This is a genomic window from Desulforapulum autotrophicum HRM2 (assembly GCF_000020365.1).
GTDB lineage: Bacteria > Desulfobacterota > Desulfobacteria > Desulfobacterales > Desulfobacteraceae > Desulforapulum > Desulforapulum autotrophicum.
In genome coordinates this window covers 1,786,971-1,844,641 of sequence record NC_012108.1, presented here as the reverse complement: position 1 = coordinate 1,844,641, position 57,671 = coordinate 1,786,971, and the positions used below count along the sequence as shown (strand labels likewise).

At 51.1% G+C, this 57,671-nt stretch carries 44 protein-coding genes and 2 riboswitches (2 of these 46 cut by a window edge); of the genes, 23 read left to right on the top strand and 21 right to left on the bottom strand.

Features of this window, described 5'->3' with window-relative positions; translation table 11 throughout:
• Together HRM2_RS07970 and HRM2_RS07965 are read left to right on the top strand one after the other, a co-directional pair.
• On the top strand, window positions 1-138 hold the 3' end of the coding sequence (locus tag HRM2_RS07970; protein ID WP_015903500.1) for a hypothetical protein. It extends 315 nt beyond the left edge of the window; only the last 138 of its 453 coding nucleotides appear in the window; the start codon falls outside the window, past its left edge; the stop codon is at window positions 136-138.
• A 21-nt stretch (window positions 139-159) separates the two neighbouring features.
• The gene (locus HRM2_RS07965) at window positions 160-1,410 is read left to right on the top strand and encodes a cache domain-containing protein (RefSeq protein ID WP_015903499.1); all 1,251 of its coding nucleotides are present in this window, start codon (window positions 160-162) and stop codon (window positions 1,408-1,410) included.
• A 58-nt stretch (window positions 1,411-1,468) separates the two neighbouring features.
• Here HRM2_RS07965 and cobT read toward each other — a convergent pair whose 3' ends face one another.
• From cobT to trpD, 3 genes are read right to left on the bottom strand one after another with little or no spacing between them, the layout of a single operon-like run.
• A complete protein-coding gene (gene cobT / locus HRM2_RS25075) occupies window positions 1,469-3,574 on the bottom strand; it encodes a nicotinate-nucleotide--dimethylbenzimidazole phosphoribosyltransferase (protein ID WP_015903498.1) in 2,106 nt (701 codons plus the stop codon).
• Window positions 3,574-3,774 (bottom strand): hypothetical protein, encoded by a 201-nt coding sequence (locus HRM2_RS07955; protein ID WP_015903497.1) that lies wholly within the window; start codon window positions 3,772-3,774, stop codon window positions 3,574-3,576. Before HRM2_RS07955 ends, cobT begins: the two co-directional genes overlap by 1 nt.
• A 24-nt stretch (window positions 3,775-3,798) precedes the next feature.
• The gene (gene trpD / locus HRM2_RS07950; protein ID WP_015903496.1) at window positions 3,799-4,908 is read right to left on the bottom strand and encodes an anthranilate phosphoribosyltransferase; all 1,110 of its coding nucleotides are present in this window, start codon (window positions 4,906-4,908) and stop codon (window positions 3,799-3,801) included.
• A gap of 51 nt (window positions 4,909-4,959) precedes the next feature.
• Window positions 4,960-5,195, bottom strand: a riboswitch (cobalamin riboswitch).
• Between the two features lie 142 nt (window positions 5,196-5,337).
• On the opposite strand from trpD, the gene HRM2_RS25070 reads away from it, so the two are divergent.
• Complete coding sequence (locus tag HRM2_RS25070; protein WP_232364224.1) at window positions 5,338-6,144, top strand: TatD family hydrolase; 807 nt, start codon at window positions 5,338-5,340, stop codon at window positions 6,142-6,144.
• Between the two features lie 103 nt (window positions 6,145-6,247).
• Here the strand turns inward: HRM2_RS25070 and HRM2_RS07935 are convergent, their stop codons facing one another.
• Entirely contained in the window at window positions 6,248-7,738 is a 1,491-nt protein-coding gene (locus tag HRM2_RS07935; RefSeq protein ID WP_232364223.1) for a succinate CoA transferase, read from the bottom strand.
• A 387-nt stretch (window positions 7,739-8,125) separates the two neighbouring features.
• Between HRM2_RS07935 and HRM2_RS07930 the strand changes: the two genes are divergently transcribed.
• Together HRM2_RS07930 and HRM2_RS07925 are read left to right on the top strand one after the other, a co-directional pair.
• The gene (locus HRM2_RS07930) at window positions 8,126-9,352 is read left to right on the top strand and encodes an FprA family A-type flavoprotein (protein WP_015903491.1); all 1,227 of its coding nucleotides are present in this window, start codon (window positions 8,126-8,128) and stop codon (window positions 9,350-9,352) included.
• A 79-nt stretch (window positions 9,353-9,431) separates the two neighbouring features.
• The gene (locus HRM2_RS07925; RefSeq protein ID WP_015903490.1) at window positions 9,432-10,913 is read left to right on the top strand and encodes a diguanylate cyclase; all 1,482 of its coding nucleotides are present in this window, start codon (window positions 9,432-9,434) and stop codon (window positions 10,911-10,913) included.
• A 198-nt stretch (window positions 10,914-11,111) separates the two neighbouring features.
• Here the strand turns inward: HRM2_RS07925 and HRM2_RS07920 are convergent, their stop codons facing one another.
• The 4 genes from HRM2_RS07920 to HRM2_RS07905 form a co-directional block, all read right to left on the bottom strand.
• Complete coding sequence (locus tag HRM2_RS07920; RefSeq protein ID WP_015903489.1) at window positions 11,112-12,593, bottom strand: trimethylamine methyltransferase family protein; 1,482 nt, start codon at window positions 12,591-12,593, stop codon at window positions 11,112-11,114.
• Between the two features lie 75 nt (window positions 12,594-12,668).
• Window positions 12,669-13,832, bottom strand: a complete 1,164-nt coding sequence (locus HRM2_RS07915; RefSeq protein ID WP_015903488.1) for an MFS transporter — start codon at window positions 13,830-13,832, stop codon at window positions 12,669-12,671.
• 78 nt (window positions 13,833-13,910) lie between these two features.
• The gene (locus HRM2_RS07910; protein ID WP_015903487.1) at window positions 13,911-15,383 is read right to left on the bottom strand and encodes a trimethylamine methyltransferase family protein; all 1,473 of its coding nucleotides are present in this window, start codon (window positions 15,381-15,383) and stop codon (window positions 13,911-13,913) included.
• Window positions 15,384-15,538: 155 nt separating this feature from the next.
• On the bottom strand, window positions 15,539-15,781 hold the full coding sequence (locus HRM2_RS07905) for a cobalamin B12-binding domain-containing protein (protein ID WP_269719618.1): 243 nt from the start codon (window positions 15,779-15,781) through the stop codon (window positions 15,539-15,541).
• Between the two features lie 491 nt (window positions 15,782-16,272).
• Between HRM2_RS07905 and HRM2_RS28060 the strand changes: the two genes are divergently transcribed.
• The 3 genes from HRM2_RS28060 to HRM2_RS07890 all read left to right on the top strand — a co-directional run bounded on the left by HRM2_RS28060 (window position 16,273) and on the right by HRM2_RS07890 (window position 19,904).
• On the top strand, window positions 16,273-16,407 hold the full coding sequence (locus tag HRM2_RS28060; protein WP_269719611.1) for a hypothetical protein: 135 nt from the start codon (window positions 16,273-16,275) through the stop codon (window positions 16,405-16,407).
• Window positions 16,394-17,791 carry an APC family permease gene (locus tag HRM2_RS07895; protein ID WP_015903483.1) on the top strand — a complete coding sequence of 466 codons (1,398 nt, stop codon included), beginning with the start codon at window positions 16,394-16,396 and terminating at the stop codon, window positions 17,789-17,791. The genes HRM2_RS28060 and HRM2_RS07895 overlap by 14 nt, the downstream gene beginning before the upstream one ends.
• Window positions 17,792-17,942: 151 nt before the next feature.
• Window positions 17,943-19,904 (top strand): sigma 54-interacting transcriptional regulator, encoded by a 1,962-nt coding sequence (locus tag HRM2_RS07890; protein WP_015903482.1) that lies wholly within the window; start codon window positions 17,943-17,945, stop codon window positions 19,902-19,904.
• Between the two features lie 285 nt (window positions 19,905-20,189).
• On the opposite strand, the gene HRM2_RS27010 is transcribed toward HRM2_RS07890, so the two are convergent.
• The 6 genes from HRM2_RS27010 to HRM2_RS27005 all read right to left on the bottom strand — a co-directional run bounded on the left by HRM2_RS27010 (window position 20,190) and on the right by HRM2_RS27005 (window position 28,927).
• The gene (locus HRM2_RS27010) at window positions 20,190-20,366 is read right to left on the bottom strand and encodes a hypothetical protein (RefSeq protein WP_015903481.1); all 177 of its coding nucleotides are present in this window, start codon (window positions 20,364-20,366) and stop codon (window positions 20,190-20,192) included.
• On the bottom strand, window positions 20,363-22,039 hold the full coding sequence (locus HRM2_RS07885; RefSeq protein WP_015903480.1) for a hypothetical protein: 1,677 nt from the start codon (window positions 22,037-22,039) through the stop codon (window positions 20,363-20,365). The genes HRM2_RS27010 and HRM2_RS07885 overlap by 4 nt, the downstream gene beginning before the upstream one ends.
• Window positions 22,040-22,508: 469 nt before the next feature.
• Entirely contained in the window at window positions 22,509-23,936 is a 1,428-nt protein-coding gene (locus HRM2_RS07880) for an efflux transporter outer membrane subunit (protein ID WP_015903479.1), read from the bottom strand.
• The gene (locus HRM2_RS07875; protein ID WP_015903478.1) at window positions 23,926-27,069 is read right to left on the bottom strand and encodes an efflux RND transporter permease subunit; all 3,144 of its coding nucleotides are present in this window, start codon (window positions 27,067-27,069) and stop codon (window positions 23,926-23,928) included. Before HRM2_RS07875 ends, HRM2_RS07880 begins: the two co-directional genes overlap by 11 nt.
• Before the next feature lie 104 nt (window positions 27,070-27,173).
• Window positions 27,174-28,331, bottom strand: coding sequence for an efflux RND transporter periplasmic adaptor subunit (locus HRM2_RS07870; protein ID WP_015903477.1), 1,158 nt, complete (start codon window positions 28,329-28,331; stop codon window positions 27,174-27,176).
• Entirely contained in the window at window positions 28,328-28,927 is a 600-nt protein-coding gene (locus HRM2_RS27005) for a TetR/AcrR family transcriptional regulator (protein WP_041273768.1), read from the bottom strand. Before HRM2_RS27005 ends, HRM2_RS07870 begins: the two co-directional genes overlap by 4 nt.
• Before the next feature lie 323 nt (window positions 28,928-29,250).
• On the opposite strand from HRM2_RS27005, the gene HRM2_RS07860 reads away from it, so the two are divergent.
• From HRM2_RS07860 to HRM2_RS07790, 15 genes are all read left to right on the top strand, one after another.
• Window positions 29,251-30,357: a 4Fe-4S binding protein gene (locus tag HRM2_RS07860; protein ID WP_015903475.1), complete on the top strand. Its 1,107-nt coding sequence runs from the start codon at window positions 29,251-29,253 to the stop codon at window positions 30,355-30,357.
• A 241-nt stretch (window positions 30,358-30,598) separates the two neighbouring features.
• On the top strand, window positions 30,599-32,026 hold the full coding sequence (locus HRM2_RS07855) for a TolC family protein (protein WP_148214744.1): 1,428 nt from the start codon (window positions 30,599-30,601) through the stop codon (window positions 32,024-32,026).
• A 66-nt stretch (window positions 32,027-32,092) separates the two neighbouring features.
• A complete protein-coding gene (locus tag HRM2_RS07850; protein ID WP_015903473.1) occupies window positions 32,093-33,028 on the top strand; it encodes a phosphate/phosphite/phosphonate ABC transporter substrate-binding protein in 936 nt (311 codons plus the stop codon).
• Window positions 33,009-34,028, top strand: coding sequence for a phosphate/phosphite/phosphonate ABC transporter substrate-binding protein (locus HRM2_RS07845; RefSeq protein ID WP_015903472.1), 1,020 nt, complete (start codon window positions 33,009-33,011; stop codon window positions 34,026-34,028). Before HRM2_RS07850 ends, HRM2_RS07845 begins: the two co-directional genes overlap by 20 nt.
• Complete coding sequence (locus tag HRM2_RS07840) at window positions 34,025-34,375, top strand: hypothetical protein (protein WP_015903471.1); 351 nt, start codon at window positions 34,025-34,027, stop codon at window positions 34,373-34,375. The genes HRM2_RS07845 and HRM2_RS07840 overlap by 4 nt, the downstream gene beginning before the upstream one ends.
• A complete protein-coding gene (locus HRM2_RS07835) occupies window positions 34,372-34,740 on the top strand; it encodes a hypothetical protein (protein WP_015903470.1) in 369 nt (122 codons plus the stop codon). The genes HRM2_RS07840 and HRM2_RS07835 overlap by 4 nt, the downstream gene beginning before the upstream one ends.
• 58 nt (window positions 34,741-34,798) lie before the next feature.
• Window positions 34,799-36,643: an ATP-binding protein gene (locus HRM2_RS25065; RefSeq protein WP_015903469.1), complete on the top strand. Its 1,845-nt coding sequence runs from the start codon at window positions 34,799-34,801 to the stop codon at window positions 36,641-36,643.
• Between the two features lie 24 nt (window positions 36,644-36,667).
• Entirely contained in the window at window positions 36,668-37,516 is an 849-nt protein-coding gene (locus HRM2_RS07825; protein ID WP_015903468.1) for a PstS family phosphate ABC transporter substrate-binding protein, read from the top strand.
• A gap of 11 nt (window positions 37,517-37,527) precedes the next feature.
• On the top strand, window positions 37,528-39,000 hold the full coding sequence (locus HRM2_RS27585) for a sensor histidine kinase (RefSeq protein ID WP_015903467.1): 1,473 nt from the start codon (window positions 37,528-37,530) through the stop codon (window positions 38,998-39,000).
• Complete coding sequence (locus tag HRM2_RS25060) at window positions 38,997-41,147, top strand: response regulator (RefSeq protein ID WP_015903466.1); 2,151 nt, start codon at window positions 38,997-38,999, stop codon at window positions 41,145-41,147. Before HRM2_RS27585 ends, HRM2_RS25060 begins: the two co-directional genes overlap by 4 nt.
• A 68-nt stretch (window positions 41,148-41,215) precedes the next feature.
• Window positions 41,216-43,105 (top strand): putative bifunctional diguanylate cyclase/phosphodiesterase, encoded by a 1,890-nt coding sequence (locus HRM2_RS07810; RefSeq protein ID WP_015903465.1) that lies wholly within the window; start codon window positions 41,216-41,218, stop codon window positions 43,103-43,105.
• A 66-nt stretch (window positions 43,106-43,171) separates the two neighbouring features.
• Window positions 43,172-43,400, top strand: a riboswitch (cobalamin riboswitch).
• A gap of 128 nt (window positions 43,401-43,528) precedes the next feature.
• Window positions 43,529-45,403, top strand: coding sequence for a sodium:solute symporter family protein (locus HRM2_RS07805; RefSeq protein ID WP_015903463.1), 1,875 nt, complete (start codon window positions 43,529-43,531; stop codon window positions 45,401-45,403).
• Window positions 45,404-45,409: 6 nt separating this feature from the next.
• Window positions 45,410-46,936, top strand: coding sequence for a DUF2284 domain-containing protein (locus tag HRM2_RS25055; RefSeq protein WP_015903462.1), 1,527 nt, complete (start codon window positions 45,410-45,412; stop codon window positions 46,934-46,936).
• A 6-nt stretch (window positions 46,937-46,942) separates the two neighbouring features.
• Entirely contained in the window at window positions 46,943-48,274 is a 1,332-nt protein-coding gene (locus HRM2_RS07795) for a B12-binding domain-containing radical SAM protein (RefSeq protein ID WP_015903461.1), read from the top strand.
• Window positions 48,271-49,791, top strand: coding sequence for a B12-binding domain-containing radical SAM protein (locus tag HRM2_RS07790; RefSeq protein WP_049770416.1), 1,521 nt, complete (start codon window positions 48,271-48,273; stop codon window positions 49,789-49,791). The genes HRM2_RS07795 and HRM2_RS07790 overlap by 4 nt, the downstream gene beginning before the upstream one ends.
• Before the next feature lie 67 nt (window positions 49,792-49,858).
• Here HRM2_RS07790 and HRM2_RS07785 read toward each other — a convergent pair whose 3' ends face one another.
• From HRM2_RS07785 to HRM2_RS07755, 7 genes are all read right to left on the bottom strand, one after another.
• Window positions 49,859-50,527, bottom strand: coding sequence for a GntR family transcriptional regulator (locus HRM2_RS07785; protein ID WP_015903459.1), 669 nt, complete (start codon window positions 50,525-50,527; stop codon window positions 49,859-49,861).
• Window positions 50,528-51,083: 556 nt separating this feature from the next.
• Complete coding sequence (gene cuyA / locus HRM2_RS07780) at window positions 51,084-52,103, bottom strand: D-cysteate sulfo-lyase (RefSeq protein WP_015903458.1); 1,020 nt, start codon at window positions 52,101-52,103, stop codon at window positions 51,084-51,086.
• Between the two features lie 396 nt (window positions 52,104-52,499).
• Window positions 52,500-53,621: an ABC transporter permease gene (locus HRM2_RS07775; RefSeq protein WP_015903457.1), complete on the bottom strand. Its 1,122-nt coding sequence runs from the start codon at window positions 53,619-53,621 to the stop codon at window positions 52,500-52,502.
• Complete coding sequence (locus HRM2_RS07770; protein WP_015903456.1) at window positions 53,621-54,754, bottom strand: ABC transporter permease; 1,134 nt, start codon at window positions 54,752-54,754, stop codon at window positions 53,621-53,623. Before HRM2_RS07770 ends, HRM2_RS07775 begins: the two co-directional genes overlap by 1 nt.
• Window positions 54,747-56,549 (bottom strand): ATP-binding cassette domain-containing protein, encoded by a 1,803-nt coding sequence (locus HRM2_RS07765; RefSeq protein ID WP_015903455.1) that lies wholly within the window; start codon window positions 56,547-56,549, stop codon window positions 54,747-54,749. The genes HRM2_RS07770 and HRM2_RS07765 overlap by 8 nt, the downstream gene beginning before the upstream one ends.
• 12 nt (window positions 56,550-56,561) lie before the next feature.
• Window positions 56,562-57,605 carry an efflux RND transporter periplasmic adaptor subunit gene (locus HRM2_RS07760; RefSeq protein ID WP_015903454.1) on the bottom strand — a complete coding sequence of 348 codons (1,044 nt, stop codon included), beginning with the start codon at window positions 57,603-57,605 and terminating at the stop codon, window positions 56,562-56,564.
• On the bottom strand, window positions 57,598-57,671 hold the 3' end of the coding sequence (locus tag HRM2_RS07755; protein WP_041273138.1) for an efflux transporter outer membrane subunit. The gene runs 1,414 nt beyond the window's last position; the window shows 74 of its 1,488 coding nt (coding positions 1,415-1,488); the start codon falls outside the window, past its right edge; the stop codon is at window positions 57,598-57,600. Before HRM2_RS07755 ends, HRM2_RS07760 begins: the two co-directional genes overlap by 8 nt.

Here is a 57,671-nt window from a genome sequence, read left to right as displayed (position 1 = left end):
ATGAACATCACGGATAAAAAAATTTTGGTCAACGATATAGAAGAACTGCTTTCCAAAATAAGTGATGAGATTTCCGATCCAGGACACAGGATTGAATTCAACGAAAGAGTTAACGACCTGTTGTCAAGAACCCGATAATCAATAAAATGAGAGGCTGTTATGATTGTTGCCTGCAAAAATTGTGGAAAAAAATACACCGTTGATGAAAAGAAATTTAAACAAAACACCGTCTCGTTCAAATGCATAGCCTGCGATACGCTCTTTACCGTAGAAAAACCAATTGTCAATTATGAAAACGTCACCTATGCTGAAGACATCCCCCTAACCACGGCAACAGGACAAAAAAAACCCATCAAATTTGGGCTCTACCCCAAAACCTTCCTTATCATGCTTTTGATCAGCCTTATTCCGGTCGGTTTATTTTTCATGATCACCTACAGTGAAACCAGTGCCAGGGTAGAAGCAGATACACAGCTTTTAATGCAGCAGTCCACTTCTGGGCTTCTGAACCATATTGACGAATGGGTGGACAAAAACAAACGCTTGCTGCAGATGGTTTCCAGGCTCGACGGGATCAAATACATGGATCCGACCGAACAGACAAAAATATTGGAATTAATACACGAACAATACCCCTGGATATACCTTGCCTTTACCCTGGACATCGACGGGATGAACACGGCAAGGAACGATGGTAATATTTTAAAAGATTACTCGGACAGGTCTTATTTTAAGGATATACAAAAGGGGTCTGCTTTTTCCTGGCAGACCCTCCTAGGAAAGACATCTCAAAAGCCTGCTCTTGTTCTGGCTGTACCCATAATGAACAATGGAACGATGGTTGGTGTGATGGCTGGTGCAATGACCACTGAAGCCATTTCACAATCCGTTGCAAAATGGACAAAGGGCAAAACCGGTTTTGCCTTTCTTGTGGACGAAAAAAACAAGGTGATTGCCCACCAGGTAAAACAATATGTATTAGAAGAAAAAAACCTTACAGACAACCCTGTCTTTTCTTTATCCGACGGAAAGATATCGGGGTTTGGCGAATTTATGGACAACAAGGGCTCGCTGAATATTGCCTCTTTCAAAAAGAACAAGCTGGGCTGGAATATGGTTGTCCAGCAAGAAAAAAATGAGGCATATGCGACACTGCTGAAATTTCAGAAATATATTCTCGTATTTTTTTCCTTGACCATCATAATTGTGGCAATTATCGCCTGGTTTTCTGCACGTTCAATCAGCAAACCAATTATTGAAATGACAGATGCCGCAACCCGCATGAGCCTTGGAGATCTTGATGTCCAAATCAAGATACGGTCAAAAGATGAAATCGGAATGCTTGCCAGGTCAATTGTCAGGATGCAGACAAGCCTGGCCTATGCCATGAAACGACTTAAAACCCTTTAAATGGATGAAATAGGAGTACCAGTTGAGTTAAGTAAATTGACTCCCGGTACCCCGCTTTTCAGGAAGGACTTCTTGAAATTTTTGCCTCGTCAAAGGAGGCCATCTCAGTCATAATTCTGCAGGCGGTCTCTGCCAGATCAATGGCCAGGGCCGCACCTGTTCCTTCACCCAGCCGCATGCCCAGGTCCACAACCGGTTCAAGGCCCATGTAGGCCAGGGCCGCTTCCTGGGCTTTTTCCACAGACTGATGGCCAGATATAAGGTATTCCCGGATATCAGGACAGATCAGATAGGCGATGAGCCCGGCTGCCGTTGAAATTACCCCGTCCAGGACGACTGCACATCCCTCTGAGGCCGCAGCCAGGGTCGCACCAGCGATGCCGGCAAGTTCAAATCCCCCAAGGGTTCTCAAAATGTCAAATCCGTTTTCAGGATCAAGATGATGGAAATCAAGTACCCGTTGGATCACCTCTGTTTTGTGGGACAGCCCCTTGTTGTCCACCCCGGTGCCCCGGCCTGCAGCCTGGGCAGGGCTGATGCCTGTTACAGCGGATATAATTGCCGAAGCGGATGTGGTATTGCCAATGCCCATTTCCCCAAGGCCCAGAATCTGAACCGGAACCTTTCCATGAATGGAGAAAAATGCCCGAATCCCGTTTTCCAGGGCCTGGACAGCCTGGGGAGCGGTCATGGCCGGTTCCAGGGCCATGTTTCGGGTACCCGGGGCTACTTTGGCCAGAATCAGGTCTGGATGGGGAGCAAAGGTTTTTTCCACGCCCATATCCACCACCTTCATCTCAATTTCATAACGGCTGCAGAGGACATTGATGGCGGCCCCGTGATTAAGGAAATTGTCCACCATCTGCCCCGTGACTTCCTTTGGGAAGGCCGACACCCCTTCTTCGGTGACGCCGTGGTCACCGGCAAAGACCAGTATGGCCTTTTGTTTTATTTCAGGATGCAGACTGCCCTGGATTACGGCCATCTGGATTCCTAAAGCCTCAAGTTTGCCTAAAGCCCCAAGGGGTTTGCTCTTGTCATCCATCTTGGCCCTGGCCTGGGAGGCCATATCCCGGGGTGGCCGGACAGCCTGGATAATCCTGGTACATAACGGACTTTTTGACAAAGAATTTTCTATTACACATGGAGACGCCCCATCCCGTTTTTCGGCCGGTTTTTTCGGCTGAAAATGGTGGGAACCGGTAAAATCCAGGATATATTTAAGGGTTTGCCCCTTGAGCACCTGGGGCAGAAGTTCTGGGGCCCGTTCCGGGACGACCACCTCTTCAATAAGCCGATTTAGAGACACCCCGTGGGAAAGAAGAAAGGGCAAGGCCTTTTCAATATCTGATTTTTTCATCCCATAGGCCCCCGCCAAGACGGCTTCTTTGTAATGGACCAGATTCAGCAGGTTGGTTTCCACGGACTCATTTTTGGTAATCCCGGAAAAAAAAGAAATATATCCGCCCTTATCCACCTTGGTAATGGCCTGACAAAAGGCAATGTAATCCGGGCAGGTATTGATCACAATGTCAAAGAGGCTCTCATGGGTTTCTCGGGCGCAGTCCAGGCCTTCGGCTTTCAGAATGGGACTTATTTTTTCAATTTTTGCCGCATTTTTTTCCAGGATAAAAGGAATGAGGCCCAGGTGTTTTGCATAGATGGCCGTGATAAGCCCCATGGTTCCCCCGCCGTAGATGAGTATCTTTTTACCCGGGGTCGCAGGCAGTTTTTCAAAGGCATTGACCACGCAACCCACGGGCTCCGCAAAACACGCCGCATAAAGATCCAGATCCGAAGAAACAGGAACGAGGCTGGCCAATGGAAGAACGGCCCGGTGTGCAAATCCCCCGTCGTGGTGGAATCCTGTGATCTTCATCCCGTCACAAAGATTTTCCCTGCCAGCCCGGCAGTAGTGGCAGGTACCACAGCTCTTTCCGGGCCAGACAATATACCTGCGGCCCTGGTCATCCCGGACCACCATCTCATGTCCCAGAACCCTGGGAAAGATCAGGTCCCTATGGCCCTGTTCCCACATTTTGGCATCGGTTCTGCATACGGCACAGGCCAAAACATCCACCAGGACTTCATCCGATCCCGGGGCCATGGGAGGCAGGGGACGAATTTCCAGCTGCTTCAGCCCTTTGAGCACCATTTGAATCATTATAAATCCTCTTCAGTTAATACCAGTTTTTTGATTCGGACGGCTTCATATCCCCGGGCCTTTGCCTCTCGTTCAAGTTCCCTGACATGGGCCAGGTGGTCCATGGGGTATACCGACGCCTTGTCCAGGCCAACTTCAATAAATTCATCGGGTTTTATCCTGAGATACCCTGTGCTGATTTTGATGATCAAAAGTTCCATGTCTATCTCCTTGACGAGGCTAAGTCAAACCAGGGAATAAAGTTTTTCCAGCCCTTTTTCAGAATCTGTGTTCTGGGCGGTCACCCAATTTTCCAGGGTGTCAAAGGCCTTGCCGCTTTCAAGGAGGACAGCGGCCTTCTGTATACCCTGGTCCAGGTTGTCAACCTTACCCGCAGCCAGGAAAATCAAGCCGGCATTGAGGAGGGTGGCATCTTTTCTGGCCCCGTTTTCCCTATTGGCAATGAGGCCTGCAAACCGCCGGATCTCTTTTCCAAGTTCAAGTTCTGGTCTCAAATCCTCATAGTTTGGGGTCGATAATCCCAGGGATACCGGGTCAATGGTGAATTCAGATATTTCACGTTTTCCCGTATCACCGTCGGTCTGGATCCGCGCACAATGGGTGGGCCCGCAAACGGATGCCTCATCCATGCCAAGGCCTGCGCCCGCCACTTCTCCGTAAAGGACAATGGCGCTGTGGTATCCGATCTGGGCCATCACCTCTGCCACGGGCATAATCATCTGCCTGGCATAGACCCCCCTGACGCCAATGGCAGGAAGGGCAGGATTGGCAAGGGAGGCGGCAATGTTCAGGGTAGAACCGAAAAAAATTTGTGACAGAATTCGTCCCAGGGCATTGGGATGGATATGGGGACTCATGCCGTTGAATAATCCCAGGCCAGCGGATTTTATGCTTTGGGCCACGGTGTCGGCCGTACATTCCACATCAACCCCCAGGGCCTCTGCCATATCAACGGTGCCACAGACAGAGGTGATGGCCCGTGCCCCGTGGCGGGCCATGGGCACTTTTCCGGCTGCAGCAATGATGGCTGCTGCCGTACTGATATTAAAGGTTTTAAAGGTATCCATGCCCGTGCCTGAGTTTTCAGCCACGGCCAGGTCCAGGTTCACCTTGGTGGTGTCCAGTTCATAAATGGCCTGCCAGGCACCGGCCACTTCTTCAGCGGTTTCTCCCTTGGCGGTCAGTGCGGATAAGAATGCCCCCTGCTGAAGCTCTGTTGTGGCGTTGTTGAGAACGGTGAGAAAGGCTTCATGGGCCTGATCACGGGTGATATTTTTTTTATTGATAAGGCGGGTGATGATCACACCAAAGGCTTTATCTGTATCAACGGACATAAGTCTCCTCCTGAAAATAGTATTCAACAGGATCTTATTCCAGCGGATATCCCTTGGTCTTTTGCCCGGGCAGGCTTTCCGGCTGACGGATCATTCTCTGACCTGCGCCTTCCCCTTTCGTTTTGGTAAGGAACCAAATTAAAAAAGTGGCATCATGCAGGCCTTGTCCCCGGTCACGGCAACGGCTGGTATGCAACGGAATTTCACCGTTTTTCCTTTTATCCCTGGCCCCCCTTATGCTTAAATTCATTTTGGGGGCGGCAGGCACCCTGGCAATGTCGAAAAGTATACGTGATGACAGGCGAATTTGTCAATACGCAGTTTGATTAAGGGGCTCAGATGTAAATAATTCCACAAATATGGTGCAGGATTTCAGGTTGAATATTTCACCGAACTGAGATAGGCATAAACCCTATTGAAACATTAAAATTGGAGCATCATCACGTGAACCTGAACCACATCAATTTTGTCGACAGCCACATGCACCTTGATCTTGTGCAGAAAAGCGACCCGGATCGCATCCAATGGATCAAAAAAGTTCATTGTCTGGCTGTATCCTGGGCCTTTGCAAAACATATCGACACGACGGCGGATCTCCATCGGGCCCTTGCACTTCAGAGAGAAACCATTCACCACCTTAATTCTACCGGCCTGCCCTGTTTTTATCTTTCAGGCGTGCACCCCCGCAACATCCCCCCCGATCTGAAGACCGGAGCCGTTGCTGACCTGATCATGGAGAATATTGACGACAAGCTATGTCTGGGTATGGGGGAAATTGGTCTTGAAACGGCATCAAACCGGGAAAAGGATATTTTTTCAGCCCAGATGTCCCTGGCGCCACAGATCATCGGCAGGGACAAGGTGATCGGCATTCATACCCCCAGAAAGGATAAACAACGGGTTACCCGGGAAATTCTGGCCCTTCTGGAAAACCTTCCCGACCTGAGGGATTCCATTGTGATCGATCATTGCACTCTTCAAACTATCGGTACGGTACTGGAGCAAGGATTTCGGGCTGGAATCACCGTAAGTCCGGTCAAGACATCCGGCGGTGAACTCCGCCAAATCGTGGCAAGATACCCCGATCACCTGGATAGAATCATGCTCAATACCGATTCCGGGGATCTGTATTATGAAGACCTGTATATGGTTTTTATGGATCCGGGGATGCCGGAAAGCCTGAAAACCGCCCTTACCAGAGACAACGCACTCATTTTTTACAAAAAAATCAAATGATGCCCCCCACCAAACGCTATTTCCTTGAACACCGTCTCCGTGTGGCTAAAAAGCTTGCACCCCATATTTTTATCTAACGGTCTCTGGGTTCTATGCTGACTGCCTACATTTTCATATCCCCTGTTTCCATGAATCGCTGATGAAAGGAAAACGCCTCCCCCAGCAGATGGGGTTCATGCCCACCCACCTTGTGCAAAGCCCGGCTGTAATAATCCCACAACAGATCCCGGTAATCGGGGTGGGCACATTTTTTAATAATTGCTTCGGCCACCTGGCGTGGGGTGAGGTTCCGTGTGTCCACCAGTCCCTGTTCGGTGACAATGACATCCACAGAGTGCTCTGAATGGTCCACATGGCTCACCATGGGTACAATGGCAGAAATGGCTCCGTTTTTGGCCATGGAAGGGGTCACCATGAATGAAAGCGCCCCGTTTCTCTCAAAATCCCCGGATCCCCCAATGCCGTTCATCAGCTGGGATCCCATAACATGGGTGGAATTCACATGCCCATAGATATCCACCTCCAGGGCCGTGTTAATGGCAATCACCCCCAGACGACGGATCACCTCCGGGGAATTGGAAATCTCCACAGGCCGGAGAATAATCTTTTCTTTGTATCTATAAATTTCTTTAAAAAAACGTTCCCTGGCTTTTTCAGACAATGTCATGGCCGAGGCAGATGCGGCCCGGATTTTTCCCATGTCAATCAAATCCAGCACACTGTCCTGGATCACTTCGGAATAAAGATCCACACTTTCAAAAAAATCATCATCCATGAACCGGCTCAACAGCGCATTGGAAACATCCCCCACCCCGGCCTGCCAGGGCAGTGTTTTTGGCAAACGGTCTTTTTTCATCTCATGGCGGACAAAATCCAGAATCAGCTCCCCAATGCGCAGGGGTATTTCCCCGGGGGGCTGGAACACGGCACAGGTATCTTTTTCACCGCTTTTCAAGATGGCCACCACCTTATCTGGATTCATCTCAATAAAGGGTTTACCAATGCGATCCGCCGTGCGGTACAGGGGAATGGGCATGCGATAGGGGGGATCTTCAGGAATAAAAATATCATGAATGCCCTCAAGTCCCCGGGGCTCACTTTCAGACATTTCAATGATTATTTTATCGGCGTACTTAACATAGGTGGGGGTATTACCCACGGACATGGTGGGCACCAAATGCCCCTTTTCAGTGATGGCCACTGCCTCAATAACCGCCACATCCACCTTTCCCCAGTCACCGGAACGAACCAGGGCAGACAGTCGGGAAAGATGGTCATCCTTGAAAGAAACTTTCCCCTGATTGATCTTTTCTCTCATGGTGCGATCACTCATGTAGGGCCGACGCCAATTGATGATATCAGTTTTTGAGAGCAGGCCATCCACAAGCTCTCCGGTGGATGCACCGGCATAGAGGTTTATTTTAAAGTTTTCTCCAAGCTCTGCCCGTCGGGCCAGCTCCATGGGAATCATCTTGGGATACCCGGCGGTGAACCCGGAAATAAAAACGTTAGTGCCATCCACGATGTGACGGGCAGCGGTGGCCGGATCTGTAATTTTATCCCGAAGTGGCGCATATCTGATTCTATCTTTCAATATGTTCTCCCTTTTGTCTGGGTTATGGTCCATCCTGCCCTTGTATCTCTGATGGCAAAATATCACAATCATAATAACCGGCACAATTTTTTTCACAAATTTCACAGCCATGTCAAATGCCTTGCAAAGGGGAATTAAATTTCTTTATTGAGTTGTCATGGGGAAATAACCTGTCCACATATTCACACGGATCGTCCGCATATTCCAATAATTCAGCATGGGTATGATAGATCTCCCACAGGTGGTACATTAAATTAACTCCGGCCGCCGCCAACCCCCTTGTAGCGTTTGACCGGGTTCCTCACATTTTTTATTGTACAAATGGCAATGTTGTTCTATTTTTAATTTTTTAACCGCAAACCTTGTGGACAAAGGAGTCTTTGCAGAATGAAAATACAGAACGTGGTCGACGATATTTATCGACTTGCCGTCAATATTGAGGATGAAAACTATCTTTTTGAGGGAATCTGGCCGATCCCCCACGGGATTTCTATTAATAGTTACCTGATCAAAGGGGAAAAGAACGTCCTCATCGATCTGACCCAGAATATTATGGACTTTCCCAGGGCAATCACCGAACAGCTGGAAGGGGCATCCCTGGCTGTTGAGGATATTGACATCATTATCATCAATCATATGGAACCGGATCATTCAGGCTGGCTGAATGAATTTTGCAAGAAAAACACCAAAGGCGTTATTTATTGCACAAAAAAAGCCATCCCCCTGCTTGAGGCCTTTGGAGAGGTGCCCCCGGAACGGGCAGTCGCAATTACAGACGGGATGACCCTGACTGCCGGTGATTACGAGCTTCAGTTCTTTGACACACCCAATATCCACTGGCCAGAGACCATGATGACCTATGAGAAGAAACGCGGCATCCTGTTTTCCTGCGATGCATTCGGCTCATACGGTAAAGTGGGAAACGATACCATCTTCGACGACCAGTTATCCCAGGAAAAACATAAATTTTTCGAGAACGAGGCACTTCGCTATTATGCCAATATCGTGGCCACATTCTCTCCGTTTGTTCTCAAGGGGCTGAGCAAACTTGCAAGTCTTGATATTAAAACCATCTGTCCTTCCCACGGTATCATCTGGCGTGATAATCCCAGTGTGATTATTAATCATTACAAGCGATATGCAGAGTATAGCAAAGGACCGGGAGAGCGGGAAGTTACACTTGTCTGGTCCAGCATGTATGGCAATACAAAAAGTATGCTGAACCTGATCGTTCAAACCCTGAACAAACGGCAGATACCAGTCCACGTGTTCCAGGCCCCAGGAGACGACATCGGATATATCCTGGCAAGTGCCTGGAAATCAGCCGGTCTGATTTTTGGAATGCCCACCTATGAATACAAGGTATTTCCGCCGATGTCCCATGTCATTGAGGAACTTCTGGTAAAAAAGGTGACCAACAAGAAGGTATTCCGGTACGGCTCATACGGCTGGGTAGGTGGTGCCCAGCGAGATTTTGAAGCCAGGATCGAAAAGTCCGGTTGGGATCTGCTCAATTTTTATGAATGGCAGGGGGCACCGACAGAAGCGGATAAACAGAATATGATTCAGGCGGTGGAAGCCTATTGCGATGAACTGATCAAGTTCACAGAATAAGTCTTTTTTCGGGCGCGGCCATGGGGCCCATGGCTGCGTTCAACCGGAAACAGGGACAGGAGATATCACCGGAAAAGCCATGAACGACAGGGAAAGCATCGGCATAATCGATAAATACATAGGCGAGAATGTCCATGGGGTAACCCCTGTACCGTTCAAGGATATTCCCGAAACCTGCCATCTGCTCGAAGGTGAAATCAACACATTCAACTTTCGAAATCTTTTTAATACGGCATCACAAATTTTCGGAAGTCTTACACTTGCAGAAAAATATCTGCTTGACGGCTTGAAACTTGACAATTATTACATCCGCTCCCGGTCAACAGAAGATAGGGTTGAACCGCTCCACCTGGTTCATTTACTTCAGGATGATTTCTGGATTTCAAACTACCTTTCAAGCTGTATTTTGGAAAACGCAGAAAGGCATTTAAGAGGATCAATCCTCGGGGAAGATCCTCTTTTTGAGGCTGGAAAAAGACTGAGGGCCACCAACGGCATCCTTGCATCCACTGTCATGCGGATGATTACAATTGAACAACTCATGTACATCAGCAGAATGCGCAACAACAGCTACAACCACATAAAAAAAATCTTTCCATCTGTTGACAGAAAAGGCCGCTGCATCACCCTGCGAATTGAATACAAAACAGACTGCACCAGGGCATCTAATGGTCTAATGACAAACAAGGCTGTTTGCAATTGGTACAGGGGAGCACTTTTCGGCCATATGGAGGCCATGGGACTCCAGGAAAGTGATATCCAGGAAACCCAATGCGTCACCCAGGGACACGACTGCTGTGTGTTTGAATGTCGTTACATCCCCAAACCATTCTTTTCTGGATTAAGGCACCACTTGATCAATCTTATTGATGGATCCCTGGCGCATAAGATAGAGCTCCTGGTAAAAAATCAACGGGAATTATCATTGACCATTGCTGATTTAAGAAAAAAAGACAGGGAGACAAACCTGCAACTCAAAGCTTTACTCATTGAAATAGGACAAAAAAACCTGCAGCTGGAAGCTCTCACCTTGATTGATTACCTTACGGGTCTGTATAACAGAAAATACTATACCGAGCGGCTCAAGGAGACGCTGCGGATTTGCAACCGTGAAAAAAGAATCCTTGCGGTTGTTATGATGGATATTGATCATTTTAAATCGGTAAATGACAAGCATGGTCATGCGGCTGGTGACGAGTGCCTCAGGATGATTGGCCAGGTATTAAAAACAGCGTTGAAAAAAACAAGGCCAGGCGATTTTGCCGCACGGTATGGCGGTGAAGAGTTTGTGCTTATATTTTCCGGAGCCAATGCAGACTGGGTAGAGAAAAAAGCCAATGAGATTCGTAAGACCATTCAGGCCCAGACGGTGAATACAATGAACAATCGAGAAGAGAAAATAGAAATATCGATAACCATCAGCATGGGCTTTGCCTGTAAAGGGCCCATTTTCGATGATGAAATAATGTTATCTCCAGAAATAATGACTCGAAGGGCCGATACCATGCTGTACAAGGCCAAACAGCTGGGCAGAAACCGTGTCGTAGGGGAATCTCAATAGATTATCTGCTTCAGCTTATTTCAACAGAATCGGAATAATTTTACATTATCCTGGTGGATACTGGCATATAAACAATCACCTTAGATGAGAAGCAGGTCGGTAAAAGACCTCCTCCAAACCACAGAACGGAATTAAATACCCATCTTTTACCATGGCAACCTTATTGGCAAAGGCCCTGGAAAGCAGGCCACCTTAGTTTCAGAAGGCCAAAGGGATGGTTGCGGGATCCACGCCCGCATCCCTGGCCACAGTTACCATGGCACAGTCCAGGGCCAGGGATTTTCTTTGATCCAGGGGATGGCCCGGGTGCCGTTTTAATTTCTCCAGTTCGGTTTTTGCCCGGTCAAAGACCTCCACCCGGCCGTTGGCTTCCCAGGTGCCCCTGTCCAGGCGATCGACGATGGGTCCTGGCATATGGTGCTCCTGCCTGAACCAGCGCCGGGTATGACTGCTCTGGAGGAAATCCCCACCCGGCCCTGCCCGGGCGATGAGATCCTTTGCCAGGGTGTCCTGTGTGACGGTGATACCCTTGAGATAACGGTTAACAAAATTGATGATCTCTGCATCCATGAGCAACTTTTCCACGCTGAAATCTGTAACATAGTTAAGCCCCCCCACTCCCGAGACCACGTCAAAGCCGGCCTGGGCTGCCAGAAGCGCGCTCATTCCGGTCTCGAATCCGGCCTGGTAGTCGACGATCTTTGCATCGGTCTGGGCCGCATAGGTATGGGTGGGGAGGCCGTAGTATTTTCCCATGAGGGCATAGCCGCAGCTGATCATAACTGCATCCATGGCCGACATGGGGGTGGTCGTGGTACGCATGTCAAAAATAACTGGCGCTCCACCGTAAACATAGGGGTTGCCCGGGTTAATCACCTGGTCTAGGACCAGTCCGCTCAGGGATTCCACCGTGTGCTGGAGGATTGAACCGGCCTGGGTCACGGGAGACCCAGTGCCTGAAAGGGGAAGGGAGATGGTTTCAACGGGGAATCCAAAACCTGCGCAGTCGATGATGTTCCGGGAGGTTACCTGGGACCATTTCAAGGGTGGGGAGGGGCAGATATCAAAAATACAATAGGGCTTTTCCCGGACGGCCCGGTCAGATCCGAACAAGGATTTGATCAGGTCATGGGAGCGCCGGACCCCGGGAATATCGATGGCACCGCCGATGAAGGGTTTGCGGGTGCCCTTCATGATCAAATAGTAGAGATAGGTGTCCCCCATTTCCACGGGAATTTCAGAGCAGACCACCGAGGTCGCGGCAAGGTCTATCTGGGGAAGAGAATCGGTTGCCTTTACGATGAGTCTCATGTCCTCGATGGTTGAGGGCCGAATCTCACTGTTGTCCCGGGTCAAGATATTGGCAGGGGTTGAGCAAGGGGCAAAGTGGACCTTGTCTCCCCCCAGCTCGGTGTAGACATTTCCCTCTCGGTCATAGAGCTTGAATCTCTCGGGAGCGGCTTCAATAGATTTTAATACCAGGGCGGGGGGAAACTTGACGATGTGACTCTCTTTGTCTGCAGAACAACCGCTGGCTGTAAGGATCTCCAGGGCTTGGTCGCACTCAAAACAGACCCCCACATGTTCCAGGAGATCCAGGGCATCCTCGTGGATCTGTCTAATCTGGCCATTGGTCAAGAGCCTGAGCCCGGGCAAGGTTTTAAATGAAAATTTTGACATTGAATGGCTTCTTATTTATTTGAACATGCCCCGGCAGGGAATAGCACTGCCCTGCCGGGGTCATGGAGTTAAACCCTAATGGTTTGATAACGCCGGTATGGCAGACTTGCCTGCAACCATGCCCAGGAGGAGGTAGATGCCGCCGGCACAGACGCCGATGATGAAGCAGACCCAGCCCATGACATTGGTGCCGTAGTTGGTCAACAAAAAGCTGCCAAGAATGGGGGTAAGCGCCGCACAGAGATCAAACATCCCCCCGGTGATGGTGGCCAGGCTCCCTGTATCGTCAAGCCGTGCCGCATAGCCCACGGCAAAGGGGTAGGAGATATAGTAGAAAACCATGGCCAGGGACATGGTTGAGAGAAAGATAAGATAGTTGGGCGCCGTGGCCATGCCAAGGCAGACCACACCGCTGGCAATGGCGCTGAAGGTCATGATTGAGATCTTGCTGATCCGGGTGGAACCAAGGAAGTTTGAAAAAAGCCCGCCCAGGATCATGGCAATGGATGACAGGGAGTAGGCGGTTCCCATCTGGGTTGCGGTGAGTTCCAGGCGTTCTCCGATGACATCGCTGAAGATCCAGGGCAACTGCAAGATCAGGGAGACCAGCAGGGTGCCGGCGATCAGGATAATGAAAATGTTTCGTACCGGGCCCAGATCGAGCTTTACTTTCTCTTCCGTATTCCCCTTCTGGGGCGTGGGCAGCCAGAGCATCATAAAAAGCAAGGGAATACAGGTGATGGACAGGTAGGCACACCCGCCCATGGCATTGGTGGTTTCAAATATTTTAGGTAAAAAGAAGAGCACCACGGCAAAGATGGCGCAATAACCGGCCGATCCCTTTGCAACCACCCGGTCCGGGTCCTTGAAGACCACGGATGAGGCCAGGGCAGAGCCAAAGACCGATCCAAAGGTGATGCCGATGACGAGCCGGACAGCCAGCAGCATGTAATAGTTGGTGGCAAAGGGGGTAATTACCTGAAACACCATTCCTATGAGGGCCATGATCATGGCAAAGGTGCGCAGGGATTTTATCCGGGTGACGAGGCCCCCCATGGCGATCTGCATGAGGGCGATGGCCACAAGCTCGATGGCACCGGCATTTCCCGCCTGGGTCAGTGTCATACCCAGGTTGTCCACATACATGCTGATCAAAAGCGGGGCGGCAAACGATCCGTAGGCGCCGATGGTCATGGCCGCAGCCAGGGAGATCTGTCCTTTTAAATTATCTGTTTTCATCTGGTTTTCCTTTTATAAGGGGGGCAGGCCTTAACACCTTAAGATATAGGCAACACACCAGGCCTGCCCCCTGTTTGTTTACCAGCGGCCGCACTCCGCGCGCATGGCCTGGATGGGAAGTTCGATATCAAAGGTTTTACGGATTCTGGCATCCAGATCCGGATCAATATAGACCGGATAGTGGGTGGAGAGCAGTTTCCTTGTCCTCGTCCTGGCGTTCATTCTCATGTCCGGGCGCCCCTTGGCCTCCCACTGGGAAATCATGCTTCGGTCCGCCATCTTGGGATACTCATATTCGGACCGCATGTACTTCATGGTCAGGGGGTGGCCCAGAAAATTGCCCACACCCTGGTTAATTACATCCTTCACCATCTTAAATCCCAGGGTTTCCTCGTTCACAACGATACCCCGCTGGATGCGGTGAATGGCCGACAGCATGTCCTGGTCAAGAACAAAGGCCTCAAAGGAGGCGCCCATAAGGCTGCCCTGCATGCCAGCGGCCTCACCCACAAAGGTGCCGCCGGCCAGGGCGGCCAGGGCAACGGAGATTCCCTTTTCATAGCCGGACTGCACGTCAATGAGCTTGGAATCGGTCATTCCCGAAGGAACTGTCCCTTCTATGCCGTACCATTTGATCATCTGGGCGGCCGCAGCCGAAAGCAGGGGCTCCTCCGCAGCACCACCGGCAAAACCGCCGGTTCTAAGGTCAGTAACAAAGGGCCACATGCCCAGGAGGGTGGGATGGCCCGGGGAGACCATCTGAACGGCAGCAAGGACCGCCAAGGCCTCGGCCACGGTCATGGCCAGGGCGCCGGCCAGGGTGGCCGGTGCAGCAGCGCCGGCCATGGGCGCGATCAGGGGGGTCACAGGATAACCCCGCCGGACGACCTCCAGGCACATGGACATATATTTTCCCTCATAGTTAAGCGGGGAGGTGGTGGGACAGTAGATAAAGGTAATCGGCGCCTCGGCTCCTTTCTTGTCCGTGCCGATAATCATTTCCAGCATCTCGATCATGGGATCCAGTTGATCCCGGCTGCCCATGTCCACGATGGTGTGTTTGTTGGTCGCGGCCATGATCGAGTATAGGGTATTCACCCCGAGGTTCTTGGTATTGACAATATCCGTGGGGGAGATGGGGACATCGCCGGTGGACATATTGGGCAACACATCAAAGAGCCGATTCAGGTCGTAGAGGTCCACCAGGGTGGAATTCCGGTATTCCCCGGTTTCAAAATCCACCACCGATGGGGCCACCCCAATGTGGCCGAAATGGGCAAGACCGTCCTGGAGTTCCACAGGCGCCCCACCCCGGGAAGGCAGCACCTTTCTGGGGACACAGCCTGCGATCAGATCTTCCACCAGGGCGGGGGGAAAGCAGAGACGCCCCTTGTCCGAAAGGGTGCATCCCCTGGCCAGGGCGAGCTCCTTGAGCTCTTCCGGAGGCTTACCCATGCCGATATTTTCAAGTATATTCAGGGCTGTCTGATGTACCTGCTCGATTTCAGAAACGGTGAGTGGCCAGCCTAATCTTGTTTGTTCTCTTTTCATGACTTCTCCTTAAAACTCTACTGTTTTACATCATTGACAATGTAGTCACTGTCCCTTTCGGCAACGGCGGCCTGTATATGTTTTCTTGAGGTGTTGATTCGTTCACCGATTACTTCAAACATGGTATGTACTCCTCCGGGTTAATGGATAAGGGCTTAGACAAGTTTGGCTGCAGAACCGGCATCGGGGGCAAAACCGTCCGCGCCAATCTCATCGGCATAGGCCTGGGTCACCGGAGCGCCACCCACCATTATTTTAACATGGTCCCTTAAGCCGCTCTCCACAATGGCATCAACGGTTTTTTTCATCATGGGCATGGTTGTGGTCAACAGCGCTGAGAGACATACTATGTCTGCGTTTGCTTCCTTGATCTTTGAGACAAACTCGTCGGGTTTGATATCGTGACCAGGGCGTCTCGGATTGCATTGAAATCTGTCATTTTTTCTCCTTTCAACAGTTAAGTCTTGTTGCGTTTTTTGTTGTTAAGACTCTCTTCTGGTTCTATAGTACCGGCCCATGTTGGTTCTTTTAGTCTATAGTTCATTCAACAGATGACTGGAAAAAGGATATAATCAAAAAACGTGCCAGCTCGTCAAAAGCTCTTAAGGCCATGAGTTTACGGACCGATCCAGGCATTTAATCCAGACGGAGACCAGACCTGTCGGATCGGACAGACCTGTCTGGATGACTGTGATTATAGGGATAATACCCTGGAAATAATGGAAATTTTTAAAATCAGACACTCGTGTCCGAAAACCAGACACATCTGTCTGGTTTTTGTGTGACTCCGGGATCGGATGGGTCTTTTTCAAGATTTGGGGTAAAATTTCAGTCATGGTACGCTTCCTGCTTTTAAATGTTGGATTTTCCTGGAGGAACCGTAAACGGCGTGGAACAGAACACGTCCAGCGGTGTGAATCTTAAATTAAGCCTGCCCAGGAACGCCAAGTCCGATTGTGCTGGATTTTCGGCGGTTTCAAAGGGTGTTGGGATCAACGAGGAGTTGAAATATGTCAGACAGTAAAGCTTTGGGTGTAAGGGATATCGTTCTGATGAACGTTGTCGCAATATTGAGTGTCCGTCAGTTTTCCACAGTGGCACCCTATGGGGCGGCCTCGATGATTCTCTGGGGGATCGCCGCAGTTGGTCTGTTCATCCCCCTTGCCATGGTTTGCGGAGAGCTCTCCACCGGGTGGCCCGAGGAGGGCGGCATTTTTGTCTGGGTCAGGGAGGCGTTTGGGCCCCGCATGGGTTGGCTCTGCGCATTCTTATTCCTCAGCTCCTGCGTCTTTTTCTTTCCCATGCTGCTCCAGTTTCTGATGACCACCCTTGTCTTCTGTTTTGACGAGTCCCTGGCCTTTAACAAGGTTTTTGTGGGGCTTTCCTCCATGGGGATCTTCTGGGGATTGACCGGGCTGAACATCCGCGGTATCGAGTGGACCCGGAAGATCAATAACATGGGCGCTCTTTGCGGGGTGATCGTTCCGGGGATGATCCTGATTTCCCTGGCCGTTTACTGGGTGGCCACCGGCCACCCCATGCAGACCGACTACCACACCCCGGGTAACTGGGTGCCTCAGATAAACAACTGGACCACCATTGTTTTTATTTCGTCCATGATGTTTGCCTTTGCCGGCATGGAAGTCTCACCCATGATCGCGGGCCGGTGCAAAAACCCCCAAAAAGATTTCCCCCGGTCGATCCTGATCTCTTCCATTGTGATAGTGGGCATCTATATGCTGGGCACCGTTTCCCTCAACGTACTGTTACCGGCCGATGATGCCGATATTCTCGCAGGCTTGATGCAGGGGATCAAGGCCACCTCCGTAACCCTTGGTATGCCCTGGCTTTTGCCCCTCATGGGCGCGACCATCGCCATGGGCGTGCTGGGCCAGATCAACTCCTGGCTCGTGGGCCCCATCTACATGCTCAACGTTGCCAACGCCGAGTACCAGGTGATTGGCGCAGGCATCGCCCAATTGCATCCCAGATATAATACCCCTGCCAAGGCGCTCACGGCCCAGGCCGTGCTGGTCTCGATCTTCTGCCTGTCGACATTTGTCTCCAGGAGCATGGCGGCGGCCTACTGGACCCTCACGGCCCTGACCACCCTCTGCTATTTCATCCCCTACTTGATGATGTTCGCAGGTTTTCTTCGCTTGCGCGTCAAGCATCCTGACCGGAAACGAAGTTTCAGGATCCCGGGCCGGGTCCTGCCTGTGCTGCTTCCCTCGGTTGGATTTCTGTCCGTACTCTTTGCCGTTGTCCTTCTTTTTGTACCACCAAAGGAAATCGAGATGGGCAGCCTTGTGGTGTATGAGCTTCAGATCGGCGGGGGCGGAATAATCTTCGCCCTTGTGGGTGATCTGCTCTATCGGCGGGCCGTTAAAAAAAGACATAAATCGTGATCAAATAGAATAAACTCAACGTTCGAGATTGGCTGTTTACATGGGGTCAGAGTTAAAATCCAAATGAACAGGCCATGAAATTGGTCATTCATTTTTAAAAGTTGTGTGGTATACTATGGGGCTATAACCCCATGGATATTGGAACCTTTAAATGAATTTTATCCCGTACACCAGCGATCAACACAAGAAGAACAGGCATCTTCTCAAGCTTATATGCCCCTATAGCACCACAAGGGACGTTAAGGCCGAGGAGGTCATCGATACCTTTGACTGCTTCATCTATGTCTGTTCCCAGGCGTATCGAATTGAATTCATGAACGATCAGCTCAGGATGTATCTCGGCAAAGATGTGACAGGAGAGCTTTGCCACCAGGCTATTTTCGGTAGGGAGTCAGTCTGTCCCTGGTGTGGACGGGAGCGATGCCAGAAAGAGAAGCCCTTCAGGGACGAGCTTGAGGACGCTGTTGGCAAAAAATGGTATCTTCGCATGAGAGTTCCCATATACAGGCCGGACGGTTCCGTGTCCATGCTGATGATGCTCCACGACATCACGGCCCAGAAGATGGCGAAACAGTCTTTGAAAGAGAGCGAACGAAAATTTTCAACCCTGATGAACAATTTGCCCGGCATGGCCTTTCGCTGTGATATCGATGATATTTGGAGCATCCGGTTTGCCAGCAAGGGGTGTGAACGGCTCCTGGGCTATCTTCCCTCGGAACTGATGGAGAGCAAGGAGCAGATCATCCACCCGGATGATCTTGAAATGGTTCGGGAGCAGATCAACCAGGCGCTTCAAAAGAAAGAGCGTTACCAGATTACCTATCGCATCCAAACCGCTTCGGGCCAGGACAAATGGGTGCTGGAACAGGGGGAGGGGGTCTATTCGGATCAACAGAACACTCTGATGCTGGAAGGCTATATGACCGATATTTCCGAGCAAAAAAAAAACGAGCTCAAGCTCCAGAAGGAAAACCATCGTCTCAAATATTCCTTCCGGGAATTGTACCGCTTTGGTGATATCATCGGCAAGAGCCCTGCCATGCAGACGATGTACGGCCATATTCTGGATGCGGCCAATTCAAGCGCCAACGTAATTGTGCTGGGAGAGTCAGGCACGGGCAAAGAACTCGTGGCACGGGCTGTTCATGACCTGAGTGACAGAAGTGACGGCCGATTTGTCACGGTCAACTGCGGCGCCATCCCTGAAACGCTTTTTGAGAGCCTATTTTTCGGGTATAAAAAAGGGGCATTCACCGGTGCCCTTACAGACAAAAAAGGGTATCTTGATGCTGCCCACAGGGGCACCCTGTTCCTGGATGAAATTGGAGAAATCTCCCTTGGCATGCAGGTCAAGCTTTTGAGGGCCATAGAGGGATACGGATACCTGCCAGTAGGCAACCATGAAGTCCGGCGGTCGGATTTCCGCATCGTTGCGGCCACCAACCAGAACCTTCTTGCGCTTGTTAAAGCTGGCCGGATGCGTGAAGATTTTTATTATCGAATCAACATTCTTCCCATCCATCTGCCCCCTTTGAGAGAAAGAAAAGAAGATATTCCCCTGCTGATCGATTATTTCATCTCAAGATTCCAGTCAAAAACCGCAATCCCCGGAGATCCGATCAAGACTGCCCTGAAGCAGTATGAACACGTGGGAACGGTCAGGGAACTGAGCAACCATAAGCTACCCCCCATCTCCATCAAGCTCAAGGCGTTTATGAAGGATACAAACTGGCCTGCCAGCCTCTGCCAATTGAAACGACAGGCAGCCCCCCAGCTGTCGGAGCGAGAGAAGACTGCCCTGGTTGCCTATGGCTGGCCTGGGAATGTGAGGGAGCTTAAAAACGTGGTGGAACGATATTGCGTGGTGGGCAACCTTGATTTTATCAAGAAGGCCCTCAATCTTCCCCAGGAAGAGATCTCAATCCGGATGGACCTGCCGGCCCAAACGGAAGGGCTTCAAGAGACAATGATAAAGCAGGAAAAAGCAATCATCCAAAGGGCCTTGGAAAAGCATCAATGGCGACGGATCGATACGGCCCGGGAACTCAAGATCACCACCCGGACTCTCCAGAGAAAAATAAATACCCATGGTCTCAGGGACACCCCCCTATAGATCTAAAGATCCGTTCCGTCACGACCGCATTGCACACCTTAGGGTTCACTCAAAAATAAATTACCAATTTTGGGGGTCAAGTCGCCTGCCCTGCAAGGCGTGAAAATGCAGGCATATCAGGAATACGCCGAATTTTCACAACGCGTCAGGGCTGGATGAATTGGCCGCCAAAATGTAAAGTTATTTTTGAGTGGGCCCTTAAGCTAAATCCGGCCACTGCCAAGCACCTTATACCGGTTGACCTGATTACTCAGATAGGCCTGACGCACCGTGATGGCGGATTGTTTAGCGATGCTCTGCCCGCCTGATGTCGGGCCGCTGCAAAAGCACCCTGGACGGCAGCCCCCCCCCCCCCGTGGGAAGTGTGTCCATGAACCTGACCGGGTCATGGGTGTTGGGAGTGAGGGTTAATTTTTTGTTGCCAACATCCATTTTTCCATTTGCCCATTCCCTCCGGTTCAATTCTCCCCCCTTTTATATGAAACACCCACCAAAGCATTAACATTGGCGGAATTTCCATATTTGTTGTGGCCGGATGCCATCCCTCGTTCCGGCCGTGCCGGTTTATACTGAATTTCTTCTTTAAACCGGACGTCTTTGATGTTGGGCAGCTGGGCAATGTTGCGCATGACCTTAATCCCTTCTTCCTCGTAATTTTTTATCATTTCAGCGGTCACTTCAATGGGGTCACCCATGGAAACCCCCAGCGTTGCTGAACGCAGGTGCCATCCCCGGGTAAGCTCTGATCCACCCACCAGGTTAATGGAGGCAATAAAATCACCGGGACGCATATAGGATTGTAAATACTTTGGATTAACGTATTTCATAACGACTCCGCCATCCGGGTCAATATAGGACCGGGAGCCTTCAGGAAAGATGAGAAAGCTTTCTTTCATAATCTTTTTGAAAAGGTCATAATCACCTTTGGAAAAACTTTTCATGGCTTCTGCAAAATTTTCAGTCTCCAAAAAAGTGGTCAATTCCACCTTTATTTCATCATCCATAAAAGAAGTATGCTTCACAAATGCATCAGGATTGCCATTTACCATGGCATTCATAAACTCTTCATAGGTAAGTTTTTTCATTAAATACAATCCGGCATCCGGTAACTTGATCAGGCACTGGGTCCTTTTGGCAGTTTTTCTTAATTCTTCAGCAAGGCCTCCGGTTTTGATAATGGTTGTTTTTTGTGACGGCACGGTAATAAAAAGGTTGCCGACATTTGCCGCTCCGTTTCGTAAGACAACATTGGAAAACATCCGGGGGCCGACAACTGTGTTGCAGTTCCGGGTCAGGTTATGAAAACCCAGTTTCCGGATGACGCTTCTGACAAAGTAAGGCCCTAAATATCCTTCATGGTGACCCACGAAAAAGATCCGGTGCCCTTTGTTTTTAATCTTTGAAAGTTTATGCAGCGTTAAAACAGTGTCCGTGGCTGCGATGGCTTCGGCAGAATCTTTTTTAAAGGAAACACGCTTACCATTTTTGTTGACCAGAACAATATCAACAACTTTCTTTTTTTCTGCAAATTCAAAAAATTTATGCCAGAATGCCGTATCCGGTAATACAGGAAAAATACTCCGGTCAAAAGAGAACTGGATAGCCAGCAACTGTTCTAATCGGGTTTGGGAAAATTCCTGAAAAAACTTATGCTGAAGCAGCTGATCCTTCTTTTCAAAGAGTTTTTGTTTTGCTTCAGGAAAATACACATTTATATCCACCCCATGCTTTGAGACAAATTCTACTATTTCTTCAAGCAGTTTGATGGCTGTTTCATTGTGCGGGGCATGCCAAAGGGAATATAGTTTTGTTCGTGCAAATTCAATTAATTCTTTAAAGTTCAGATGATTCTTCCATCCCCTGGCTTTTTCTATAAATCCTCGAAACCAGGAAAATCGCATCAGGAAATGTTGTGTTTTTTCGGATATCTTGTCAGCTGCCCCGGCCAGCCGTGAAAAAAAAGAAAACATTCTGTCAAATGCACTGTAAAGGCGCTTTTTTCCGCCAAGCTTTGCCAATGATTCTTCAAGCTTATCTTTATTGTCTAAAAGAACCCTGAGAATTTCATCGGAATTATAGTTTTCTTTGGCTTCAGCCCACCATTTTGATAAAGGCGTTTTGTCTAACAGTTTCACTGTTCACCTTTTTAAGATCACTGGAAATCAAGATTAATATAACCGGCACGGCCGGAGCGAGGTATGGCTCTGGCCTCAACGAATGATGAAACGCCTCTGTTTGTAATGCTTTGGTGGGTGTTTCATATAAAAAGAGTTGGCTAACTTTTTATCAAAAAAAACGACTCATTTAAAATTCCAAGCAGTTTTATGTTTTGCTTAGCCACCATCAGGCAGTTGTCCACAATGACATAAAACAGATTATTCTAGAGTAGGACGCTACTTCTTGTCAAGAAAAGTATAAAAAATTATTAACAGTCTGAAATACGACACCACAAAAAGAAAAATATAAATATTAAACCAGCAGGACAGATGATTTATATGACCTTAGGCAGTTGAAATCGGTGTGGAGTACACCATGTTTATGGACGAACCGAACCCCTAAAGATCTAAAGATCCGGTCCGTCACGACCCCATTGCGCCCCTTAAGCTAAATCCGGCCGCCACCAAGCACCTTGTACATGTTGACCTGGCTACTCAGATAGGCCTGGCGCACCGTGATGGCGGACTGTTCAGCGACAAACAGGGATCGTTGGGAATCCAGCACAGATAAAAAATCGTCAATGCCGTTCTGGTATCTGGCCCGGGAAAGGATATAGGTCTTACGGGTTTCAGCGACCAGGGCATTCTGAGCCCTCATCTGATCGGCATAGGTCTTTGTTGCGGCCAACTGGTCAGCCACCTCCTTGAATGCAGTTTGAACGACAGCTTCATATTCTGTAGCAGCAATTCTTTCGCTGACTTCAGCCGCCTCAAGGCTTGCCCTGATCCCTGCCCTGTTGAATATGGGAATGGACAAGGAGGGAGTAAAATTCCAGGCATAGGCAGCCCCGGATGTAAACAGGGACGACAGCTCATCACTGGCAAGACCAAAGGCACCGGTCAGACGGATGGTGGGGTACAGGGCCGCCCTGGCCGCCCCGATATCTGCATTGGCAGCTTTGAGCAGATGCTCTGCCTGCCGGATATCAGGCCGCTGCAACAGCACCTTTGAGGGCAGCCCCATGGGAAGCGTATCCAGAAACCTGACCTGGTCAATGGTTTCTCCTGAATCCAGGATATCGGTCACCTGGGTTCCCGCAAGAAGAATGACAGCGTTTCTGGCCTGGGCCGTAAGCCGTGTGTACCGAGCAATGGAAACCTTTGCACTTTCAACGGAGGTGGCAGCCTGGGACAGATCCAGTTCGGCAACTGACCCCACCTCGTATTTGCCCTTGATCACGGCATAGGTTTCCTGGTATGCCCTGCAGGTCTCCTTTGCAAGGCAGAGCAGTTTTTTGTTGGCCAGATAGTTCAAAAAGGCATCTGCGGTTTCAGCGATCAGGGCGATGCGGGTGTTCAAGGCAGCCTCCCCGGTTGCCAGATAGGTCGCAAGGGCCTCCTGGTTCAGGCTTTTGACCCGGCCGAAAAAATCCAGTTCATAGGCTGTCACCCCCACATTGGCGGAAAGGGTGGAACTGTTGTAGGCGCTGCCCGTGTAACTTGTATCTTCAGTCACCCCCTCACGGGCAAATGAGGATCCCCCGGATACCACAGGCAGGGTGTCTGCCCTCTGAATCCGGTATGCGGCCCTAGCCTGGTCAATTCTGAGCAGGGCTACCCTCAGATTCCTGTTATTGTCCAGGGCCCTTGAAATCAACTTCCTTAACGGCTCAGATTCAAAATAGGCTTCCCAGGCAATCTCTGGAACCTGGGTGCCGCCACCATGGGCTTCGTCCTGCATCTGGCTGGCCGTCTGTGTAGGCCAGGCATCTACCACGGGAAGATCGGGCTGCCGGTATTCGGGTATCATTGAACAGCCCGCGGTCAGGATCATCATGGCAGCCAGGGCTGCCGTCAGAATGTTTCTATTGGGCATGGGTTACCTCTTTGATGGCCGGTCCGGCCTTTTTTCGTTTTTCGGTCATCTTCTCCAGGATTACAAAGAAAAGGGGAACAAAGATAATGGCCAGGGAGGTTGCCGCAGCCATGCCGCCGATGACGCCAATGCCGATGGCATTCTGGCTGGCAGATCCAGCACCGTTGGCCACGGCAAGGGGGGTGACCCCCAGGATGAATGCAAACGAGGTCATGAGAATGGGCCGCAGCCGCTGTTCGGCTGCAATCTTGGCCGCAGTCACAAGATCTGTACCCTTTTCATAGAGCTCCTTTGCAAAGGCCACGATGAGAATGGCATTTTTGGCGGCAAGCCCGATGGTGGTCAATAAACCGATCTGGAAATAAACGTCATTGGACAGCCCGGCCCAGAGGGTGGCACCCACGGATCCAATGACCCCCAGGGGAACGACCAGCATCACCGAAAAGGGGATGGACCAGCTCTCGTACAGGGCGGCCAGACACAGGAAGACAAAGAGAAGGGAGACCGAATACAAAAGCGTGGTCTGGGAACCTGCCATCCTTTCTTCATAGGAGATGCCCGTCCAATCAAGCCCGATGCCCTGGGGCAGGTTCTGGGCAAGATCTTCTATGATCTCCATGGCTTCCCCGGAGCTGACCCCGGGTGCTGGTGCGCCCAGAATTTCCTGGGAAGAACTGCCGTTGTATCGTTCCAGTTTGGGAGAGCCATAGTCCCAAATTCCCTTGGCAAACGAGGAAAAGGGCACCATTTCACCCCTTGAATTTCTGACATACCAAAGGTTTATGTCCTGGGGAAGCATTCTGAACTGCGTATCTCCCTGCATATAGACTTTTTTTACCCGGCCCTTGTCCATGAAATCATTGACATAGGCGGAGCCCCATGCCGTTGACACAACCGAAGTAATATCCGAGGTTGAAACCCCGAGGGCTTCGGCCTTTTCATAGTCAATGTCCAGTTTGTACTGGGGAACGTCGGCAAGACCATTGGGCCGGACCCCCACAAGTTTGGGGTTCTGGGAAGCCATGCCCAGCATCTGGTTTCGGGCCGCAATCAGGGCGGTGTGGCCCAGGCCTGCCCGGTCCACCAGCTGGAAGTCAAACCCTGTGGCATTTCCCAGTTCGTTGATGGGCGGTGGAATAAAGGCGTACACCATGGCATCCTTGATGCCATAAAGATTCTTCATTGCCCGCTGGGCAATGGCGGCGGACTTCTGGTCCGGGCGCTGCCGTTCGTCCCAGTCCGTTAACTGGACAAATCCCAGGCCCACATTCTGGCCGTTTCCGGCAAAGCTGAACCCTGTGACCGTAAACAGACCGTTGACATTCTCGGCCTCCTCGTTGAGAAAATAGGCCTCCACCTTTTTGATACTCGCAAGGGTCCTTTCCATGGTGGCCCCGGGCGGGGCCGAGATCATCATCATCAGGGTACCCTGGTCTTCATCCGGCAAAAATGCGGTGGGCAGTCCCTTGAACATGTACACCAGACCGCCCACAATGATAAGGTAGACGATGATGAACCTTACGGCCCTGGTGGCTGCATATCCCACACTTTTCCGGTAAATGGACTTTCCAGCGTCAAAACTTTTGTTAAACCAGCCAAAAAACCCCTTTTTCCCCAGATTATGCCCCTTTTTCACAGGTTTAAGAAAGGTGGAACAAAGGGCCGGAGTCAATACCAGGGCCACGATAACGGACAGAACCATGGCCGATACAATGGTAATGGAAAACTGGCGGTAAATGGCACCGGTGGCCCCGCTGAAAAAGGCCATGGGGATGAACACAGCCGAAAGAACCATGGCAATGCCCACCAGGGCACCCGTAATCTGGGACATGGACTGACGGGTGGCCTCCTTGGGAGACAGTCCGGTTTCTCCCATGACCCGCTCCACATTTTCCACCACCACAATGGCGTCGTCCACCAGAAGGCCGATGGCCAGAACCATGGCGAACATGGTAAGTACGTTGATGCTGAACCCAAAGGCGGACAGCACCCCAAAGGTGCCAAGGAGTACCACTGGAACGGCAATGGTGGGAATCAGAGTGGCCCTGAAATTCTGCAAGAACAGGTACATGACAAAGAAAACTAGAACAATTGCCTCGATCAGGGTCTTGACCACCTCTTCAATGGAAAGCTTCACAAAGGGAGTGGTATCGTAGGGATATGCCACATTCAACCCCTGGGGCATAAAGGCGGACAACTCCTTGATCTTGGCCTTGACCCGGCTGGCCGTTTCCAGGGCATTGGCCCCGGTGGAAAGGGTTACGGCCATGGCCGAGGCCTCCATGCCCTTGTACCTGGCGATCCGGCTGTAGGATTGGGACCCCAATTCCACCCTTGCCAGATCCCCGAGCCTGACCTGGGATCCGTCACCATTGACCTTAACCAGGATGTTCTCGAAATCAGCCACGGTTTTGAGCTTGGACTGGACAGAGATGGAGGCGTTGAGCTGCTGACCCGCAACAGCAGGAGAGCCGCCGAGCTGGCCCGAGGTGACATCCACATTTCTGGCCTGGATGGCGGCCGTGATATCCGAAGGCATCAGGCTGTAGGAATGAAGTTTTTCCGGGTTGATCCAGATCCGCATGGAATGCTGATCTCCAAACACGGTCAGATCTCCCACACCCTGGACCCGGCTGAGGGTTTCGGCCATGTTGGATTTAATATAGTCAGAGATGTCATTACCGCTCATCTTTCCGTCCTCGGAATAGATTCCGGCCACCAGGAGAAAGCTTTTTGAAGCTTTTTTTACCGTCACCCCCTGGGTCTGAACCGCTTGGGGAAGCAGACTCTTGACGGCCTGAACCTTGTTCTGGACCTGCACCTGGGCAATATCTGGATCTGCCTCGGGCTCAAAGGTCAGGGTAATGGTCAACTGCCCGTTGGAGTCGCTGGACGATGAAAAATACCTGAGATAATCAATCCCGGTCAGGTTCTGTTCAATGACCTGGGCAACGCTGTTCTCAACCACCTCTGCCGATGCACCGGGATATGAGGTGGAGATGCTGATGCTGGGAGGAGCGATCTTGGGATACTGCTCCACCGGCAGGGTCACAACGGCAAAAAGCCCCGCCAGCATGATGACGATGGCAATCACCCACGCAAAGATGGGCCTTTCTATAAAAAACTTGGACATTCTTTTTTCCTGTTCAAATGAAACACCCACTGAAGCACTGCAATCAGAGGCGTTTCAAAATTCGTTGGGGCCATAAGCCATATCTGCTCCGGCCCTGCCGGTTATCAGCTGTTGGTGGTTTGATCGTCCACGGGGGTGACCGTTGCCCTGGGGCGGATCTTCTGCAGTCCTTCGGTTACAATCCGGTCTCCGGGCGCAAGGCCTGCCGTTACCAGCCATTTGTCTCCAATGGCCTCTGAAACGGTGACGCTGAGGATATTTACGGTGTTTGCAGCATCAACAATCCATACCGCAGTGGTGCCGTCGGCATTGCGCACCAGGGACTGTTGGGGAATCATGATGGCCTCGTCCTGGCGGGACTTTTCCACCCTGGCCCTGACAAAGAGACCGGGCAACAACTGGTTGTCCGGGTTGGAAAACAGAATCCGAAGCTGAACCATGCCCGTTCCCGGGTCCACGGTGACATCGGAAAACATGATCTGTCCCTTGCCGGCAAAGGGCTGGGTTTCATTGTCCAGAATCAAGAGGGCCTCGGGATTTCGGTCCCTGATTTTCATCTGGCGACGCAGACGCATGAGCTCTGCACTGGACTGGTTCACATCCACGTAGATCTGGTCAAAATTTTGAATTGTGGCCAGGGCCGTGGTCTGATTGGCCGTAACCAGGGCGCCCTGGGTGACCGAAGATCTGCCGATCCGCCCGGAAATGGGTGCAAAAACCTTTGTATAATCCAGGTTGATCCTGGCCGCTGCCAGATTGGCCGTTGCAACGGCAACCCCAGCCCGGGCCTGGGCAAGTTCAGCCACGGCATCATCATAGGCCTGCTGGCTGACCCCGCCCATCTTGACCAGTCGGGTATAGCGTTCCACTTTGGGCGCTAGGGCCTTGAGGTCGGCCTCTATTTTGGCAAGGCTGGCTGCGGCAGAGTCATATGCGACCTGGTAGGTGGCCGGATCAATCTGGTACAACTGCTGCCCCTTCGCCACATGGCTTCCCTCTGTAAACAGACGCTTGAGGATGATCCCGGTCACCTGGGGCCGGATTTCGGCAACCTGGAAGGCCGATGTCCGGCCGGGCAGGTCACGGGTAAATACCACGGACTCCGATTTCACAGTATAAACGTTGACCTCCACCGGTGGCGGCGTGACCGTCTTTTGTGTTTCAATCTGGGCCTGGGCCATGGAACTGTGGTCTGTGACCCACAGGTAGCCAAGGCCCACAATAGCGGCTGCAATGACACCTGAAAATAATTTTAATTTCATGCTTTCTCCTGTTGATTGAGTATCATTCTGTCGAGCAGACAGATAACATCCTGTTTGATTTTTTTCATGTCCCGGCTATTTTCGTCCCTGTTCTGAAGGGTTTGCATCGGGCCGATTACCGTGCCGAAAATCATTGAGGCCATTACAAACGGATCAAGATTCACAAACACCCCCTTTCGGCTTCCTTCCCGGCAGAGATTGACCAGGGGCAGGATGGCAATCTCAAACCGTTCTTTGTCAGCCTCACATGCGGTCCTCTGGCTCTGGACAAACTGGAAGTAGAGGGGATACGCCTCTTGGAAACCAAAGACTTCGTCAACAAAACCATGCAGTTTGGTTGCGGGAGAATTTTCAGACTCAAATATGGCCTGGTGGTTTTTGATCTTGGGGGTTATGATGGCATGGTGAACATAATCGATCAGTTGTTTTTTGTTCTTGAAATAGTTGTACAAGGTACCCTTGGCCACCCCGCACTGTGCGGCGATTCCATCCATGGTAACGGGCTGGTCCCGGGATATAAGGTCCAGGACCGTTGTTGCGACCTCCTGGCGGATCATATTGTCCAGCAATTCTTTTTTTCTGCTGACCCTGGTCATGGCCAATCTCCTTGTTTTAAAATAATACAGGGTCCCTCCGGTCGATAGAGGGACCCCTATATTCATGGACATTAAACGATCAGGCCATAAAAATGACCGCCAAGTCATAGATGTGACCGACCAGTCATATACATGACCGGCCAGTTCAATGTCAAACTTTTTTTTTAAAAAAACTATACTTTTTTGTGAAGATGATTTGTTTTGAACACCCATTGTATGGTAAGACCCCCCCTTGCCAAGGGGTATGTTTAAAGGGGGCAAGACCTGGCCTGCCATTTTAACCAATGGTATGGTTCCATCAAATGCAAAGGATTTAACATAAAATGACCAACCATTCCCATCCATCAACAACAACCACCCATTCCTTCAAAGATCTGATTTCCATGAGGCAGGCGGTACAGAGTCTATTCCTCGCCATATCCCTGTTTATGGGCATCATGTTCTATCTGTTTGTTGCTCAACTTGAATCAGGGGCTATGCCAACCCTGGAAAGGCCGCCCGGGGTGGAAGCCTTTCTTCCCATCAGCGCCCTGATCAGCCTCAAATATTTTTTGTTCACCGGCGTTTTTAATACCGTACATCCATCGGCACTGGTGATCTTTCTTATTGTCTGCACCACGGCCCTGGTGGTCAGAAAAGGATTCTGCAGCTGGGTCTGCCCCATTGGTCTGATGTCCGATGGCCTGGCAAAGATCCATTCCTGGTTGTTTAAACGACCGGTCCATCTTCCCACATGGGTGGATCTGCCGTTGCGGGCAATCAAATACACCATTGCCGGTTTTTTTGTTTGGAGTGTTTTTTTTAAAATGCCCCTTGCAGCCGTTGAACAGTTCATCCAGAGCCCCTACAATACCTTTGCAGATATCAAAATGCTGGACTTTTTCACCAATATTTCGACAACCTCCCTTTGTGTGATCTCCGTGCTGATCATCCTGTCCATCATCGTCAAAAACTTCTGGTGCCGTTATCTTTGCCCCTATGGTGCACTTCTCGGGGTGATCAGCTTTTTCAGCCTGGGCAAAATCAAACGGGACAAAAACAACTGCATCAAATGCGGAAAATGTGAAACGATGTGTCCTGGAAGGATTTCCATCATGGAAAACGAGACCATCAACTCCCTGGAATGCTCTGCCTGCCTCAGGTGTGTTGATGTCTGCCCTGCCCCAAACGCCATTGGGTTCTCTCTTGTTTCCGGAAAGGTGCCCATGGATCAACGAAAAATCGCCCTGGTTATAATTGCTGCGTTCCTAACGGGAATCACCACTGCCAAAGCAACCGGTCACTGGCAGAATGGTACCCGTATCCAGGCTTACCAGGAGCATGTTCTCCAGGATCGGATGTCCAGCCAGCCCCCCATGAAAATTCCAGCCAACACGGACCCTGAAAAAATGAAACGAATGATCGAAAGAATGCGCCAGAAAAAGAATTAACCCGGTCGAATTACTCAAAAACATCTTGCGCAAAAACGTCTGAATCTGATAGGTTTCAATCGGGTTTTTGATTTTTTCCTTGTTGAATCCAGTCGTTCAAAGACATCGAAAAACTCACATTGTATTGTTCTCCATGGCATTCAGTTTTTCAAACGACATAGAAAGACTACGCATTGAACAAGGATACCTTTTTATGATGTTTCAAAGCACTAGGACTGTTCGTGCTGTAATTTTTCTGGCCATGGTTACGCTTTTTTCCATGAATTGTTCTGTTTACGCAAAAACGCCTCCAGAAAACAGTGACCATGGGACCCTGCAACAAGCCAGCCTGGAGGAATGCCTTCAGACAGCTCTGGAGAATAACCACCAACGCCCGGCCTCCCGCTATGCCGTTGAAATGGCCGAAGCCCAGCACCGCCAGGCCCTTGCCGGATATTGGCCCCAGGTCACCCTCAAGGGTGGTTACCAGCGCATGGACGAATATTCCAACTTCATCTTTCCCCCTGCCAGTATATCTTTACCCATGGGTGGCACCATCCCGATCACAATTCCCGGTGCGGGGACCATTCCTGTGGGAGATATTACCGTTCCGGCCCAGGACGTTAAATTGATGGACGAAGAGTCATACAGAGCCACCATGGAAACCACCTGGCTGCTTTACGACGGCGGCATGCGCAAAGGCTATAGGGCCCAAACCAGGGCGGTTGTTGAAATGATGAAACAGGAATCCCGGCGCACTGACCTGGAAATTGCTGACAGCGTCAAACGGTTGTATTTCGGCTCAGTACTGGCAATCCAGCTCCACCAGATCGGCAAAGACACACTGGCCCGCATGGAGACCACCCTCAACCTCACGGAAACCATGTATAAAGAGGGCAGCGGCAGAATAAAAAAGACTGACTGGCTCGACAATAAGGTCATGGTCGAGTCCCTGAGGTCCATGGTTGCCCTGCTGGAGAAAAACGAGTTGATGGCCCAGGCCGCACTGGCCAACACCATGGGCCTGCCATGGGATGCCAGTGTGAAACCGACTGACACCCAAATCCCCTTTACCTCCTTTGCCGGACAATTGAACGGCCTTGTGGGAACCGCCTACCAGTTCAACCCGGACTGGGCCAAGGTCAAGGCCGCCATTCGTGCTGCGGAGGGGGCAGTCCTCACAGCTCAAAGCGGTCATTTTCCCAAAATTGCAATGACTGGAGAACTGCATAAATGGTGGAACGACTATGACGGTGGCATGGCCACAGACCGAAACAAGGAGGGCTGGACCGTGGGTATGGGTATTGAAATTCCGATTTTCAGTGGTTTCCTGACCCAGAATAAAGTGGCTGAAACACAGGCCCTTGTGGACAAAATCAAGGAGGAGCAGTTTCTCCTCAGGGAGGGGGTTAGCCTCCAGATCAGGGATACCTTCCTTGCCCTGAACGCCGCCGAAAAATCACACCAGGCAACCCTGGACGCCATGAACGCAGCCGTGGAAAACCGTGATTTAAACATTCGGGCCTACCAATATGAACTGGTGGAAACTGAAAATGTCATCCGGGCACAGTTGATGGATGCACTGATGTCCGCACAGCATTACAAAATGCGTTATGACCATATTGCCCTGCTGTCGCAATTGAACCTGATGGTGGGAACCGAGGTGCTGAATACCCTCAAGGGACAATGAAAGAGAACCACACAATGCCGTTTGAGAAAAAACAATGAAAAATAACAGACCAGGGCGCTGCAATTGATGTGGCGGCAGTTTCTTGGGCCTTTCAGCGTCATTGTTGTTATACTGTTGTTTGTTCCATTCAATGCCAGCGGCCAGACATCGTCCATGCTCCGTGTTGGTTTCTCCAGAATGGTAATTGGTGCTGTAAACGAAAACGATGCCATGGCAGCCGTAAAAATCTGGGCTTCATTGATCGCCAAGGAGCGAGGCATTCCTGCCGATACTTGCCCGAAAATTTTCAAGAACGTCACTGAGACTGCCACAGCTTTAACCGATAAGGCCGTCGACTGCATCAGCATTACCGTAAACGAGTACGTCGAACTGGGCGCACTGGTGGCCGGAGATAGGGTCGTGATCGGTATCACATCCGGATCGATCATGGAAAAGAGTATGCTGCTCGTACATCAAGACAGCGGTATTGAACGGTTGGACGATCTGCGGGGACGCAAGATTGGGTTGCTCATGCACCCACGTGCTTCCCTGGGGCCAGCCTGGCTTGATACGCTCCTGGCAAGAAAAGACCTTGGTCCTGCACCCGATTTTTTCGGACAAATCATTAAGACAACCAAAACCGGAAAAGCGGTTCTTCCAGTGTTCTTTCGCCATATGGACGCCTGCCTGGTACTCCAGAATGGCTTTGAAACCATGGTCGAACTTAATCCGCAAATAGGACAACAACTCAAGGTATTGTCCATCTCGCCCCCGGTCGTACCGATACTCTTCTGTTTCCGTGCCGACTACAACACTCCGGTTCGGCAAGAGGTCATGGATGAGCTGTCCCTCTGGCATCTTAATCCTGCCGGCCGGCAGATCCTGACGTTATTCCAGACAGACAGCCTTGAAGAACACCCAGTCAGTTCCCTGGACAGTGCCCTTGAACTGCTTGCAGAACACCGGCGATTATGTGATAAACGAATGGAAGGAGCCGATACCGATGCAACGGCAAAACCATGAACCAGCAACCCGGCGTCTGTTAAATATCCCTGGTGTCGCTTACGGCCTGGCCAAGGTTCAGCCGGCTGCCTTTCCTGGAATAAGGGATTTCAGGTATCAAATTGCCGTAGGGCTGATTTTGCTGTTGATCCTGGGGACGTTTCAGGGGTCCACCAGGGCAGCTGAAACACGGGAATTCACCTATTGCATGGGATTTTCAAGCACCATGTTTGCGGATGTGAATGAAAACGACGCCAGGGCAGCGGTTAAAATATGGGGTGGGCAGATCGCCATGGAACACAACATTCCCACGGACCCGGTTCCTGTCATTTTTAAAGGCATGGATGCACTGCTTGAATCCTTATTGGAGAAACAGGTGGATACCGTGGGCATCACCACCATCGAATATGATCAGCTTAAAAGGAAAGTGAAATTTCACCCACTCTTTGTGGCCGTAAACGCCGGGGGCATTTCCGAGCGTTACGTATTGTTGACCCACCAAAAGGGTCCTGTCAGAACCCTTGCCGACCTTGACGGATGCAGCCTTACGATTCATACGAACCCGCGCACCTGCCTGGCACCCCTGTGGCTGGACATGCTCCTGACTCAGCAGGGTCATCCGGTAACCAAGGATTTCACTGGCAGGATCAATCGGGAATCCAAGCTGGCAAAAGTAGTTCTCCCGGTATTCTTCGGACGGGTTGATGCCTGCGTGCTTACGCATGGCGGGTTCGATACAATGGCTGAACTCAATCCGCAACTGGCCAGGCAACTTGTCATCCTGGCCGAATCACCTGAAATGGTGCCGACCATCTTTGCTTTCAGGGCTAATTACAATCCAGTTTTTAAGGAGAAGCTCATCAAAGGCTTAAAGGACTTGAAAAAATCCCCGGCAGGCCAGCAGGTACTGACCATCTTTCAATCTGATGAACTTGTTATTGAACCCGCATCCAGCCTTGATACGGCCCTGGAACTGATTGCAACCCACAAACAGCTTGCCCGCAAGGGTCAACAACCATGAAACGTATTTTCATCCTCCTTACCTTGTTCTGCATCCTGGATATGACTGGGGGAAAAATCGTAAAAAGCCAGGAACCGCAGGTTTTCCGAGTCGGCCTCTCTCCCAGTACCCTGGGCACCATCAACCACAACGATTATACGGCGGCCTTCAAATCCTGGGTGACCACGATTGGCAAAGAGCAGACACTTTCAGTTATGACAAAGGTAGAAGTGGTCAATGCAAATGAAAACCTGCAGACCGCAATGCTCCAGGAAAAATTCGATGCCCTTCTACTTACAGTGGCGGATTTAATGCGCGGGTTTGAGACAGGGTACCAGCAACTTATGCATGGAAGGGTGCGGCCATGAAATCAGCCCTGACAACGAAAACACCCACAGTCCCTGGAACACCCACCAAAAGACGCAGCATGGGTATTGCCCTGCGCATCGCCCTGATGTCCTGGCTGGTGGCCATGACCACCTTGCTCGTCTTTGTGCTGCTGACGATTCCTCAGCAGAAAAAAATATTTCTCAAAAACCTTGAATCCAAGGCAAACAGTGTGGCCGTAGCCCTGCATGATGTCGCTGCAGGTGCCGCCATCAACGAAGACTATGCCAGTGTGGTCAGTGCCAGTCAGACCCTGCTGGCCGGCGATCCTGATCTCGATTTTTTGATTGTCATGAAAAACGACGGGTTCGCCCTGGCCATCGAAAAAAAACGGCTGGAGAATTGAGCCCAAGGCCGAGGCGTACTGGCATCCCCATAAACGGGAGCCTTTCGGCAGCATTGCAATGGTTCCCCTGTTCAATCGCCGGACCTTTCATTATGCCCAGCCCTTTGACTACTCAGGCATTGAATGGGGATGGATTCATGTGGGACTGTCCCTGAAAGGATATGACCAGAGTGTCACCGCCCTGTACCGCAACACCATTCTTCTGGCATTGGGGTGCGCTGCGTTAAGTCTTATCGTCTCCCTGCTCTATGCCGGAAAACTGGTCCGGCCCATTCTGCGTCTGCGCGAACTCGTGCGGCAAATAGCAGGGGGAGATCTGTCCGTGCGGACAGACCTAAACCGGCACGATGAACTGGGCAGCCTCGCCGAATCAGTAAATGTCATGACTGAAGCCCTGCTGCGCCGGGATCACATTCTGGAGAGCGTCCGCTTTGCCGCCCAGAAATTCATGCAGACCTCACGGTGGCAAAACACCATCGACTCAGTACTGGAAAAAATCGGCCAGGCAGCCGATGCTGACCGGGCCTATATCTTTAAAAACCACCTGGACGAGGCTGGTCGTTTATGCACATCCCTTCGCTTTGAGTGGGTCCAGGGCGTCGATCCCCAGCTGTCCAACCCGGACCTGCAGAATCTGCCTTACATTGACACAGGTTTTGCCCATTGGATCTCGGTGCTTGGCAACAACGATATCATCAGCGGACCGGTTTCAAAAATGAGCCCGGCTGAACGGACTGTGCTAGAACCCCAGGGCATCCGTTCCCTTATTGTTATTCCAGTTTTTGTGGAAGGCATCTGGTGGGGAATCCTGGGGCTGGATGACTGCGTTCGGGACCGTGAATGGACCGAACCTGAAAAAGACAGCCTGCGCGCAGGTGCAGACATGCTCGGTGCCACCATTGTCCGCCAGCGAACCCAGGAAGCCCTGCTGGAAGCCAAGGCCACTCTGGAACAACGGGTCCAGGAACGAACAAAGGAACTTGAAACCCAGGTTAATGCCAAGGAAGAGGCATTGACCGAACTTGCCGCAGTCCAGGGCTCCCTTGTGGAAGTATCACGGGCAGCTGGCATGGCCGAGGTGGCCACTGGTGTGCTTCACAATGTGGGCAATGTCCTGAACAGTGTCAATGTCTCGTGTACCCTTATCAGGGACCAGCTCCGTGAATCCCGGGTGGATAAGGTTGCCAGGGTAGCTGGCATGATAGCCGAATCAGGGGATGACCTGGGCCGGTTCTTTGTCGAAGATCCCAGGGGTGCAAAGATCCCGGCCTACCTGACCGCCCTTGCAACCGCCCTCCAGGAAGAGCATCACCTCATGTCCACAGAATCCGAAGCGCTCCATGACCGAATCGAGCATATCAAGGAAATTGTGACCATGCAGCAAACCTACGGCCGGGTTTCCGGGGTTTTTGAAACCATTTCCCCGGATCAACTGATGGAAGATGCACTCAAGCTCAATGCCGACGAACTGACCCGGAACGAAGTCACAGTACAACGGCAATACAAGGCAGTACCCCCCATCACAGTTGACAAACACAAGGTTCTGCAGATTTTGCTGAACCTGATCAACAATGCCAAGCATGCCTGCACGGATGGCGGCAGCAGGACAAGAAACATGACCCTTCGGATCTTCAACTCCAACCATGGCCGATTGGCCATCCAGGTCTCAGATAACGGCATGGGCATTGTTCCTGAAAACCTAACCCGGATTTTCCACCACGGATTTACCACGCGCAAATCCGGCCACGGGTTTGGCCTGCACAGCGGCGCCCTTGCCGCCAGGGAACTTGGCGGCAGCCTGATTGCGGAAAGTGACGGCCCCGGTCTTGGCGCAACGTTTACCCTTGAACTTCCATGTCACCTTATTTCAAATCCCGATAGCCCGAGTGCTATTAGTTCTTAACCATTGAGGCATAAAGGAAATAATATGAAACAACCCGTTCTTCTTTCAATAATAATTTTAACCCTTATGGTATCATGCTGGGTTTCTGCCGGTTGGTCAGAGGATGCCGCCCAAACAAGGCGTCCGGTGGTGATTACCGCTGCTGGATCGGGCGTCAATATAGGCATCACACGCCTTTTGGCAAAAGCCTTGATGAAACAAAATCAGCACGTTAAGATAGATATTCCCGGCAGTATCGGCACCCGAGGCGCAATAACCGCCGTTGCCGATGGGGCCATTGCCCTGGGTCTGATCTCCCGTCCCCTCAAAAATCAGGAAAAGGCGATAGGTATTGTTGCACACCCCTATGCCCGGGTGGCAATAGTTATTGCAGCTCATTCTGACGTCAAGGACGACACCATCACTTCCCAGGAGCTGGTTGAAATTTTCAGAGGAACAAAGACACACTGGCAAGACGGAGAGACAATCATCGTGCAGGCAAGGGAAAAATCCGACAGCGGTTTTCTGGTTCTTCAGAACATCATTCCAGAATTTAAGACGGTGTATATTGAAAGTTCCCAGGCAAAACGATGGACCCTTTATTTCAATGATCAGGATGCAAACAATGCAATTTCAAACACACCCCATGCCATTGGTGTAACAGACCTCGGGATGATCAAAACAGAGCATTTGAATGCCAAGGCGTTAAAATTAGATGGAATAGATCCCAATCAAGAAAACGTCATTAGCGGTAGATATCCGCTGAGCCGCCAGCTCTCTTTCATCTATCGCCCAGGAACGCTTTCAGACGAAGCAAAACTGTTCCTGAATTTCATTACCACCGAAACGGGAAGAGATATTTTACAGACCAATGGATACATTCCCTTGCTGTAGAGGATACGTGAATGGTTCAATTCGACAAACAGATCAAAATCAGCAGGGAGCTTGCCAGAAAACTTGTTCCATTGGCTGTCAGCATTGGCTTTGTGATCACACTCATTTTTCCAGGAGCCTATTGTTGCATTGAATTCAATAGACTAAAAAAAGAGGCAGGGCTTTATTCCATACAGCTTGCCGACAGCATCAGGCACTTGGCAGCCGTTTCCCCAGGTCTCTGGAAATATCAGGCAACCAAATATTCAGAAATCATGGAAAACTTTGCACCCAATAAAGGCATTCTGAGCATCACCGTGGTGGATGAGCAATCAAACCCCATCAATCAGTTGAGACTTACAAACAATAGCAATAATCCCCTGAGGAAATTCGGGATAAATGGACTGCCTTCACCAATTATATTCAACAACAAAACGATCGGTGCAGTACAGATTAGACTCTCAGCCAACTCATTTCTATTCATCAGCCTTACCGTATTTACGGCATGCCTTGTAATTGGGTTGATCCTGTCGGTAATGATATATACCCTTCCAACAGGGGTTGTTAGACGATTGGAACAACGGGTCCAGGAACGAACAAAGGAACTTGAAACCCAGGTTAATGCCAAGGAAGAGGCATTAACCGAACTTGCCGCAGTCCAGGGCTCCCTTGTGGAAGTATCCCGGGCAGCGGGCATGGCCGAGGTGGCCACTGGTGTGCTTCACAATGTGGGCAATGTCCTGAACAGTGTCAATGTCTCGTGTACCCTTATCATGGATCAGCTCCGTGAATCCCGCGTGGGTAATATCGCCAGGGTGGCCGGCATGATAGCTGAATCCCCAAAGGGGTTGGTCAAATTTTTAACTGAAGACCCCCAGGGCCGTCGAATTCCGGCCTACCTGACCGCCCTTGCAACCGCCCTCCAGAAAGAGCATCACCTCATGTTCACAGAATCCGAAGCGCTCCACAACCGGATCGAGCACATCAAGGAAATTGTGACCATGCAGCAAACCTACGGCCGGGTTTCCGGGGTTTTTGAAACCATTCCCCCGGATCAGCTGATGGAGGATGCACTCAAGCTCAATGCCGACGAACTGACCCGGAACGAAGTCACAGTACAGCGCCAATACCAGGCGGTACCCCCCATCACCGTGGACAAACACAAGGTTCTGCAGATTTTGCTGAACCTGATCAACAATGCCAAGCATGCCTGCGCGGATGGCGTCAACAGGGAAAAAGATATCACCCTTCGGATTTTCAACTCCGGCCATGGCCGATTGGCCATCCAGGTCTCAGATAACGGCATGGGCATTGTTCCTGAAAACCTAACCCGGATTTTCCACCACGGCTTTACCACGCGTAAGTCCGGCCACGGATTTGGCCTGCACAGCGGCGCCCTTGCCGCCAGGGAACTTGGCGGCAGCCTGATTGCGGAAAGTGACGGTCCCGGTCTTGGCGCAACATTTACCCTTGAACTCCCCTGTGCCCCAGGAGGCACCGCATGAATTCCCATAAAAACAGTCCTTGTGAGCGTATACTGATAATCGATGACAATACTGCCATTCACCGGGATTTTTGCAAAATACTGATAAAAGCCCATACATCGAACAACGCCCTGAACGACATGGAAGCAGCACTCTTTGGGTCAGAACCCCAAACCTTGAATTCTGGCACATTTGCAATCGATTGTGCCTCCCAGGGCAGAGAGGGATTGTCCCTGGTACGAAAGGCCCAATCCGAGGGCCACCCCTATGCCCTGGCATTTGTGGACGGACGAATGCCTCCGGGCTGGGACGGCATAGAAACCATCCGTCGTCTCTGGCAGGAAAGCCCGGACTTACAGGTGGTGCTGTGCACAGCCTATGCCGACTACTCATGGCAGGAAATCCGCCAGGTACTGGGAGAGACTGACAGCCTGCTGATCCTCAAAAAGCCCTTTGATAATGTGGAGGTGCTTCAACTGACCCACGCTTTGATCCGAAAATGGGAACTGAACCGTCAAATCCAGTGTCAAATCGATTATCTGGGAGACACAGTCCGGAAAGAAACACAGGAAAAAGAACAGATTGGAGCCATGCTTGAGGCCTCCCTTGCCCATTCGCCGGCCGGCATCATCATTGCGGACGCAAAAGATGCCAAAATCCGCTGGAGCAACCCTGCAGCGCTGCATATCTTGAGCAGTGCCCACCCGTTTTTTCCTGAAGGTCAAAGCGTAAACACAGATGATCACTGGCAGGTATTCCGGACTGACGGGGTGCTGTACGCCCCGGGGGAATTTCCCCTGGTACGTGCAACGGTAAACGGAGAAACCATCCAGAATGAGGAGTTCATCATCCGCAATGCCAGGGGCCATGAAAAATGGATTTCATCCAATGCAGCGCCTGTCCGTGACCCAAAGGGCATTATCTCGGCCGGGATTCTTGTTGTTCAAGACATTACCGAACGTATTCAGGCTCAAAAGGAACGGGAACTATTGCAATCTCAATTGCTCCAGGCCCATAAGATGGAGTCCCTGGGAGTTCTTGCAGGTGGTGTTGCCCATGATTTTAACAACTTACTCCATCTAATCGGTGGAAATATTGAATTATTACTGATGAAGAAGCCGGCGAATCATAGGGATGTAACGCTTTTAAAAACCGTTGTCAAAGCCATTGATCGTGCTGCCCAACTGGTTCGTCAACTCCTGCAGTTCAGCCGCAACGCTGAGGTTAAAAAACAACGGGTGGATGTCAATCATGAAGTGACAGAAACGGTCAAAATGCTCGAACGGATCATTTCCAAAACAGTCTCCATCAAGTTGAACATGGACCCCTCGGTGTGGCCAATACACGCTGATCCGACCCAGGTGGAACAGATTGTACTCAACCTGGGGGGAAATGCCGTGGATGCCATGCCCCATGGCGGCAGACTGGAAATTTCGATCAGGAATGTGTTGGTGGCAGATGGGACTGACAGGAACCACCTGGAAATCATACCCGGGCCATACGTTTTAATGACACTGTCTGACACTGGCAGCGGCATGGACAATGAAACATTAAAGAACGCCTTTGATCCTTTTTTCACCACCAAGGAGATCGGCAAGGGAACTGGCCTGGGGCTGGCCTCTGTCTACGGCATCGTCAAAGGGCACAACGGATTTATTCATTGCTCAAGCAAACCCGGCCATGGGACAACGTTTAAGATCTATTGGCCGGCCATGCCGGAGAGGGATACGGACAAAACAGTATTTTCGCAGGCCACCCCCCAGGGGGGTTCAAATACCATACTTATTGTAGACGACGACTCCGGAATCAGAGAAATGACCGCGAAAATGCTGCGGTCTTTTGGCTACACCACACTCACAGCGGCTAATGGTGAGGAGGCTCTGGCCATTTACTCCGACAAGGGAAATTCCATAGACCTGATTCTTTTAGACGTGAACATGCCAGGCATGGACGGTTATCAATGCATGCAGGAACTGTTGAGTCAAAACCCCAAAGTCCGCATTCTGATTGCCAGCGGTTACTCAGCCCTGGTCCAAACCAAGGAAGTGATGCAGGCCGGTGCAACCGGGTTTATTGGAAAACCATATAAGCTTTTGGAATTAAAAACTGCAGTGCGGTCAGCCCTGGATGGGCAGACAGTTAACAGCCCCAGACATCAAAAAGAATAGATCTATGGATCAACAGACTCCCAGGGGCAGCCATTCCCCGCGAATTTATACAACACAGGACATCGCATATGAAACCCCATGAAAACAATCTTTCCCATCGGATCCTGGTAATAGATGACAATACTGCGATCCACCAGGATTTCTGCAAAATATTGATGAAATCTCCTGATTCGGACAACGAGATTCAAGACATGGAAACTGCGCTCTTTGGTGCCGAAACCCAAACCATGGCATCTGGGACGTTTGAAATCGATTGCGTTTTCCAGGGCAGGGAAGGACTGGCCCAGGTCCAGAAGGCAAAATCCGAGGGCCGCCCCTATTCCCTGGCATTTGTGGACGGCCGCATGCCTCCGGGCTGGGACGGCATAGAAACCATCAGTCATCTCTGGCAGGAAAGCCCGGACTTACAGGTGGTTCTGTGCACGGCCTATGCCGACTATTCATGGCAGGAGATCCGCCGGGTTCTGGGAGAGACAGACAGTCTGCTGATTCTTAAAAAACCCTTTGACAATGTGGAGGTGCTTCAACTTGCCCATGCACTGACCCGAAAATGGGAACTGAACAATGAAATCCAGGGCCGGCTCAATCAGCTGGCTTTTTACGACAGCCTGACCGGTCTGCCCAACCGAACGCTGTTCATCGAAAACCTTACGACAACCCTTGACAAAGCCCATCGTTACAAGCACAAAGCCGCATTGCTCTATATTGACCTTGACAATTTTAAACGGATTAATGACACGCTGGGTCACAGCATTGGCGATGATTTGCTTAAAGCCACGTCAAAGAGACTCCTTAAATGTCTCCGGACCTCAGATACCGTCAGCAGATCGCCGGCAGGTGAAATGGTGGCCCGGCTGGGTGGGGATGAGTTCACAGTGATCCTGCCCGAGGTGACCCGGGCAGAACATGCAGGAGTGGTGGCCCTGCGCATTGCCAAACAACTTGCCGAACCCTTGCACCTGGGTAACCACCAAGTCATCGTCACGCCCAGCATCGGTATTTCACTTTTCCCCCAGGACGGTGAGGACATTGAAACCCTGCTCAAAAATGCCGATATTGCCATGTATTTTTCCAAACGCATGGGTCCTAATATGTTCAGTTTTTATGAGCAGTCCATGAATGCCGATGCATTGAAACGAATGACCATTGAGAATCATCTCAGGCAGGCCCTGGGGCGGGGTGAGTTTGCCCTGCACTACCAGCCACAGTTCGATCTGGTCACAGGAGAGGTATGTGGTGCTGAAGCTCTGCTGCGCTGGCATAACTGGGAGTTGGGAAATGTTCCGCCAATTGAGTTCATCTCCATAGCCGAAGAAAACGGGATGATAGTGGCCATTGGTGAATGGGTCATGCGAACGGCCTGCAGGCAGACCAGGACCTGGCTGGATCAGGGATTACCCCTGCAGCGGATTGCCGTTAATGTTTCCGTGAATCAGTTTACCCATACTGATTTCCTGAATATGGTCAAAAGCATACTTGAAGAAACAACCCTGGATCCCCAATATCTGGAAATCGAAATAACCGAAAGCCTTCTGGTAAAAAACGTGCCGGAAACCACCAACATCCTGCATGCACTGAAAAAAATGAACATCCGGATTGCCATTGATGACTTTGGCACCGGTTATTCAAGCATGAGTCGCCTGAAAGAAATCCCCATTGACTGCTTGAAAATTGATAAAACCTTTGTCGACGGCATTGCCATCGGCAAAAGAGATCAGTCCATCATCACCGCCATTATTGCCATGGCTGAAGGCATGAACCTGAGATTAATTGCCGAAGGCGTTGAAACCACAGGCCAGGTTGATTTCCTGCGTGTAAAACAGTGTCAGGAGGTTCAAGGCTACCTGTTCAGTAAACCACTGTCAACTCAGCAGGTTGAAGTTTTTTTTCAAAAAGCCTTTTCTCTTGAAAAAAATCTGGAGAATACCGGTGATGATGTTCCGCCTTTTCCTGCTTGACAAAATCATGGTGTGTGGGGTATGAGCCCTTGTACGATCTGAACAACAAGCGTGTTCAGTATTTTAAAAAAAGAGACGCTTTCTGGTGCCTTCCCCTGGGAAGGCCGGGGCCTGACAAAGGTTCAGACCCTGCAGGGAACCCGGTTTAATTCCGGGACGGACCCGCCGCTGTGAGTGAGGACGACCGCCGCAACCGGTCACTGTGCTGCAGGTTTAAAGAACGAACCAGCACGGGAAGACGCGGCCATTAGGATGATCCACGAGTCAGAATACCTGCCAGACAGGCAAAAACAGACGTTCTCGGAGAGATGGTAAATCCCCGGGCTGATCGTGTGTCAGCTGGGGATTTTTTATGCTGGCACACAGTATCGTTCGGAGGATCGCCCCGGCAACCGCCCAGGCTTCCATCCGACTGGAGAAGATATGAACCCATATCAACTGTTTCTGTGCCTGCTTTTTGCCTATACCGCCCTGCTCATAAGCGTGGGGTGGTACTTCAACAAACGACAGCAAACCCAGACCGATTTCTTTCTTGCCGGAAAAAATGCCGGGATGCTATCCATCGGTTGTTCGGCTGCGGCATCCTGGCTCACCGCCGGCGGCATCCTGGCCGTTATCGGTTTTTTCATGCTCCTGGGCATGGGATCTGTCTGGGGATTTGTGGCACCCAACATCATCGCCCTGTTCGCCATCGGCCTGTTTGTCAGGAAAATAAAAGGCCTGCCCGCCATCACCCAGCCCGAACTTCTGGAGCTTCGCTATGGCAGCTATCTGCGACTGCCCGTTGCCATCATCATCACCGTTGTGATGATCCTGTTTGCCGTGGCAGATATCAAGGGCTTTGCCATGGTGCTTTCCACCTTCTACGGCGTCTCTCCTTTGATGTCGGCCCTGATCGTCGCCCTTGCCGTCTCCATCTACGTCACCATGGGTGGGCTCTCTGCTGTGATTGCAACAGACATCATCCAGTTCCTTTGCCTGACCCTCTTTGTCCTCATCATGGCTGGGGTGGTAATGACCAGCGCAGGAACCCTCACTGCCGAACCGGTTGCAGCACTGTTGACATCCGTGCCCGACAACTGGTGGAACCCCGGTTCCATCGGCTTACCCATGATCCTGATCTTTTCCATCGCCATCATTCCCGGTTGGATCACGGAACAGGACCAGTGGCAGAAGGTATGGGCAGCCACGGATGAACGCAGTGCCAGGAACGGCATGTTCCTGGGATCGGTTCTTGTTACCGTTGTGTTTGCCGGCTGCGCCTTCCTGGCCCTGGGCCTCAACACCATCTATCCCGAGATTGCCGGTGCAGGATTTCCCATGGGAATGGCCAGGGCCGAACCCGCCCTTCTCACCTTTATCATGGACCACAATTTTTCTGGATTCATCCTGGCCCTGAGCGCCGTGGGCCTTGCCACGGCCGCCATGTCATGCACAGACACCTTTGCCACCTCAGGGGCCTCGTGCATCTCCAGGGACATCTTCCAGCGCTACCTTCACCCCGGGGCCACCATGAAGCAGATGCTTGTGGTCAACCGGATCAGCGTGGTGATCATCATCGTCTTTGCCACACTGGGATCGTTCTTCATCGGCTCCATCATCGACGCCATCCACATCGCCACCTTTATTGCAAGCGCCTCCTATTTTTTTGCCCTCATGGGCGGACTATACTGGCGCCGGGCCACCGGCCAGGGTGCCGTGGCCTCCATGGTAACCGGTTTCATCATTCAGTCCGGCCTGGTGATCCTGGACCTTGCAAAAACACCGCCCATGGCGCCTCCGTTCCTGGAAACAATTCACCCGATACTCATGGGACACGGGGTGATCCTGTCCATGGCGGTAAGCGGCCTTGTGTTTGTGGGTGTCAGCCTTTCAACGGCCCCCACCTCCCGGGTGAGGCTGGCCCTGTTCTTCAAAAACGAAGCAGAAAAATTGACCACGGCCATGGCAACACCGGCCACGGCCATGGCAGCACCGGAGATCCTTGACTTGATCCAGGAACGCCCCCGGGGCAACCGAACCACCCTCCACCTGAGCTGCGACATCCTTGGCACCCTTGAGTGGAAAAACTTTGTCGATAACCTTCAGGGTTCAAGGGAACACTGGGTGTCGGCGTCGGGCCGGGAATCCATCCGACGCATCACCCACCCGGACATCCTCTCGTGTGTTTCAGTCTCCCGGGGAGCAACCAACGCCACCCTGTGGCTGGAGGCGGAAGCCGAGACCAACAGCCTGGAAAGGGTGAAACAGGACATGGCCCATGCCTACACCGAAATTCTCACAGTGGTCAAAGGGTAGCCATCCATGAAAAAGGATTTTACAAACGCTGATCCGGCCCACCACGATTTTCAGTACCTGGAAGATCTGTCCACGGCCTACTGGTATTCCCAGGTGCTGTTTACCGCCCTGGAGCTTGAAATTTTCAAGTTCCTGGACCAGGGCATCTCCACCCTTGACGACCTTGCCTCTGCCATGGATTGCCGTGAAGCAGAGTTGTTCCGACTGCTCAGGGCCATGGAAAGAATGGCCCTTGTTGGCCATGACAGGGACCACTGGTACAACGCCCAGGTCGCCTCCCGCTTTCTCGTACCAGACAGGGAAGGCTACATGGGGGCTTTTTTCCTCTACCGGAAGTACATGGCCTCCAACTGGGAAAAACTCTCGGACAAGGTCTCCTGCCAGGGGCGACACAAGGGCGAGGACCTCGACTACAAACAACGCAACCAACGGTATGTAGAAGCCATGGACACCCTGGTAAAACAAAAAGCGCCGGAAATTGCCGATCTTGCGGCAAGACAGGATGCCATGGGCCCGATCCTGGATGTGGGCGGCGGATCTGGCAGCCTTGCCCGGTCGATTCTGGCACGAATCCCGGGAACCAGGGCCGTGGTTTTCGACCTTGAAGAGGTGATTGAAGCGGCCCGAAAGATTTATCCTGAACCCCAGGCCTGGGACAGGATCACCCCCCTGTCCGGGGACTTCAGAAGCCATGAATTCCACCAGAAATTCGGTCTGGTCGTGTTGAGTAATTTTCTCCATGCCTATGGCCCGGATGAGGCAAAACAGCTTCTCCAGCGGGCCGTCTCACTGCTCAAACCTGGCGGTATGGTAATCATCCACGACTATTTTCCAGACCGGTCGGGCAGATCACCCCAGAAAGGCGCCCTCTATGATCTCTCCATGATGCTCAACACCTTTAACGGCGCCTGCCATTCCGCCGCCACCATCAGGGCCTGGCTTGAACAAATGGACATCACCCCTGTGGAGACCATTGATCTTACCACGGACACCGCCGTCATGGTGGCAGGGGGCAGCGGCAACCTGAAAAGTTTTCAAAAAAACATCTGCGATACGGCCCTCGCCCTTGGTTTTGACAGGGCCGTGCCCCTTTCACCCGACCAGGTAGTCACAGCCCCCTGGGTAAGGATGAAATGCCGGTTTGGCTGTGCCGAATTCGGCAACAACCTCCAGTGCCCGCCCCAGACCGTGGACCACGACAGAACCCGGGCCATGCTCGACGCCTACACACAGGCCATCCTGGTCCAGGGGGCGCCCCCGGGCAGGGATTTTCACAAGCGGCTGCTCAAACTTGAAAAGACCGCCTTTCTGGCAGGATTTCACAAGGCCTTTGTATTCGGGGCCGGCCCCTGCCCTGTCTGCCCTTCCTGCCCGGACACCGGCATCTGCCGACACCCGGACCAGGCACGGCCGGCCATGGAAGCCTCGGGCATTGATGTCTACACCACTGCCCAAAACGCAGGATTCAGTCTCACCCCTGTGCAGGAGAAAAACAACTATGTCAAATATATTGGACTGCTGGTCCTGGAGTAATTACAAATGAAAATATTGCTGGTACAACTTCCCACCTCCCACCTGGGTGCCGGGGAAAAAGTATATCCACTGGGCCTGTCCAGGCTGTCTAGCACCCTGCCCCCCCACCACGACAAAGAGGTGCTGGACATGAACATCGCCATGGATCCCTGGCCCGACCTCAAAAAAACAATAGCAAAATTTCAACCCGACGCAATTGCCCTGTCGTTTCGGAACCTTGACCCCCTGGCCGGCCACCAGGCATCCTATCTTTCTTCCCTCAAGACAGGGGCGGCCCTTGCAAGGGCCCTGGCCCCCCGGGCAAGGATACTGGCCGGGGGACCGGCATTTTCCCTGTTTGCAAGACGACTCATGGAAGAGGTTCCCGAGCTTGATATGGGCCTCAAAGGAGAAGGAGAGCAGATCTTTCCACGCCTGTTTGAGCCTGATCTTGATCCGGGAAATATTCCTGGAATTCTGTGGCGAAACACGGCCGGCATCGTGGAAAACCCCATGGGTCCCATGATCGCCATGGACACATTGCCGGAAATAGATGTCAACGCATTTTCTCCGCTCTCCTACACCCAGGGCAACGCCTATATTGCAGCAATGGGCATTGAGGGCAAACGCGGATGCGACCTCTGGTGCGGCTACTGCCTCTATCCCTTTCTCGGGGGATGCACCATGCGGCTGCGCAGCCCCTCCAGAATTGTGGACGAAATGGCATCGTTGAACCAGCAATTCGGCATTAAACTTTTCCATTTCACAGACTCCGTGGTAAACCGTCCCCAACACCACTTTGAAGCCCTGTGCCAGGAACTTGTCAGGCGGAATCTTGACCTCACCTGGACCGGATTTTTCAGGGAAAACTCTCTTACCCGGGAAAACCTTGAACTTGCCCAGAGGGCCGGTTGTGTGGCCGTCTACTTCTCAGGAGACAGTCTCACAGACCAGGGCCTGAAACTGCTGAACAAACAGATGACCCGGCAGGATCTGTTTGATGCCGCAAGGCTCACGGCAGAAAACGGCATCCTCACCATGTGCCATTTTCTACTCAACCTGCCAGGCGAAGGAGACCAGGAAAGAATCCAGACCCGGGAAACCCTGGACCGGATCCTTGAAATCCATGCCAGGGCCGGTAATCTTGGGGCAGTTATCTTCAACCATGTAAGACTCTATCCCGGAGCACCCATGACAAAACGGCTGATCAAATCAGGTTCCCTGTCCCCGGACACGGATCTTCTCTATCCCGTGTACCACAACCCGGAACCCCATGGTCACCTTCTCCACGAACTCGAGGCCCGATGCCACAGAGCCGGGGTCTTTTCCAGACTGAAACTACCCATGGAGGTACAATGAAAACCCTGATTCTCGAACACCCAAGAATGGTCTCGAAAAAGCGGTTCAACGACATCGCCAACACCCCCCTCTGGTCCTGTCTCATGGGAGGCTATGCCGCAGCGATGCTTGAGTCCCGGGGATTTGCCTCCTGCTTCATGGATGCTGCGGGTAACCGCTGGGATTTTGAACAAACAGAACAGGAGATCTTGGACATTAATCCCGATCTTTTGTGCGTCAACGCCGTCTATTTCTGGGAGCACACCCCACACCTGTTCACTCTTTTCACCCACCTCAGATCCAGGGGATTTACCGGCCACATCAACCTGTTCGGCTTCTTTCCCACCCTGGTTTTCCAGGAAATCCTTACCACACAAACAGCAGTGGATTCCATTGCCGTGGGAGAGTTTGAACATACCCTGGTTGAACTTGCCGCAACCCTTGAACAAGGCAAGGACTTCGGCCGGATTCCAGGCCTGGCTCAAAGAGATAACGTCCTGATGCCCGGTGCATTCCAATCCAGACCCCCTGAAAAGAATCCAGATATCTTTCCTGCCCCCCTGAGGCCCTCCCTTGAAGGTACTGTTTCCATCCTTGCCAGCCGGGGCTGCTATAACCATTGCAGCTTCTGTCCAGTGCCCTCATTCTACAACCAGGGCCCCCTGTGGCGGGGACGCACCCCCCAGGAGATCGCCCAAGAGATGCAAACTCTGGTGGAAAAGGGCGCAAAAGAGTTCTACTTTGTGGATCCCAATTTCATCGGTCCCGGTAAAAAGGGAAAAGAGCGCATACTCAAACTCATGGGACTGATCAAGCCCATGAAGATCCACTTTGGCATGGAGACCCGGCCATCGGACCTTGACGACGAAATCCTCGATCACCTTGTGGCATCGGGCTTCACCTCCCTTCTCATGGGCATTGAAAGCGGTTCAGAAACGATCCTGGGAAAAATCAACAAGAGCACCGGCCCCTCCCAGGGAGCCCAGGCCATATCGCTGTGTCGACGCCACGGCATTGAGCCCGAGGTGGGATTTCTCATGTTTGTCCAGGACGCCACCCTTCCGGACCTAAGGAACAACATCGATTTTTTGATGGCAAACAACCTCCTGGACCGCCTGGAAAGAACGGCCAACCTGCTGTGCCACTGCCAGATCGTACTCAAGGGAACCGCAGCTTATACCCAGTTTGAACAAGAAGGCCGCCTGGTCAAGAACGGGCTCTTTGGATTCGAAGGAGAGGTGACCTTTATCGATGATGGGGTTCAATGGATGTCAAAACTGGTTGTGGCAGCCTGCCACACCATCATCATGGGCATGGGGGATCCCGAATCTCCCGTCTATTTTGCAAAACCTGAAACAGAGGTATTCCACCGGGCCAACCGCTATCTGGTCGATCTTTTTTTCAGGCTCCTGGAACAGGCAGAGGCCGGTCGCATCCACGATGACATCCCAGAACTTGTGACAGGCATCGACCAGGAAATCCGGGCTGTTTTAGACGTCCAGCCCGGCATTGAATCCAGCAGCGTTGCAGAGCTATAACGGTCCCAGGATTACCCTGTTTTTCCAATGGGGTAAGCCTGGAACATCAATGCCACCAGGGGCTATATCATTCCTCGTACACATCCACCCCATAGTGGGACATGCGATCTCCTGAATCAAGATAATGTTCTCTGATGGTATTTTCCAGATATATGGGGTCGTTTTTTTTAAGGGCATTTACAATTCTCAGGTGGCGCTGGTAGATCTCATGGGCCGTGTACAGTTTGATCCAGTGGTTGAAAAGAAGAAATTTTGAAATCCCCTGGCAGGATCTGTGGCAGAGTTCATATACAAGATCGTTGTTTATCCTGGAAAAGAGTATCCCGTGGAATTCGTTGTCAAGTTTTGCAAAATTTTCAATGGGAGCCTTCGTCTCTGCAATGGCTTTCATTTCCTGGACAAGCCTTTCAAGCCCTGTAATGTCCTCTTCTGTATAGCGGTCCATGGCCGCAGCCACAGCGGCTCCTTCCAGAATACCACCGGTGAAATAGCTGTCCTTGATCTGTTTGGCCGTCAGAGTGGTAACATATTTACCCTTCTGGGGTTTGGAAACGATGAGTCCTTCCTTAGCAAGAATCTGGAGAGCTTCACGTATGGGGGCCCGGCTGATGGATAGTTTATGGGCCAGCTCCACCTCCTTGACTTTGCTTCCCGGCTGGAATTCTCCTTTGAGGATTCCTTCTTTTATATAATGAACGACTTGGTCACTGTAAGTTTGCTTTTTTATTTTTGACATTTATTGTCCTTTATCGATCACTTTTTTTTGTCAATTATCAAATTGGGAAAATCTGCTCTGTATTGTGCGTTCTGCAATCCATCACACACCTTCCCGAAAATTCAATGTGGATAAAATTTTCTGGGCTGATATCCTTCCATGTTCAAGTCGTGTGAAGGGGCAAGAAGATTTTAGATAATGGCAGAATATATTGAGCGTGTGATATAGAGTCAAGATTAATTATGGGCAAACCTTGGCAGAAAGAGGCGTCAAGGGATTGGAGGTGCAGATTCTTATTTGCCTATGCCCTGGAGCAAAAATGGGAACCCATTGTGCCTGTGACAATAGAGACTGAGGGGGGAAGTTTATATCGATTGACAGCACCATGGCTTCGAACCTGTAAACTGTAGTTTCGTTCCATTGGTTCGAGCCACAGTGCTGTCCTTTGGCAAAAAATATCCAGTGACGGCTTATTAATTACTCAACTTTCGGACTTCAGTCTTGCTGGAAAGGGTCGGGCTTTTTTTAAGGAAAGCCTGACCCCATATAAAACAGCCAACTCCGAAAGTTGAATTAATTATTCGTCCTCAACCTTTTCGTCTCCAAGGATTACTGGGATATAGGCATAGAGTGCAGGAGATCCACCCGTGTGGACAAACATAACTTTTTCTCCTTTCTTGAAGGTCCCCTTTCTGCTCAGATCGATGAGACCGGCAAGGGCCTTGCCTGTATAGATGGGATCGGTGAGGATGCCTTCGGTCTGGGCGAGCATGCTGACAGCCTCAACCATTCGTCTGTTGGGCAGGGAGTAATGGGGACGCCAGTATGCGTCAAAGCATTTTACAAGGTTTGAATCAATGTCACCCTTTATTCCAACATGATCTGCGGTTTTTTCAACCAGATCAAATACCATCTTTTCCTGGATTTCTGTGTCACGGCTTACATTAATGCCATAGATGGGGATGTTCATGTTGCACCCGGCAAATCCGGTTATAAGGCCTGCATGGGTACCGGTGCTGCCGCTTGAAACAACAACTTTGTCGATGTTGAGACCTTTTTCAAACAACTGACTCTGAATTTCCTGGGCACAGGATACATAACCGGTCGCTCCGATGGGATTGGAACCGCCACCGGGGATGATATATGCCTTGCGGCCAGCCTTGGCAACATCTTCGGCCACCTCTTTCATGGCTGCCATCATATCGGTCTTGGCAGGAACAACCTTATAATCTTCCACACCGAGCAGGTGATAAAGAAAGTTGTTTCCGCTTGCATGTTTGTCATAGGTACCGGGGACTCTCTCCTCAAGGACAAGCCTGCATTTCATTCCCTCTTTTACGGCAGCTGCAAGTGTCAGCCGGCAGTGGTTTGACTGAATTGCACCGCAGGTGATAAGGGTGTCGCATCCCTGGTTAAGTGCGTCTGCAACAAGGAACTCAAGTTTACGTGTCTTGTTTCCACCTGCTGTAAGTCCCAGAAGATCATCCCGCTTGACATAAACTTCAGGTCCGCCAAGGGCCTTAGTAAAGTTGGGTAGATATTCGAGGGGTGTCTGACCTTCTGTGTAGCGCCTTCTTGGAAATTGTGCTAGATTCATAATCCTTTGCCTTATGTTTGAATGTTAAATAAAAATGGATAAAAACAGTCAGGTCCTTTGCCATCATAATTAAATGATGGGTTTTATTTCCAGAGATACTCCCAGGAAATCCGTGCAATTTGGAATGTGCTGGGGGCTGGAAAAGGTTCCTGAAATATTTTTTTCCATAGCTGGTTTAGACATTGTTCTTTTCCGTCAAATTCATATTCCGAAAAACCGATCGGGATCTGTTTTTATTTGTTCGTCAATTATGATTGTTGTAAACAAACATAATGTCGACATTAATAATGTATTAAACATAAAGACGAAGTGGGTGTCAACCCAAAAAAAGAAAATTGTGGTAAAAAAAAATTTAGGTCATCATCTTCAAAGAAAACACCATGAAAACAACCGACCTTATGTGGTCCGACGTCTGAACATCCAGCCAGCAAGGGGCAGGGTGACGGCTGCAATACAAGCCATGGGCCAGATCAGGGGCCAGACGGAAACAAGATCTCCACCGGCAAGATAAATCTCCCTCAGGCCATAAACAACGTAGCGCAGTGGGTTTAAATAGGTTGCAGTCTGAAGCCAGTCCGGCATATTTTCGATGGGGGTGGTAAAGCCACCCAGAATCACGGCAGGCATCATAAATATAAAGGAACCAAGCAGTGCCTGCTGCATTGTCGTTGAAATTGACGAAACAAAAAGCCCCACCCCGACCACGGCGACCACAAAAACGGTAAGAATGACAACAAGGGCCGAAACAGACCCGTGGAAGGGGATTTTAAAGACGAAAACAGCTGCTCCCGAAAGCAGAAGTGCGTCGAACAAACCAAACACGATGGGCGGTATCGCTTTGCCGATAAGAATTTCAAAGGGCCTGAAAGGTGCCACCAGGAGCTGATCAAAAGTTCCAAACTCCCTTTCCCTGGCAACGGAAAGGGACGAGAGTATCATGACAACAACCATTGAAATGACTCCCCCAAGGGCAGAAACAATATACCAGCGACTGACCAGGTTCTCGTTAAACCAGGCCCTGTTGATCAATTCAAGGGAGGGTTCGACTGCCAGTTGTCCCCTTCTTGTTAAAATTTGACGTCCCTGTTGTTGAACGATTGAGGTGACATAGCCAAGGGCAATGGCGGCCACATTGGAGTTGCGTCCGTCCGCGATTACCTGAACCCCTGCCTGGTCGCCATGGGCCAGTTTTAGACTGAAATCAGCAGGGATATTAATCACAAGCCGTGCCTTCCCGGTATCGATCATTTCCGGTATCTGGCTATCAGAGCTAAGGGTTGTCACCAACCTGAAATTATCCGACCCCTCAAACCGGGCCAGAAGCTCACGGGACTGAACGGTACGGGACTGATCCAACACCGCATACCGCACATCGGTAAGATCATAGGTTGCTGCAAAACCAAAAACAAAAAACTGAATAATGGGTGGTACGATCACCACAACCCGGCTTTTGGGGTCCCGTAACACCATGCTGAATTCTTTGAGAATCAGGGTGATTATCCGCTGTAAAATTTTCATTACTGGGGTAGCCTCCGGACCAGTTTTTTCCTGGTTGCACCAATAAGGACGATTGCCATTACAGCCAGCATTCCGGCCGCTGGAAGAAGGGTCGACCAGACATTACCTGCCAGAAAAAGGGTCTGGCTGATGATCACAAAATAGCGTGCCGGAATAAGATAACTGATCATCTGGACCAGCCTTGGCGTACTCTCCAGGTCAAACAGCAGGCCGGAAAGGAAAAATGCGGGAAGGAAACCGGCTATAACGGATATCATCGCTGCCACAAACTGGACCCGGGTAGCAGAAGAGATAAAGAGACCAAACCCTAAAGACGCAAGTAAAAACAGCCCGCTCAATGCAATTAAAAGCATCAGAGACCCACGCAGGGGGACATTGAACAAAAAAACACCAAGGATTACGGACAGGAGCATTCCCGTCATACCGAGGATGAAATAGGGAATAATCTTACCAAGCAGTATTTCCCCCGGAGTAATAGGGGTTGCCAGCAAGGCCTCCATGGTGCCTTTCTCCCATTCCCGGGCAACAACAAGGGCGGTCAAAAGGGTTCCAGTGAGGGTCATAATAAGGGTCAGCAGACCAGGTACCAGAAAATTGGTGGAGTCAGCCGATTCATTGAACCAGATTCGTTGTTCAACAATAAGGGGCGGAAGAACACCGCCTTCCCCCCTAGCCCTTCGAACATCAAGCCATTTTCCGATAATCCCCAGACCATATCCCTGGATCAGCCGGGTGCGATTGGCATCCACCCCGTTTAATACAAGCTGCACCTCTGCCCGAAACGCTTTTGCAAGCTGTGCTGAGAAATCAGAGCCAAGAATAAAGATTCCATCAACCGCCCCAGAATCAACCCGTTTTTTTGCCTGGGCCACCGAATACACCATTTGGGGTTTAAAGTAGGGGGAAAGTTCAAAACGGGCGGCAAGTTCCCTTGCTTCAGGACCGCTGTCTTCAAGGACCATTGCAACAGGAACATTTTTCGGATCCAGGGAAACGCCATAGCCAAAGATAAAGAGCAGTACCACCGGCATAACAATGCCAAGGAGAAGGCTGGACGGATCCCGAAGAATCTGGAGGGTCTCTTTTTTTAAAAAACCTGCCAGTCGCATGGCGCTGCTGCCTCCCTCAGTCATTGCCGTCTCCCACATCTGCCCGGCGGGAAGGGGTATCTGTCAGGGCGATAAAGGCGTCTTCCACCGTCGGATCTGGATTTTTTGGGGTGACAGCCAACCCCCTGATATCCTCCGGCCGACCGGCAGCAAGGTTTTTGCCCTGGGACATGATTACCATATGATCACAGAATTCTGCCTCTTCCATAAAATGTGTGGTAACAATTATCGTGACTCCATCCCTTGAAAATCCGTTAATCCGAAGCCAGAATTCCCTTCTTGCAAGGGGGTCCGCACCTGAGGTGGGCTCGTCCAGGAACAGGATCTCCGGCTCATGCACCATGGCAACGGCCATGGCAAGCCGCTGGCGATATCCACCGGGGAGATCTCCTGCCTGGCGTTTTGCCCTTCCGGTCAGGTCAAACTCCTGCAAAGCCCAATCCACCCTTTCTTTTAATTTTTTTCCAGACAGACCATAGGCCCTGCCGTAAAATTTCAAATTCTGGACCACGGAAAGCTGGCGATACAGCGAAAACTGCTGGGCCATATAACCAAGACGGGCCCTGGCCGTGGCAGGCGAAGTACGCAGATTGTATCCGGCCACATCTATCTCACCACCGGTAGCGGGCAAAAGCCCGCACAACATGCGAAAGGTGGTCGTTTTTCCGGCACCGTTTGAACCAAGCAGCCCGAATATCTGTCCCCGGTGCACCTGAAATCCGATATCCTCCACCGCAGTGAAATCGCCAAATTTTTTTATAAGCCCTGAGACAGACACAACCACTTCACCCTTATCCGGATTTTTCCTCGTTTTTTTTTCCGAAATGACCACCACGGGCTGGTTGCCCAGCCGTCCTGTCATTCTATCCATGAACCCATCTTCAAAGACGGGAGCAACAGGATCAATCTCGACCCCGGCCGGCAATAAATCAAGAAGCTTCCTGGCCGAGGATGCATCCTTTACCACAATCCTTACCCGACCAGAACGAATGGTGGCATCAATCACTTCAGGATTCGCGTAGAGCTGACGCTGGAGTTCCCGCACCCCGAGCCCCCCCCTGTCAGTGGCTCTGAAGACCCTGTTTTCAAGCCCCATTCTAAAGCGGGACGGCGCACCCATCTCAATAATCTTTCCCTGGTGGAGCAGGACAACCTGATCACACCGGTCCGCCTCATCAAGATAGGCGGTCGCGACAACGACACCGATCCCATCCCTTTGAACCAATTCGCCAACTATGGTCCAGAGATCACGTCTTGAAACCGGATCAACTCCCACAGTGGGCTCATCCAGAAGAAGTATTTCAGGTGATTTTATCAGGCAGCAGGCAAGCCCCAGCTTCTGCTTCATACCCCCGGAAAGTTGACCGGCCCTGCGGCGTGTAAAAGAAGTAAGCGCTGTCATATCAAGGAGTTTTTTGTACCGTTCAGGCCTCTCATTTCTTGGAACAGATTTCAGGTCGGCATGTAAGTTAAGGTTCTCAGCCACCGTTAAATCTTCATAAAGGCCAAACTGCTGGGGCATATAGCCGATCCGGCTGCGCAGCTTGTCAATATCTCGGACAACGTCAAGTCCCAGAACCTTGAGATCTCCTGCGGCAGGCAATAAGAGGCCCGCAGCGAGACGCAGGCAGGTTGTCTTACCAGCGCCATCGGGCCCCACAAGTCCTGTTACCTTGCCACAACAGGCCGAAAAGGTCACATTCGAGAGCGCCCGGACAGTTTCTCCGCCTTTAGGATGATACGCCATGGTGAGACCACATGCCTCAAGTACAAAATCTGCACCCAGGGGCTGCCCCATTATTTCCCTCACTTCATCCATCAGCAATCCTTACTATCCCTGATTGGCCCTTGTTTCGGGTTTGACCCTGGTGTCGGCATTGGTTGATCCACGTTTTTTCAAAACCACAGTAACAGGCATTCCAAGCCGGAACCGGTTGTCCGGATCATCCAGCCAGATACGGATTTCATATACCAACTGGGTTCGCAGTTCAGTGGTCTGGATAGATTTAGGGGTAAATTCTGCAGAAGAGGAAATAAAGCCGACCTTGCCCTTAAACGCCTCTGAAAACGAATCACTATGGACCATGGCCTCCATGCCCTGGGCAACAAAACCAAGATCAGGTTCAGCCAGGTAGGCACGAACCCATTTAGGAGCCATAAGGGCAAGGGACAAAACCGTACGGCCCGGTGCCGCCAACTCACCGGGCTCCATTATCCTGCTCTCTATGATTCCCGGTGCAGGGGCGTAAAGAAAAGTATCTTTCAAACGCTCCTGAAGCAGCATCACCTTTGCCTGCTGCGCTTTCAGAACAGCCCTTGCCTCAGCTATCTTTTCACTCCGAAATCCCTCCCTGGCAAGGGCCAGCGTCTCTTTTACCACATTAAACTCAGCCCTTGCCACATCGAGCTCAGCCACGGCATTGTCAAGGTCCTGGATGGTGCTTGCACCTGTCTCTGAGGTAACTTTGAGTCTTTTGGCTAACCGCTCACCATTTGCGACCTTAACCTGTGCAGCCTCAAGCTGGGCTTCTATTCTGGCGATTTCCTGGGGTCTTGTGCCGTTAACCAGAAGCCTGAGGACCTGGTCCTGGGCTTCCACCATGGATTTTGCCTCCTGTAATTGTGCAAGAAGCCTCTTATCTCTGAGCATAGCGAGAAGCTGGCCCTTTTCGACCATGGCCCCCTCATCCACGAGGATTTCTCGCACCAGCTCCTGCTCATTGAATGAAAGTTGTACCGTCCTTAAGTCTATATTTCCATAAAGAGTAACCGTATTATCGGACGGCGCCTCCACAGATTTATATTTCCAGTAGTAGACGCCTCCAGCCACTCCGAGGATCAGCAGCAGAATTATTACCCGTAGACCTTTATTCATTACGCTCTTCTCCCTGTGTTCTCTTCTTTACAATTTTTCGACCAGGAACATCCCATCCACCGCCAA

What these genes read in the sequence shown, in the direction of transcription:
- HRM2_RS07965 (WP_015903499.1), top strand. Translation starts at nt 160, where the DNA reads ATGATTGTTGCCTGCAAAAATTGTGGAAAAAAATACACCGTTGATGAA.
- cobT (WP_015903498.1), bottom strand. Translation starts at nt 3,574, where the DNA reads ATGATTCAAATGGTGCTCAAAGGGCTGAAGCAGCTGGAAATTCGTCCC.
- HRM2_RS07955 (WP_015903497.1), bottom strand. Translation starts at nt 3,774, where the DNA reads ATGGAACTTTTGATCATCAAAATCAGCACAGGGTATCTCAGGATAAAA.
- trpD (WP_015903496.1), bottom strand. Translation starts at nt 4,908, where the DNA reads ATGTCCGTTGATACAGATAAAGCCTTTGGTGTGATCATCACCCGCCTT.
- HRM2_RS07930 (WP_015903491.1), top strand. Translation starts at nt 8,126, where the DNA reads ATGAAAATACAGAACGTGGTCGACGATATTTATCGACTTGCCGTCAAT.
- HRM2_RS07925 (WP_015903490.1), top strand. Translation starts at nt 9,432, where the DNA reads ATGAACGACAGGGAAAGCATCGGCATAATCGATAAATACATAGGCGAG.
- HRM2_RS07920 (WP_015903489.1), bottom strand. Translation starts at nt 12,593, where the DNA reads ATGTCAAAATTTTCATTTAAAACCTTGCCCGGGCTCAGGCTCTTGACC.
- HRM2_RS07915 (WP_015903488.1), bottom strand. Translation starts at nt 13,832, where the DNA reads ATGAAAACAGATAATTTAAAAGGACAGATCTCCCTGGCTGCGGCCATG.
- HRM2_RS07910 (WP_015903487.1), bottom strand. Translation starts at nt 15,383, where the DNA reads ATGAAAAGAGAACAAACAAGATTAGGCTGGCCACTCACCGTTTCTGAA.
- HRM2_RS07895 (WP_015903483.1), top strand. Translation starts at nt 16,394, where the DNA reads ATGTCAGACAGTAAAGCTTTGGGTGTAAGGGATATCGTTCTGATGAAC.
- HRM2_RS07890 (WP_015903482.1), top strand. Translation starts at nt 17,943, where the DNA reads ATGAATTTTATCCCGTACACCAGCGATCAACACAAGAAGAACAGGCAT.
- HRM2_RS07880 (WP_015903479.1), bottom strand. Translation starts at nt 23,936, where the DNA reads ATGCCCAATAGAAACATTCTGACGGCAGCCCTGGCTGCCATGATGATC.
- HRM2_RS07875 (WP_015903478.1), bottom strand. Translation starts at nt 27,069, where the DNA reads ATGTCCAAGTTTTTTATAGAAAGGCCCATCTTTGCGTGGGTGATTGCC.
- HRM2_RS07870 (WP_015903477.1), bottom strand. Translation starts at nt 28,331, where the DNA reads ATGAAATTAAAATTATTTTCAGGTGTCATTGCAGCCGCTATTGTGGGC.
- HRM2_RS27005 (WP_041273768.1), bottom strand. Translation starts at nt 28,927, where the DNA reads ATGACCAGGGTCAGCAGAAAAAAAGAATTGCTGGACAATATGATCCGC.
- HRM2_RS07860 (WP_015903475.1), top strand. Translation starts at nt 29,251, where the DNA reads ATGACCAACCATTCCCATCCATCAACAACAACCACCCATTCCTTCAAA.
- HRM2_RS07855 (WP_148214744.1), top strand. Translation starts at nt 30,599, where the DNA reads ATGGTTACGCTTTTTTCCATGAATTGTTCTGTTTACGCAAAAACGCCT.
- HRM2_RS07850 (WP_015903473.1), top strand. Translation starts at nt 32,093, where the DNA reads ATGTGGCGGCAGTTTCTTGGGCCTTTCAGCGTCATTGTTGTTATACTG.
- HRM2_RS07845 (WP_015903472.1), top strand. Translation starts at nt 33,009, where the DNA reads ATGCAACGGCAAAACCATGAACCAGCAACCCGGCGTCTGTTAAATATC.
- HRM2_RS07840 (WP_015903471.1), top strand. Translation starts at nt 34,025, where the DNA reads ATGAAACGTATTTTCATCCTCCTTACCTTGTTCTGCATCCTGGATATG.
- HRM2_RS07835 (WP_015903470.1), top strand. Translation starts at nt 34,372, where the DNA reads ATGAAATCAGCCCTGACAACGAAAACACCCACAGTCCCTGGAACACCC.
- HRM2_RS25065 (WP_015903469.1), top strand. Translation starts at nt 34,799, where the DNA reads ATGGTTCCCCTGTTCAATCGCCGGACCTTTCATTATGCCCAGCCCTTT.
- HRM2_RS07825 (WP_015903468.1), top strand. Translation starts at nt 36,668, where the DNA reads ATGAAACAACCCGTTCTTCTTTCAATAATAATTTTAACCCTTATGGTA.
- HRM2_RS27585 (WP_015903467.1), top strand. Translation starts at nt 37,528, where the DNA reads ATGGTTCAATTCGACAAACAGATCAAAATCAGCAGGGAGCTTGCCAGA.
- HRM2_RS25060 (WP_015903466.1), top strand. Translation starts at nt 38,997, where the DNA reads ATGAATTCCCATAAAAACAGTCCTTGTGAGCGTATACTGATAATCGAT.
- HRM2_RS07810 (WP_015903465.1), top strand. Translation starts at nt 41,216, where the DNA reads ATGAAACCCCATGAAAACAATCTTTCCCATCGGATCCTGGTAATAGAT.
- HRM2_RS07805 (WP_015903463.1), top strand. Translation starts at nt 43,529, where the DNA reads ATGAACCCATATCAACTGTTTCTGTGCCTGCTTTTTGCCTATACCGCC.
- HRM2_RS25055 (WP_015903462.1), top strand. Translation starts at nt 45,410, where the DNA reads ATGAAAAAGGATTTTACAAACGCTGATCCGGCCCACCACGATTTTCAG.
- HRM2_RS07795 (WP_015903461.1), top strand. Translation starts at nt 46,943, where the DNA reads ATGAAAATATTGCTGGTACAACTTCCCACCTCCCACCTGGGTGCCGGG.
- HRM2_RS07790 (WP_049770416.1), top strand. Translation starts at nt 48,271, where the DNA reads ATGAAAACCCTGATTCTCGAACACCCAAGAATGGTCTCGAAAAAGCGG.
- HRM2_RS07785 (WP_015903459.1), bottom strand. Translation starts at nt 50,527, where the DNA reads ATGTCAAAAATAAAAAAGCAAACTTACAGTGACCAAGTCGTTCATTAT.
- cuyA (WP_015903458.1), bottom strand. Translation starts at nt 52,103, where the DNA reads ATGAATCTAGCACAATTTCCAAGAAGGCGCTACACAGAAGGTCAGACA.
- HRM2_RS07775 (WP_015903457.1), bottom strand. Translation starts at nt 53,621, where the DNA reads ATGAAAATTTTACAGCGGATAATCACCCTGATTCTCAAAGAATTCAGC.
- HRM2_RS07770 (WP_015903456.1), bottom strand. Translation starts at nt 54,754, where the DNA reads ATGACTGAGGGAGGCAGCAGCGCCATGCGACTGGCAGGTTTTTTAAAA.
- HRM2_RS07765 (WP_015903455.1), bottom strand. Translation starts at nt 56,549, where the DNA reads ATGGATGAAGTGAGGGAAATAATGGGGCAGCCCCTGGGTGCAGATTTT.
- HRM2_RS07760 (WP_015903454.1), bottom strand. Translation starts at nt 57,605, where the DNA reads ATGAATAAAGGTCTACGGGTAATAATTCTGCTGCTGATCCTCGGAGTG.